Annotated in this window: 54 protein-coding genes and 1 pseudogene; 10 read left to right on the forward strand and 45 right to left on the reverse strand. The window is 67.6% G+C overall.

The features are described 5' to 3' along the window. On the forward strand, positions 1-951 hold a 951-nt coding region (locus AC07XP_RS21615), incomplete at its 5' end, for a LysR family transcriptional regulator (protein WP_495265829.1). 10 nt (positions 952-961) lie between these two features. On the opposite strand, the gene AC07XP_RS21620 is transcribed toward AC07XP_RS21615, so the two are convergent. The 21 genes from AC07XP_RS21620 to dksA all read right to left on the reverse strand — a co-directional run bounded on the left by AC07XP_RS21620 (position 962) and on the right by dksA (position 25,322). Next, entirely contained in the window at positions 962-1,138 is a 177-nt protein-coding gene (locus AC07XP_RS21620; protein WP_167394968.1) for a hypothetical protein, read from the reverse strand. 25 nt (positions 1,139-1,163) lie between these two features. Next, positions 1,164-2,087, reverse strand: coding sequence for a UDP-3-O-acyl-N-acetylglucosamine deacetylase (gene lpxC / locus AC07XP_RS21625; RefSeq protein ID WP_056575680.1), 924 nt, complete (start codon positions 2,085-2,087; stop codon positions 1,164-1,166). A gap of 226 nt (positions 2,088-2,313) precedes the next feature. Beyond that, positions 2,314-3,528, reverse strand: a complete 1,215-nt coding sequence (gene ftsZ / locus AC07XP_RS21630) for a cell division protein FtsZ (RefSeq protein WP_062474218.1) — start codon at positions 3,526-3,528, stop codon at positions 2,314-2,316. Between the two features lie 170 nt (positions 3,529-3,698). Further along, a complete protein-coding gene (gene ftsA / locus AC07XP_RS21635; protein WP_056575685.1) occupies positions 3,699-4,928 on the reverse strand; it encodes a cell division protein FtsA in 1,230 nt (409 codons plus the stop codon). 20 nt (positions 4,929-4,948) lie between these two features. Then, positions 4,949-5,737, reverse strand: coding sequence for a cell division protein FtsQ/DivIB (locus tag AC07XP_RS21640; RefSeq protein WP_062474220.1), 789 nt, complete (start codon positions 5,735-5,737; stop codon positions 4,949-4,951). A 3-nt stretch (positions 5,738-5,740) separates the two neighbouring features. Then, positions 5,741-6,712, reverse strand: a complete 972-nt coding sequence (locus AC07XP_RS21645) for a D-alanine--D-alanine ligase (RefSeq protein WP_062474222.1) — start codon at positions 6,710-6,712, stop codon at positions 5,741-5,743. Further along, positions 6,709-8,172 carry a UDP-N-acetylmuramate--L-alanine ligase gene (gene murC, locus AC07XP_RS21650; RefSeq protein WP_495265830.1) on the reverse strand — a complete coding sequence of 488 codons (1,464 nt, stop codon included), beginning with the start codon at positions 8,170-8,172 and terminating at the stop codon, positions 6,709-6,711. The genes AC07XP_RS21645 and murC overlap by 4 nt, the downstream gene beginning before the upstream one ends. Further along, the gene (murG, locus tag AC07XP_RS21655; protein WP_495265831.1) at positions 8,169-9,230 is read right to left on the reverse strand and encodes an undecaprenyldiphospho-muramoylpentapeptide beta-N-acetylglucosaminyltransferase; all 1,062 of its coding nucleotides are present in this window, start codon (positions 9,228-9,230) and stop codon (positions 8,169-8,171) included. Before murG ends, murC begins: the two co-directional genes overlap by 4 nt. Beyond that, positions 9,227-10,522: a putative lipid II flippase FtsW gene (gene ftsW, locus AC07XP_RS21660; protein ID WP_062474228.1), complete on the reverse strand. Its 1,296-nt coding sequence runs from the start codon at positions 10,520-10,522 to the stop codon at positions 9,227-9,229. The genes murG and ftsW overlap by 4 nt, the downstream gene beginning before the upstream one ends. Then, entirely contained in the window at positions 10,519-12,801 is a 2,283-nt protein-coding gene (gene murD / locus AC07XP_RS21665) for a UDP-N-acetylmuramoyl-L-alanine--D-glutamate ligase (RefSeq protein ID WP_495265832.1), read from the reverse strand. The genes ftsW and murD overlap by 4 nt, the downstream gene beginning before the upstream one ends. A gap of 10 nt (positions 12,802-12,811) precedes the next feature. Then, complete coding sequence (gene mraY, locus AC07XP_RS21670) at positions 12,812-13,990, reverse strand: phospho-N-acetylmuramoyl-pentapeptide-transferase (RefSeq protein WP_495265833.1); 1,179 nt, start codon at positions 13,988-13,990, stop codon at positions 12,812-12,814. Between the two features lie 15 nt (positions 13,991-14,005). Further along, positions 14,006-15,445 carry a UDP-N-acetylmuramoyl-tripeptide--D-alanyl-D-alanine ligase gene (locus AC07XP_RS21675; RefSeq protein WP_495265857.1) on the reverse strand — a complete coding sequence of 480 codons (1,440 nt, stop codon included), beginning with the start codon at positions 15,443-15,445 and terminating at the stop codon, positions 14,006-14,008. A gap of 5 nt (positions 15,446-15,450) precedes the next feature. Continuing rightward, the gene (locus AC07XP_RS21680) at positions 15,451-17,007 is read right to left on the reverse strand and encodes a UDP-N-acetylmuramoyl-L-alanyl-D-glutamate--2,6-diaminopimelate ligase (protein WP_495265834.1); all 1,557 of its coding nucleotides are present in this window, start codon (positions 17,005-17,007) and stop codon (positions 15,451-15,453) included. Position 17,008: 1 nt separating this feature from the next. Further along, positions 17,009-18,763, reverse strand: coding sequence for a peptidoglycan D,D-transpeptidase FtsI family protein (locus tag AC07XP_RS21685; RefSeq protein ID WP_095743607.1), 1,755 nt, complete (start codon positions 18,761-18,763; stop codon positions 17,009-17,011). Continuing rightward, positions 18,760-19,101 (reverse strand): cell division protein FtsL, encoded by a 342-nt coding sequence (gene ftsL / locus AC07XP_RS21690; RefSeq protein WP_062474236.1) that lies wholly within the window; start codon positions 19,099-19,101, stop codon positions 18,760-18,762. Before ftsL ends, AC07XP_RS21685 begins: the two co-directional genes overlap by 4 nt. A 2-nt stretch (positions 19,102-19,103) precedes the next feature. Further along, positions 19,104-20,027: a 16S rRNA (cytosine(1402)-N(4))-methyltransferase RsmH gene (gene rsmH / locus AC07XP_RS21695; protein WP_062474238.1), complete on the reverse strand. Its 924-nt coding sequence runs from the start codon at positions 20,025-20,027 to the stop codon at positions 19,104-19,106. 8 nt (positions 20,028-20,035) lie between these two features. Beyond that, positions 20,036-20,464, reverse strand: coding sequence for a division/cell wall cluster transcriptional repressor MraZ (mraZ, locus tag AC07XP_RS21700; RefSeq protein ID WP_056576192.1), 429 nt, complete (start codon positions 20,462-20,464; stop codon positions 20,036-20,038). A 273-nt stretch (positions 20,465-20,737) separates the two neighbouring features. Beyond that, on the reverse strand, positions 20,738-22,066 hold the full coding sequence (hslU, locus tag AC07XP_RS21705; protein WP_492686301.1) for an ATP-dependent protease ATPase subunit HslU: 1,329 nt from the start codon (positions 22,064-22,066) through the stop codon (positions 20,738-20,740). Between the two features lie 2 nt (positions 22,067-22,068). Further along, on the reverse strand, positions 22,069-22,614 hold the full coding sequence (gene hslV, locus AC07XP_RS21710; RefSeq protein WP_042578379.1) for an ATP-dependent protease subunit HslV: 546 nt from the start codon (positions 22,612-22,614) through the stop codon (positions 22,069-22,071). Between the two features lie 104 nt (positions 22,615-22,718). Next, on the reverse strand, positions 22,719-24,347 hold the full coding sequence (locus tag AC07XP_RS21715) for an STAS domain-containing protein (RefSeq protein WP_495265835.1): 1,629 nt from the start codon (positions 24,345-24,347) through the stop codon (positions 22,719-22,721). Between the two features lie 84 nt (positions 24,348-24,431). Next, positions 24,432-25,322: an RNA polymerase-binding protein DksA gene (gene dksA, locus AC07XP_RS21720; protein WP_409574652.1), complete on the reverse strand. Its 891-nt coding sequence runs from the start codon at positions 25,320-25,322 to the stop codon at positions 24,432-24,434. 442 nt (positions 25,323-25,764) lie between these two features. On the opposite strand from dksA, the gene AC07XP_RS21725 reads away from it, so the two are divergent. Next, positions 25,765-27,303 carry a YdgA family protein gene (locus AC07XP_RS21725; RefSeq protein ID WP_495265836.1) on the forward strand — a complete coding sequence of 513 codons (1,539 nt, stop codon included), beginning with the start codon at positions 25,765-25,767 and terminating at the stop codon, positions 27,301-27,303. A gap of 78 nt (positions 27,304-27,381) precedes the next feature. Here AC07XP_RS21725 and AC07XP_RS21730 read toward each other — a convergent pair whose 3' ends face one another. The 12 genes from AC07XP_RS21730 to AC07XP_RS21785 all read right to left on the reverse strand — a co-directional run bounded on the left by AC07XP_RS21730 (position 27,382) and on the right by AC07XP_RS21785 (position 38,893). Beyond that, complete coding sequence (locus tag AC07XP_RS21730) at positions 27,382-28,434, reverse strand: CobW family GTP-binding protein (RefSeq protein WP_062474247.1); 1,053 nt, start codon at positions 28,432-28,434, stop codon at positions 27,382-27,384. Between the two features lie 101 nt (positions 28,435-28,535). After that, positions 28,536-29,750: a class I SAM-dependent rRNA methyltransferase gene (locus tag AC07XP_RS21735; RefSeq protein ID WP_495265837.1), complete on the reverse strand. Its 1,215-nt coding sequence runs from the start codon at positions 29,748-29,750 to the stop codon at positions 28,536-28,538. 61 nt (positions 29,751-29,811) lie between these two features. Next, on the reverse strand, positions 29,812-30,732 hold the full coding sequence (locus tag AC07XP_RS21740; RefSeq protein WP_495265838.1) for a tyrosine recombinase XerC: 921 nt from the start codon (positions 30,730-30,732) through the stop codon (positions 29,812-29,814). 40 nt (positions 30,733-30,772) lie between these two features. Continuing rightward, a complete protein-coding gene (locus AC07XP_RS21745; protein ID WP_495265839.1) occupies positions 30,773-31,429 on the reverse strand; it encodes a YdcF family protein in 657 nt (218 codons plus the stop codon). Then, a complete protein-coding gene (locus AC07XP_RS21750) occupies positions 31,426-32,121 on the reverse strand; it encodes a DUF484 family protein (protein ID WP_062474254.1) in 696 nt (231 codons plus the stop codon). Before AC07XP_RS21750 ends, AC07XP_RS21745 begins: the two co-directional genes overlap by 4 nt. Continuing rightward, positions 32,118-33,002 (reverse strand): diaminopimelate epimerase, encoded by an 885-nt coding sequence (gene dapF / locus AC07XP_RS21755; RefSeq protein WP_495265840.1) that lies wholly within the window; start codon positions 33,000-33,002, stop codon positions 32,118-32,120. Before dapF ends, AC07XP_RS21750 begins: the two co-directional genes overlap by 4 nt. A 76-nt stretch (positions 33,003-33,078) precedes the next feature. Then, a complete protein-coding gene (locus AC07XP_RS21760; protein ID WP_495265841.1) occupies positions 33,079-33,900 on the reverse strand; it encodes an alpha/beta fold hydrolase in 822 nt (273 codons plus the stop codon). 57 nt (positions 33,901-33,957) lie between these two features. Continuing rightward, complete coding sequence (locus AC07XP_RS21765) at positions 33,958-35,541, reverse strand: MFS transporter (protein WP_495265842.1); 1,584 nt, start codon at positions 35,539-35,541, stop codon at positions 33,958-33,960. Beyond that, complete coding sequence (locus AC07XP_RS21770) at positions 35,534-35,932, reverse strand: DoxX family protein (RefSeq protein ID WP_492686307.1); 399 nt, start codon at positions 35,930-35,932, stop codon at positions 35,534-35,536. The genes AC07XP_RS21765 and AC07XP_RS21770 overlap by 8 nt, the downstream gene beginning before the upstream one ends. Before the next feature lie 8 nt (positions 35,933-35,940). Then, positions 35,941-37,833, reverse strand: a complete 1,893-nt coding sequence (locus tag AC07XP_RS21775; protein ID WP_495265858.1) for an amidohydrolase — start codon at positions 37,831-37,833, stop codon at positions 35,941-35,943. 80 nt (positions 37,834-37,913) lie between these two features. Beyond that, on the reverse strand, positions 37,914-38,210 hold the full coding sequence (locus AC07XP_RS21780; RefSeq protein ID WP_495265843.1) for a DUF1427 family protein: 297 nt from the start codon (positions 38,208-38,210) through the stop codon (positions 37,914-37,916). Between the two features lie 29 nt (positions 38,211-38,239). Next, positions 38,240-38,893 (reverse strand): hydrolase, encoded by a 654-nt coding sequence (locus AC07XP_RS21785; RefSeq protein ID WP_062474264.1) that lies wholly within the window; start codon positions 38,891-38,893, stop codon positions 38,240-38,242. A 181-nt stretch (positions 38,894-39,074) separates the two neighbouring features. Here AC07XP_RS21785 and AC07XP_RS21790 point away from each other — a divergent pair, with 181 nt between their 5' ends. Beyond that, on the forward strand, positions 39,075-39,986 hold the full coding sequence (locus AC07XP_RS21790) for a LysR family transcriptional regulator (RefSeq protein ID WP_495265844.1): 912 nt from the start codon (positions 39,075-39,077) through the stop codon (positions 39,984-39,986). Positions 39,987-40,013: 27 nt separating this feature from the next. Here AC07XP_RS21790 and AC07XP_RS21795 read toward each other — a convergent pair whose 3' ends face one another. Further along, a complete protein-coding gene (locus AC07XP_RS21795) occupies positions 40,014-40,643 on the reverse strand; it encodes a 2-hydroxychromene-2-carboxylate isomerase (RefSeq protein WP_492733893.1) in 630 nt (209 codons plus the stop codon). A 163-nt stretch (positions 40,644-40,806) separates the two neighbouring features. On the opposite strand from AC07XP_RS21795, the gene AC07XP_RS21800 reads away from it, so the two are divergent. Then, positions 40,807-41,652, forward strand: coding sequence for an alpha/beta hydrolase (locus tag AC07XP_RS21800; protein ID WP_235944225.1), 846 nt, complete (start codon positions 40,807-40,809; stop codon positions 41,650-41,652). A 49-nt stretch (positions 41,653-41,701) separates the two neighbouring features. On the opposite strand, the gene AC07XP_RS21805 is transcribed toward AC07XP_RS21800, so the two are convergent. From AC07XP_RS21805 to AC07XP_RS21825, 5 genes are all read right to left on the reverse strand, one after another. Continuing rightward, positions 41,702-42,031: a hypothetical protein gene (locus tag AC07XP_RS21805; RefSeq protein WP_495265845.1), complete on the reverse strand. Its 330-nt coding sequence runs from the start codon at positions 42,029-42,031 to the stop codon at positions 41,702-41,704. A 313-nt stretch (positions 42,032-42,344) separates the two neighbouring features. Beyond that, positions 42,345-42,521, reverse strand: a complete 177-nt coding sequence (locus AC07XP_RS21810) for an abortive infection family protein (protein WP_495265846.1) — start codon at positions 42,519-42,521, stop codon at positions 42,345-42,347. Between the two features lie 30 nt (positions 42,522-42,551). Beyond that, positions 42,552-43,190 (reverse strand): abortive infection family protein, encoded by a 639-nt coding sequence (locus AC07XP_RS21815; RefSeq protein ID WP_495265847.1) that lies wholly within the window; start codon positions 43,188-43,190, stop codon positions 42,552-42,554. A 47-nt stretch (positions 43,191-43,237) separates the two neighbouring features. Then, a complete protein-coding gene (locus AC07XP_RS21820) occupies positions 43,238-44,017 on the reverse strand; it encodes a hypothetical protein (protein ID WP_495265848.1) in 780 nt (259 codons plus the stop codon). 12 nt (positions 44,018-44,029) lie between these two features. After that, the gene (locus AC07XP_RS21825; protein ID WP_495265849.1) at positions 44,030-45,529 is read right to left on the reverse strand and encodes a DUF262 domain-containing protein; all 1,500 of its coding nucleotides are present in this window, start codon (positions 45,527-45,529) and stop codon (positions 44,030-44,032) included. A 298-nt stretch (positions 45,530-45,827) separates the two neighbouring features. On the opposite strand from AC07XP_RS21825, the gene AC07XP_RS21830 reads away from it, so the two are divergent. From AC07XP_RS21830 to AC07XP_RS21840, 3 genes are all read left to right on the forward strand, one after another. Continuing rightward, positions 45,828-47,030 (forward strand): MFS transporter, encoded by a 1,203-nt coding sequence (locus AC07XP_RS21830; protein ID WP_495265850.1) that lies wholly within the window; start codon positions 45,828-45,830, stop codon positions 47,028-47,030. Positions 47,031-47,086: 56 nt separating this feature from the next. After that, on the forward strand, positions 47,087-47,908 hold the full coding sequence (dkgB, locus tag AC07XP_RS21835; RefSeq protein WP_495265851.1) for a 2,5-didehydrogluconate reductase DkgB: 822 nt from the start codon (positions 47,087-47,089) through the stop codon (positions 47,906-47,908). Between the two features lie 100 nt (positions 47,909-48,008). Further along, positions 48,009-48,434: a PaaI family thioesterase gene (locus tag AC07XP_RS21840; protein ID WP_070060148.1), complete on the forward strand. Its 426-nt coding sequence runs from the start codon at positions 48,009-48,011 to the stop codon at positions 48,432-48,434. Positions 48,435-48,459: 25 nt separating this feature from the next. On the opposite strand, the gene AC07XP_RS21845 is transcribed toward AC07XP_RS21840, so the two are convergent. After that, entirely contained in the window at positions 48,460-48,843 is a 384-nt protein-coding gene (locus AC07XP_RS21845) for a hypothetical protein (protein WP_354345767.1), read from the reverse strand. A 131-nt stretch (positions 48,844-48,974) separates the two neighbouring features. Between AC07XP_RS21845 and AC07XP_RS21850 the strand changes: the two genes are divergently transcribed. After that, entirely contained in the window at positions 48,975-49,829 is an 855-nt protein-coding gene (locus AC07XP_RS21850) for a DUF7822 domain-containing protein (RefSeq protein WP_495265852.1), read from the forward strand. 8 nt (positions 49,830-49,837) lie between these two features. Here the strand turns inward: AC07XP_RS21850 and AC07XP_RS21855 are convergent, their stop codons facing one another. The 5 genes and pseudogenes from AC07XP_RS21855 to AC07XP_RS21875 all read right to left on the reverse strand — a co-directional run bounded on the left by AC07XP_RS21855 (position 49,838) and on the right by AC07XP_RS21875 (position 54,603). Next, complete coding sequence (locus tag AC07XP_RS21855; RefSeq protein WP_492679192.1) at positions 49,838-50,332, reverse strand: nucleoside deaminase; 495 nt, start codon at positions 50,330-50,332, stop codon at positions 49,838-49,840. Between the two features lie 20 nt (positions 50,333-50,352). Beyond that, positions 50,353-51,666 carry a cyanate transporter gene (locus AC07XP_RS21860; RefSeq protein WP_495265853.1) on the reverse strand — a complete coding sequence of 438 codons (1,314 nt, stop codon included), beginning with the start codon at positions 51,664-51,666 and terminating at the stop codon, positions 50,353-50,355. Continuing rightward, a complete protein-coding gene (locus AC07XP_RS21865; protein WP_495265854.1) occupies positions 51,663-52,865 on the reverse strand; it encodes an amidohydrolase family protein in 1,203 nt (400 codons plus the stop codon). The genes AC07XP_RS21860 and AC07XP_RS21865 overlap by 4 nt, the downstream gene beginning before the upstream one ends. A 38-nt stretch (positions 52,866-52,903) precedes the next feature. Next, positions 52,904-54,379: pseudogene (locus tag AC07XP_RS21870) on the reverse strand (sodium:solute symporter family protein). Beyond that, complete coding sequence (locus tag AC07XP_RS21875; protein WP_099795039.1) at positions 54,376-54,603, reverse strand: DUF3311 domain-containing protein; 228 nt, start codon at positions 54,601-54,603, stop codon at positions 54,376-54,378. Before AC07XP_RS21875 ends, AC07XP_RS21870 begins: the two are co-directional and overlap by 4 nt. A 167-nt stretch (positions 54,604-54,770) precedes the next feature. Between AC07XP_RS21875 and AC07XP_RS21880 the strand changes: the two genes are divergently transcribed. Together AC07XP_RS21880 and AC07XP_RS21885 are read left to right on the forward strand one after the other, a co-directional pair. Further along, positions 54,771-55,538: a GntR family transcriptional regulator gene (locus tag AC07XP_RS21880; RefSeq protein ID WP_495265855.1), complete on the forward strand. Its 768-nt coding sequence runs from the start codon at positions 54,771-54,773 to the stop codon at positions 55,536-55,538. An 80-nt stretch (positions 55,539-55,618) separates the two neighbouring features. Continuing rightward, positions 55,619-55,994 (forward strand): EamA family transporter (locus tag AC07XP_RS21885; RefSeq protein ID WP_495265856.1); only part of this gene is annotated, 376 nt, incomplete at its 3' end.

Raw genomic sequence — 55,994 nt, forward strand, 5'->3', positions numbered from 1 at the left:
ACCATGTCCCTCGCTCCACCCCGCCCTCGCCTGCCGCCGCACACGGCCGTGCGCGCCTTCGAGGCCGCGGCGCGCCACGGCAGCTTCGCGCGCGCGGCCGAAGAGCTGTTCGTGACGCCCGCCGCCGTCGCGCAGCAGATCAAGGCGCTCGAGACCTGGGCCGGCGGTGCGCTGTTCGAGCGGCACAGCCAGGGCATCCGGCTCAGCGCGCACGGCCGGCGCGCACTGCCCGCGCTCAGTGCGGCGGTCGACCAGCTCGGCCTCGCGGTGCAGGCGCTGCGCCAGGAAACGCAGACCGCCGCGCGCCGCAGCACGCTGCAGGTGGCGGCCTTGCCGGCGATGGCTCAGCTGTGGCTGTCGCCGCGGCTCTCGCGGCTGAAGGCCGCGCTGCCCGGCGTGCAGGTGTCGGTGACGGCGCTGGAGCAGCCGCCGAACTTCCGGCGCGAGCCCTTCGATCTCGGGCTGTTCTACGCACACGGCGCCGAAACCGCCGTCGGCGCCACGGGCATCCCGCTCGCACGCGACCGCCTCGTGCCCGTGTGCAGCCCGCGCGTGCGCGCGTCGCTGGAGAGCGCACGCCCGCGCCCGCTCGACGACCTCCTCGACGTGCTCGCGCGCTGCGGCGGCCTGCACGACACGGTGTGGCGCGACGACTGGTCGCGCTGGCTGCAGGCCGTGCGCCCCGGCACCACGGCGGCCGAGGCCGACGCGCTGGCCGCGGGCCCGGATTTCTCGCTCTACAGCCTCGCGCTGCAGGCCGCGCTCGACGGTGAAGGCGTGCTGATGGGTCGCGAGCGGCTGGTAGCACCGCTGCTGGAGAAAGGCCGGCTGCACGCGCCCTGGGGGCGGCCGAAGGCGCTGGGGGACACGCTGATGCTGCTGGTGCCCGCGCACCGCAAGGGGCCGCTGCTTGCGCAGCAGGTGCAGACGCTGCAGGCCCTGGTCGATTGAACGGCTCGCGCTACGCGACGCGCTCGGCGATCAGGACCGCGAAGAAGCCGAGCGCCGCCAGCACCGTCCACTTGAACACGATCCAACCGAAGCGGCGGTACTTGACCTGCCCCGTGCCCGCATAGAACGCGAAGGACACGCCCGCCACCAGCAGAAGCAGCAGGATGGCCCAGCGAAAGAGAAGCATCGGAAGGAAAAAGCCTGCGCCGGGCTTACCAGGCCCGCGCCACTTCGCCGAAGCCGCGCGGTGCGCGCTTCTCGTCCTCGAAGGTCACGACCTCGTAGGCGTCGCTGTGCGAAAGCAGCTCGCGCAGCAGCTTGTTGTTGAGCGCATGGCCCGAGCGGAACGCGGTGTACGCGGCCAGCAGCGGCTTGCCGATGATGTACAGGTCGCCCATGGCGTCGAGGATCTTGTGCTTCACGAACTCGTCGTCGTAGCGCAGGCCGCCGGCATTGAGCACCTTGGTGTCGTCCATGACGATGGCGTTGTCCAGCCCGCCGCCGAGCGCGAGGCCCTTGCTGCGCATGTACTCGACCTCTTTCGTGAAGCCGAAGGTGCGCGCGCGCGCGATGTCGCGGCTGTACGAGTCGGTGCCCAGGTCGAACTCCACCCGCTGGCCGGTGGAGTTGACGACGCGGTGGTCGAAGTCGATCTCGAAGCTCAGCTTGAAGCCGTGGTACGGCTCCAGGCTTGCCCACTTCTCGTTGGCGCCCTCGCCTTCGCGCACCTCGACCTTGCGCAGCACGCGGATGAAGCGGCGCGGCGCCTTCTGCAGCTCGATGCCCGCGCTTTGCAGCAGGAACACGAAGGACGAGGCCGACCCGTCGAGGATCGGCACTTCGTCGGCCGTGATGTCGATGTAGAGGTTGTCGATGCCCAGGCCCGCGCAGGCGGACATGATGTGTTCGACGGTCTGCACCTTGGCGCCGCCCGTGGAGACGGTGGACGCCAGGCGCGTGTCGGTGACCGATTCGGCGGTCATGCGGATCTCGACCGGCTCGGGCAGGTCGACACGGCGGAACACGATGCCCGTGTCGGCCGGGGCCGGTCGCAGGGTCAGCTCCACGCGTTGGCCGCTGTGAAGCCCCACGCCCACGGCGCGGCTGATCGACTTGAGGGTTCGTTGTTGCAGCACGCCCGAGATTTTAGGCGGGCGGCGACCGTGACGCCCTATTCCCTTCGCTATGGCCGCGATAGACATGGACCGGTCAGACAAGAAAAAACAAAAAACCGGGGAGCCCCCGGCGATGGACGCAAGGGGCACGAGGTGGACGCAGCGCCTAGAGCCGGGGGTCAGTCCCTTTCAGGTCTTCCCCGTCCCCTTGCGAACCCTCGTGCCCTCTGCGTTCGGTGGCCTGCGGTCAGTCTGCCTGACGGCGCAGGAATGCGGGGATCTCGAAGTCGTCCATGCCACCCGACGACAGGGCGTCGACCTTGGCGGCGGCCATCGTGCGGTTGGTGCGCCACACGCTGGGCACGGCCATGCCGTCGTAGTTGGGCTGGCTGCCCGAACCACCACCCGCGTGGCCCACGCCGCCGAGCGTCGGCACGGTGAACGGGATGTTGTCGGTGCCGGTGCGGATCACTTCGAGCGTCGGGGCCTGGCGGCGTGCGTCGGCGCGCGACAGGCCCGTGGCCACCACCGTGACGCGCATCTGGTCGCCCAGGCTTTCGTCGTAGGCGGCGCCGTAGATCACGTGCGCGTCCGGCGAGGCGTAGGCGCGGATGGTGTTCATCGCGAGCTTCGACTCGTTCAGCTTCAGCGAACCCTTCGACGCCGTCACCAGCACCAGCACGCCCTTGGCACCCGAGAGGTCGATGCCTTCGAGCAGCGGGCAGGCCACGGCCTGTTCGGCGGCGATGCGCGCACGGTCGGGGCCTGCTGCGGCAGCGGTGCCCATCATGGCCTTGCCGGGTTCGCCCATCACGGTGCGCACGTCTTCGAAGTCGACGTTCACGCCGCCGTACTCGTTGATGATTTCCGAGATGCCGCCCACGGCGTTCTTCAGCACGTCGTTGGCGTGCGCGAAGGCTTCGTCCTGGGTGATGTCTTCACCGAGCACGTCCAGCAGCTTCTCGTTGAGCACCACGATCAGCGAGTCGACGTTGGCTTCGAGCTCGGCCAGGCCAGCGTCGGCGTTGGTCATGCGACGGCCACCTTCCCAGTCGAAAGGCTTGGTCACCACGCCCACCGTCAGGATGCCCATTTCCTTGGCCACGCGCGCGATCACGGGAGCCGCGCCGGTGCCGGTGCCGCCGCCCATGCCGGCCGTGATGAACAGCATGTGCGCGCCGTCGATGGCGGCGCGGATGTCGTCCACCGCGGCTTCGGCCGCGTCACGGCCCTTCTCGGGCTTGCTGCCGGCGCCCAGGCCGCTGATGCCCAGCTGGATGTTCTTGTGCGCGTTGCTGCGTTGCAGGGCTTGCGCGTCGGTGTTGGCGCAAACGAACTGCACGCCTTGCACACCACGCTCCATCATGTGGGCGACCGCATTGCCACCGCCGCCGCCGACACCGATCACCTTGATCTGCGTGCCCTGGTTGAATTCTTCGACTTCGATCATTTCGATGGTCATTTCTAACTCCTTGAATATTGCAGTTGCCGTTATGTGTCTATGAATATTTCTTCTGCCGTGACGTGATCAACGGGATCGCCGTCGCGATGGTGGACCGGTGCGTCGCCATCGCTCGTTGAAATGCAGCGGAGGGCCCGCGCGTGCGAGCCAGAGTGGGGAGTGGTTCATGGTCAGAAGTTCCCCACGATGAAGTCCTTGAAACGTCCGAACGCAGTCTTTACGGACCCGTTCTTCTGTGCGACCTTGAAGCCACGCATGCGTGCAAAACGTGCCTCCTCGAGCAGGCCCATCACGGTGGCCGCGCGCGGCTGCGCCACCATGTCCGAGAGCGCACTCGAGTACTTCGGAATGCCGCGGCGCACGGGCTTGAGGAAGATGTCTTCGCCCAGCTCGACCATGCCGGGCATGACGGCGCTGCCGCCCGTGAGCACCACGCCCGACGACAGCACTTCCTCGTAGCCCGACTCGCGCACCACCTGCTGCACCAGCGAGAAGATTTCTTCGATGCGCGGCTCGATCACGCCGGCAAGCGCCTGCTTGCTCAACATGCGCGGGCCGCGATCGCCAAGGCCGGGGACTTCGACCTGCGATTCAGGGTCGGCCAGCAGCTGCTTGGCGTAGCCGTGCTCGACCTTGATGTCCTCCGCGTCCTTGGTGGGCGTGCGCAGGGCCATCGCGATGTCGCTCGTGATGAGGTCGCCCGCGATCGGGATCACGGCCGTGTGGCGGATCGCGCCGTTGGTGAAGATCGCCACGTCGGTGGTGCCCGCGCCGATGTCGACCAGCACCACGCCCAGTTCGCGCTCGTCTTCGGTGAGCACCGCCTGGCTGGAGGCCAGCGGGTTCAGCATCAGCTGGTCGACCTCCAGGCCGCAGCGGCGCACGCACTTGATGATGTTCTCGGCCGCGCTCTGCGCGCCGGTCACGATGTGCACCTTGGCTTCCAGGCGCATGCCGCTCATGCCGATCGGCTCCTTCACGTCCTGGCCGTCGATCACGAACTCCTGCGGCTCCACCAGCAACAGGCGCTGGTCGCTCGAGATGTTGATGGCGCGCGCCGTCTCGACCACGCGGGCCACGTCGGCGGGCGTGACTTCCTTGTCCTTCACCGCCACCATGCCGCTCGAATTGATGCCGCGGATGTGGCTGCCGGTGATGCCGGTGTAGACGCGGCTGATCTTGCAGTCGGCCATCAGCTCGGCTTCTTTCAGCGCCTGCTGGATGCTCTGCACGGTGGCGTCGATGTTCACCACGACGCCGCGCTTGAGGCCGTTGCTGGGCGCGATGCCCAGGCCGGCCAGCTTGAGCTCGCCGCCTTGCAGCACCTCGGCCACGACCACCATCACCTTGGCGGTTCCGATGTCCAGGCCTACGACCAGGTCTTTGTATTCTTTGGGCATGTAGATGTCCTCGGTATTCGCTACTTGATTTTTCTTGGGGCCTCGGGCGAGACCGTGGTGACGCCGCGCAGCCGCAGGGCATACGCGTCGTTGTGGCGCAGATCGGCGCGTTCGACGTCGGCCACCGTGCGGCGGTACTGGCCCGCGACCTGCGTCACGGTCTTCAAGAACCGCTGCAGGCGCGCCGACACCTCGTCGCTCTGGCCGCGGCCGAGCTCGATCTCGGCCCCGCTGTCCAGCAGCACCTTCCAGCTGCCGCGGCTGGACAGCCGCAGCTCGGCGATGTCGAAGTCGTAGGGCTCGAACATCGGCGCGAGCACGCGGTACATGCCCAGCACCTGCCCGGCCTGCTCGATCGGGCCGTCCAGGCGCGGCAGGTCGGCATCGACCTCGGCCACGTTGGCCTCGAACACGTCGCCAAAACCGTTGATCAGCTTGGAGCCGGCCTCGTCGCCCCACACCGCCACCGGCACCTGTTCGGTCAGCGTCACGCGCAGCTTGTTCGGGAACTCGCGCCGCACCACCGCACTGCGCACCCATGGCACCGTCTCGAAGGCGGTGCGCGCACGCGCCAGGTCGATGGTGAAGAAGTTGCCCTTGAGCTGCGGCGCCACGTTGGCGCGCAGCGTGACCGCGTTGTTGTGCGTGACCTCGCCGTCCACCTTGATGCCCGAGATCGGGAAGAAAGGCTGGCGCAGCACCCACCACGCGCTCGCCGCCAGCAGCATGAGCGCCACCAGCACGAACGCAACGTTCGCGACGATGTTCATCAGCTTGACGTCGAAGGGAGCGGGGATGCTGTCGGCCATGGCTTAGTTCGCGCCTCCCTTGGCATCCAGCGATGCGGACGCGAGCACGCGCACGCACAGCTCTTCGTAGGGAATGCCCGCCGCGCGCGCCGACATCGGCACCAGCGAATGGCTGGTCATGCCGGGCGAGGTGTTCATCTCGAGCAGGAAGGGCTTGCGGTCGCTGGCGCGGATCATCACGTCGGCGCGGCCCCAGCCGCGACAGCCGAGCGTGTGGTACGCGGCCAGCGTGATGCGCTGGATCTCGCGTTCCTCGGCTTCGGGCAGGCCGCTCGGGCACTGGTACTTCACGTCGTCGGTGAAGTACTTGTTCTGGTAGTCGTAGGCGCCTTCGGGCGCGGCGATGCGCACCACCGGCAGCGCGCGCGCGTCCAGGCCCTGGCCGAGCACGGCGCAGGTGACTTCCTCGCCGTCGATGAATTCCTCGCACAGCACGTCGGCGTCGAACTTCGCCGACAGCGCCACGGCGTCCTGCATCTGCGAGTAGCCCTCGACCTTGGTCACGCCGATGGACGAGCCCTCGCGCGGCGGCTTCACGATCAGCGGCAGGCCGAGCACGTCGGGCACCACCATGATCTGCTCGCGGCTTTGCTGGTCGAAGGCCAGGCGCACGTACTTGGGCGTCGGCAGGCCGTCGGCCTGCCAGATGCGCTTGGTCATGACCTTGTCCATGGCCACGCTCGAGGCCATCACGCCCGAGCCGGTGTAGGGAATGCCGAGCAGCTCGAGCGCGCCCTGCACGGTGCCGTCTTCGCCGTGGCGGCCATGCAGCGCGACGAAGCAGCGCGCGAAGCCTTCGCGCTTCAGGTCGGTCAGCTCGCGCTCCGACGGGTCGAAGGCATGCGCGTCGACGCCGCGCGAACGCAGGGCCTGCAGCACGCCGGCGCCGGACATCAGCGACACCTCACGTTCGGCGGAACTGCCGCCGAACAGCACGGCCACTTTGCCGAAAAGTTGTGGATCCTGAAGGCTCACGCGGCCCTCCCCTTGCGCGCAACGCGCTCTGAAGTTGTTGATGGGGGTGCGGGCGGCGTGCCGAGTTCGACCACCTTGCCCGGCACCGCGCCGATGGAGCCCGCGCCCATGCACAGCACCACGTCGCCCGCGCGGGCGTTGTCCAGGATGGCCTGCGGCATGGCGACGATGTCGTCCACGAACACCGGCTCGACCTTGCCGGCCACGCGCAGCGCGCGCGCCAGCGTGCGGCCGTCGGCGGCCACGATGGGCGCCTCGCCCGCGGCATAGACCTCGCCCAGCAAGACCAAATCGGCCGTGCCGATGATCTTCACGAAGTCCTCGAAGCAGTCGCGCGTGCGGGTGTAGCGGTGCGGCTGGAAGGCCAGCACCAGCCGGCGCCCCGGGAAGGCGCCGCGCGCGGCCGCGATGGTGGCCGCCATCTCGACCGGGTGGTGGCCGTAGTCGTCGATGACGGTGAAGCGCCCGCCTGCCGTGTCGTTCGGCACGGCCACGTCGCCGTAGCTCTGGAAGCGGCGGCCCACGCCCTTGAAGCCGGCGAGGCCGCGCTGCACCGCTTCGTCGGCAATGCCGAGCTCGACTGCCATGGCGATCACCGACAGCGCGTTGCGCACGTTGTGCTCGCCCGGCAGGTTCAGCACGATGGGCAGGTCGGGCAGCGTCACGCCGTTGCGGCGCTGCGCGGTGAAATGCATCTGGCCGCCGACGGCGCGCACGTCGATGGCGCGCACCTGGGCGTCCTCGCCGAAGCCGTAGCTGGTGACCGGGCAGGTCACGTCGGCCACGATCTCGCGCACCGCCGGATCGTCGGTGCACAGGATGGCCACGCCGTAGAACGGCATGCGGTGCAGGAAATCGACAAAGGCCTTCTTCAGCTTCGCGAAGTCGTGCCCGTAGGTCTCCATGTGGTCGGCGTCGATGTTCGTGACCACCGCCATCACGGGCAGCAGGTTCAGGAACGAGGCGTCCGACTCGTCGGCCTCGACCACGATGTAGTCGCCGCTGCCCAGCTGCGCGTTGGCGCCGGCGCTGTTCAGGCGCCCGCCGATCACGAAGGTCGGGTCGAGCCCGGCGGCCTCGAGCACGCTGGCAGCCAGGCTGGTGGTGGTGGTCTTGCCGTGCGTGCCGGCGATGGCGATGCCCTGCTTCAGGCGCATCAGCTCGGCGAGCATGAGCGCGCGCGGCACGACCGGAATGCGCTTCTCACGCGCGGCCAGCACCTCGGGGTTGTCCGACTGCACGGCGGTGGAGGTGACGACCGCGTCCGCGCCGTCGATGTGCGCGGCGGCATGGCCCACGAAGGTGCCGATGCCCAGGCCCGCGAGACGGCGCAGCGTGGCGCTGTCGGACAGGTCGGAGCCGGTGATCCTGTAGCCCAGGTTCAGCAACACCTCGGCGATGCCGCTCATGCCGGAGCCGCCGACGCCGACGAAGTGGATGTGACGGATCGCGTGCTTCATTTCGCAAGCTCCTCGCAGGCGCGGACAACCGCGTCCACTGCTTCGGTCTTCTGCAGGGTCTTGGCCTTGGTGGCCCGGTCGATCAAGGTCGCGCGTTCGGTTTTCTGTAGCAAATCAGCCAGCAATTCAGGGGTGAGGTCGGTCTGTTGCACCAGCCAGCCGCCGCCCGCGTCCACGAGGAAGCGCGCGTTGGTGGTCTGGTGGTCGTCGACCGCCGAGGGGAAAGGCACGAACAGCGCTGCTGCGCCGACGGCCGCGATTTCGGTGACGGTGCTGGCGCCCGCGCGCGCGACGATGAGGTCGGCCTCGGCGTACGCCTGCGCGGTGTCGTCGATGAAGGGCGTGAGCTCGCCCTCGACGCCGGCCGCCACATAGTTGGCGCGCAGCTCGTCGATCTGCTTGGCGCCGCTCTGGTGCAGCACCTGCGGGCGTTCGGCGGGCGCGATGCGCGCCAGCGCCTGCGGCACGACGGCGTTGAGCGCACGCGCGCCCAGGCTGCCGCCGACCACCAGCAACTTGAGCGGCCCCGTGCGGCCCGCGAAGCGCGTGGCCGGATCGGGCTGCGACGTGAACGCCGCGCGCAGCGGATTGCCCACCCACTGCGCCTTCTTCAGCACGTTCGGGAAGGCCGTGAACACGTGATCGGCCACGCCCGCCAGCACCTTGTTGGCGAGGCCGGCGACCGAGTTCTGCTCGTGCAGCACCAGCGGCTTGCCCATGAGCACGCCCATCATCCCGCCCGGGAAAGTGATGTAGCCGCCCAGGCCCACCAGCACGTCGGGCTTCACGCGGCGCACCACGGCCAGGCTCTGCCAGAAGGCGCGCAGCAGCTTCAGCGGCAACAGGAACAGCGTGAGCGGGCCCTTGCCGCGCACGCCGCCGAACTGCACCGGCTCGAAGGCGAAGCCGCGCGGGGGCACGAGCTTTTCTTCCATGCTGCCGGGCGCGCCCAGCCAGTGCACGCGCCAGCCGCGCTCGCGCAGGGCCTCGGCCACTGCGAGACCCGGGAAGATGTGGCCGCCCGTACCGCCGGCCATGACCAGCGCAGTGCGCGTCATACGCGACCTCCCCGCATCAGCACACGGTTCTCATAGTCGATGCGCAGCACGACGGCGAGCGCCACGAGATTCATCAAGATCGCCGAGCCGCCGAAGCTCATCAGCGGCAAGGTCAGGCCCTTGGTCGGCAGTGCGCCCAGGTTCACGCCCATGTTGATGAAGGCCTGGAAGCCGATCCACACGCCCACGCCCTGGGCCACGAGGCCCGAGAACACGCGGTCCAGCGCGATCGCCTGGCGGCCGATGTGCATGATGCGGCGCGTGAGCCACAGGAACAGGCCGATGATCAGCAGCACGCCGATGAGGCCGAACTCTTCGCCGATCACGGCCAGCAGGAAGTCGGTGTGCGCCTCGGGCAGCCAGTGCAGTTTTTCGACGCTGCCGCCCAGGCCCACGCCGAAGACCTCGCCGCGCCCGATGGCGATCAGCGAGTGCGACAGCTGGTAGCCCTTGCCCAGCGCGTGCTCCTCGCTCCACGGATCGAGGTACGCAAAGATGCGCTCGCGGCGCCACGGACTGCTCGCCACGATGGAGCCGAAGGCCACCACCACCAGCGTCGCGATCACGAAGAACATGCGCGCGTTCACGCCGCCCAAAAACAGGATGCCCATGGCAATCACGGCGATCACCATGAAGGCGCCCATGTCGGGCTCGGCCATCACCAGCATGCCGACCACCACCACCGCGATGCCCATCGGCAGCACGGCGCGGAAAAACCGTTCCTTGATCTCCATCTTGCGCACCATGTAGCTGGCGGCGTAGAGCACCATCGCGAACTTGGCCAGCTCCGACGGCTGGAAGCGCATGAAGCCCATCGGCAGCCAGCGGCGCGCGCCGTTCACGTTGATGCCGATGTGCGGAATGAGCACCGCCACCAGCAGCAGCAGCGAAGCCACGAAGAGCCAGGGCGCGGCGCGCTCCCAGGTCTTCATCGGGACCTGGAAGGTCAGCAGCGCGGCGATGAAGGCGATGACCAGCGACGCCGCGTGCCGCGTGAGGAAGTACGAGGCGCTGTAGCCGGCGCGCGCGAAGCGCGGGTTGTCGGGCAGCGCGATGGAGGCCGAATACACCATGATCAGGCCCCAGGTCATCAGCGCGACCGTGACCCAGACCAGCGCCTGGTCGAAGCCCAGCACGCGCATCGGCGTGGCCTTGGTCTGCGCGACACCGGCACCGCCCAGCCGCACGGGCAGGTGCACGGGCAGCGAATCCATGCCGCTGCGGGCGCGCCGGAACCAGCCGCCGAAACGGCTGCCGGTGCTGGTTTCCTGGCCTGCGGCTGCGGAGTTCAAATCGGGTCCTCCATCGATCCGGCGGTGGACAGCGAGGCTTGCGGGGCGTACGACACCACCGCGTCGTCGCCACCCACGGCCTCGCGCGGGCTGTCGGCATAGGCCTCGACGGCCTCGCAGAACACCTCGGCGCGGTGCGCGTAGTCCTTGAACATGTCGAAGCTCGCACAGGCCGGTGACAGCAGCACGGCATCGCCGGGGTGGGCGCGCGCGGCGGCGAGCTTCACAGCCTCTTCCATCGAGCCCGCGTGCTTCAGCGAGACGCCGGTGGAGGCCAGCGCGGCCTCGATCAGCGGGGCGTCGCGGCCGATGAGCACGACGGCGCGCGCGTACTGGCGCACGGGGTCGGCCAGCGGCTCGAAGTCCTGGCCCTTGCCTTCGCCGCCGAGGATCACGACCACGCGGCGTTCTTCACCGAGGCCGCTCAGTGCGGCCACGGTGGCGCCGACGTTGGTGCCCTTGCTGTCGTCGAAGAACTCGACCTCGTCCACGATGGCGATGGGCTCGACGCGGTGCGGCTCGCCGCGGTACTCGCGCAGGCCGTAGAGCATCGGGCCCAGCGGGCAGTCGGCGGCACTGGCGAGCGCGAGCGCGGCCAGCGCGTTCATGGCGTTGTGGCGGCCGCGAATGCGCAGCGCGTCGGCGGGCATGAGGCGCTGGAAGAAGAGCTCTTCTTCCACCACCGCGCCGCGCTTGCGCTTCTGCGTTTCGTCGGCTTCCAGCGCGCGCACCAGCCAGGCCACGCCGTTGATGCGCTCGATGCCGTAGTCGCCGGGACGCAGCGGCATCGCACCGCCGAAGGTGACGTGGGCGCGGATCTGCGGACGCTGCAGCTTCACGCGGACGGGCGGCGGCAGCATGGCCATCACGCCGGCGTCGTCGCGGTTCAGGATCAACAGCCCCTTGGCGCCGAAGATGCGCGCCTTGGCAGCGGCATACGCCGGCATGTCGCCATGCCAGTCGAGGTGGTCCTGCGTGAGGTTGAGCACGGTCGCGGCCGTGGGCTCGAAGCCCTGCACGCCGTCGAGCTGGAAGCTCGAGAGTTCGAGCACCCACACGTCGGGCAGCGTGCCGGCGTCGAGGTGCCCGGCCAGCGTGTCGAGCAGCGTCGGGCCGATGTTGCCGGCCACGGCCACGGTCTTGCCCGCGCGTTCGACCAGCTGGCCGGTGAGCGAGGTGACGGTGGTCTTGCCGTTGGTGCCGGTGATGGCGAGCACGGCGGGCGTGTAGCCCTTGGGCGCTTCGGGCTCGGGTTCGGGCACGAGTTCGAGCTGCGGCGTGGCCTCTTCCTCGACCGCGGCCGACGCCGGGTTGGTGGCGGACAGCTCGGCGATCTTGGCGACGAACTCAGCGGCCTCGCGCGCCGCGGTGGGCACGTAGGGCTTGCCGGGGGTGGGCAGCCGGGAGACGGTGGCGGCGGGCGCGGGCGACACGGCGGGCGTCTCGGCGGTGGCTGGCGCTGCGCCGTCTTCCGTGGTGGCGTCTTCCGTCGTGGCGCCTTCGGCGACGACGTCTTCGGCGGGTGGTGTCACCGGCACGCTCAGCGATGCGTCGCGCGGCATGGCTTCGGCCATGGCGGGCGGTGTGGGTTCGGTGGCTTCGGTCGGTTCGACGGGAGCGGCGGGCTCGGCTTCTGCGGCAGGCGCATCGACTGGCAGTGCGGCTTCGGTCGACTCAGCGGCCACGGCCTCCGTGGGTGCAACCGCCTCGGTCGCCTCAACAGCTTCGACGGGCGCGGCCGCTTCGGGCTCGCCTTCGACAACCACAGCAGCCTCCGGCGCAGGCACTTCCGGCGTCTCGGCCACCGCAGCCTCCGCCACAGGGACTTCTTCGCTCAAGGCCAGCTCGGCCTGGGCCGGCGTTTCGACGACAGGCTCGGCCACGGCGGTTTCTGCCGGCACTTCCGCCTCGGCTTCCACCACCGGCACCTCGGCCGTCTGCAGGTCGAGCAGCGCGCGCGCGAACAGGTCCAACTCGCCGCCGACCACGAGGCCCACGGCCTTGGCGGCGTCGACGACCGGCGCCAGCGTCGCGGGCGACAGGCCCGGCGAGCGGTACACGGCGCGGATCGGCGTTCCTTCGACCAGCGCGGCCGTGAACGGCCCGCCGATGAAGGTGGCGTCGGGCAGCTCGGCCTGCAGCGTCGCGAGCGAGGCCGGGGCCTCGCGCGTGTCGGCCACGGTCACGACCGCGCCGTGGCGCGCGCACCAGCGCGCCATCGCCAGCCCGGACGCGCCGAGGCCGAGGATGAGAACGGGGAGGTCTTTCAGGTGCCGCATGGTTGTGCTGTTACCGCAGCTTCAGCGTCGACAGGCCGATGAGGCACAGCAGCATCGTGATGATCCAGAAGCGCACGACGACCTGCGTCTCGCGCCAGCCGCTCTTCTCGAAGTGGTGGTGCAGCGGTGCCATCTTGAGCACGCGCCGGCCCTCGCCGAAGCGCTTCTTCGTGTACTTGAAATACGTGACCTGGGCCATCACCGAGATCGCCTCGACCACGAAGATGCCGCCCATGATGAAGAACACGATCTCCTGGCGCACGATGACCGCGATGGTGCCCAGCGCGCCGCCCAGCGCGAGCGCGCCCACATCGCCCATGAAGACCTGCGCCGGATGGGTGTTGAACCAGAGGAACGCGAGCCCCGCGCCGGCCATGGCCGAGCAGAACACCAGCAGTTCGCCCGAGCCCGGGATGTTGGGGAACAGCAGGTACTTGGAGTACACCGCGCTGCCCGTGACATAGGCGAACACGCCCAGCGCCGAGCCCACCATCACCACCGGCATGATCGCCAGGCCGTCGAGGCCGTCGGTGAGGTTGACGGCGTTGCTCGCGCCCACGATCACGAGGTAGGTGAGGATCACGAAGCCGATGCCGCCCAGCGGGTAGCTCACTTCCTTGAAGAAGGGCACCAGCAGGTTGATCTTGGGCGGAAAGTCGAGGTCGAAGCCCGAGCGCACCCAGGCGTAGAACAGCTCGAGCACGCGCCAGTTGGAGCTCTCGGAAATGCTGAACAGCAGGTAGAAGCCCGCGAGCAGGCCGACCAGCGATTGCCAGAAGTACTTCTCGCGCGAGCGCATGCCTTCGGGGTCCTTGCGCACCACCTTGCGCCAGTCGTCGACCCAGCCGATGGCGCCGAAGCCCATCGTGACCCACAGCACGATCCACACGAAGCGGTTCGAGAGGTCGAACCACAGCAAGGTGGCGAACGCAATGGCGAACAGCACGAGCACGCCGCCCATGGTGGGCGTGCCGCTCTTGGTCAGGTGCGTTTCCATGCCGTAGCCGCGCACGGGCTGGCCGATCTTGAGCGCCGCGAGGCGGCGGATCACGTACGGGCCGGCCACCAGGCCGACCACGAGCGCGGTCAGCGCGGCCATGAGGGCGCGGAACGTGAGGTAGTTGAAAACGCGCAAGAACCCGAACTCGGGCGACAGCGTCTGCAGCCATTGGGCCAGGGACATCAGCATGGTGTGTTGCGCGGCTCATGCGTCATGACCGGCCTCCTTTTGTTGTTGTGCTTCGATCGCCTGCACCACGCGCTCCATCTTCATGAAGCGCGACCCCTTGACCAGCACGCTGCCCAGCTGCGGCAGGCGGGCGAGCACGGCCGCGCGGAGCGTGTCGAAATCGTCGAAATGGCGTCCATCGACACCATCGTTGTTGTTGAAAGCCGTTGCCGCATGCACGGTCTCGCCGCCCAGCGTGTAGACAGCGTCGAGGCCGCGCTGGCGCGCCCAGGCGCCGACCTCGGCGTGGAATTCCGGCGAGCGGTCGCCGACCTCGCCCATCTCGCCGAGCACCAGCAGGCGCGGCGCGGGCAGGCCCGTGAGCACGTCGATGGCGGCAATCACGGAGTCGGGGTTGGCGTTGTAGCTGTCGTCGACCAGCGTGAGCGCGTGCCCGTCGGGCAGCACGACCTCGCTGGCGCGCGAACGGCCCTTGACCGGCTCGAAGGCCGACAGGCCCGCGGCGATGGTGTCGAGCGACACGCCGGCGGCCAGCGCGCAGGCGGTGGCGGCGAGCGCGTTGCCCACGTTGTGACGGCCCGCGATGTGCAGGCGCGCCTCGAAGGCGCCCAGTGGCGTGCGCACGCGCACGCGCCAGGCGCCCTGCTGCCATTCGGCGCTGTCGAGCGCAATGTCGGCGTCGGCGTGCTCGCCGAAGGTCAGGCAGCGGCGCGAACCGCTCTGGCGCGCCAGGTCGGTCCACAGCGAAGTGAAGGTGTCGCCGTAGGGGAACACGGCCGTGCCGTCGTCGGGCAGTTCGGCGAACACGGCGGCGTTCTCGATGGCGACCGCCTCGACGCTGGCCATGAACTCCTGGTGCTCGCGCTGCGCGTTGTTGACCAGCGCGATGGTCGGGCGCGACATGGCGGCCAGCCGCGCGATCTCGCCCGGGTGGTTCATGCCCAACTCGAGCACAGCCAGCTGGTGTTGCGCGCGCAGGCGCATCAGCGTGAGCGGCACCCCGATCTCGTTGTTGAAGTTACCGGCCGTGGCCAGCGCGCGGTCGGCGCGGAAGGCGGCGAGCACGGCCGCGATCATCTGCGTGACCGTGGTCTTGCCGTTGCTGCCGGTGACGGCGATCAGCGGCAGGTTGAACTGCGCGCGCCAGCCGGCGCCCAGCGCACCGAGCGCGATGAGCGAATCGGGCACCTCGAGGCCGGCGAGGCCCGCGGCTTCAAGGCCGCCGTGCGCAATGGCGGCGACGGCGCCCTGCTTCTTGGCGTCGGCCAGGAAATCGTTGGCATCGAAACGCTCGCCCTTGAGCGCGACGAACAGGTCGCCGGCGGCCAGGGTGCGGGTGTCGGTGTGGACGCGCGCGATCACGGTGGCCGGGTCGCCCACGAGGCGCGAACCCGGCACCCATTGCTGCGCCTGCGCCAGCGTCAGGTTGAGCGGCGTAGAGACGGGCGTGGCCATGGCGGTCATGCGGCACCCCGCTTCGCGAGCGCGTCGAGCGCGTGGGTCTTGTCGGAGAACGGCAGGCGCTGGCCCGCGATCTCCTGCCACTCTTCGTGGCCCTTGCCGGCGATCAGCACCACGTCTTGCGGCGCGGCCTGGGCGATGGTTTCGGCGATGGCGCGCGCGCGGTCGACCTGCACGCGGGCCGCCTCGACGCGCGTGAAGCCGCGCAGCGCCTGGCTGATGATCGCGTCGGGGTTCTCGTTGCGCGGGTTGTCGCTGGTGAGCACGACGTGGTCGGCCTGCCGCTCGGCGACGGCCGCCATCAGCGGGCGCTTGATCGGGTCGCGGTTGCCGCCGCAGCCGAACACGCACCAGAGCGCGCCGCCGCGTTGCTTGGCCAGCGGGCGCAGGCCCGCGAGGGCCTTGTCGAGGGCGTCGGGCGTGTGGGCGTAGTCGACCACGGCCAGCGGTGCGCCGTCGGTCGGCTGCACGCGGTCCATGCGGCCCGGCACGCTGCTGAGGTGGGCGCAGGCCGCCACGGCCTGCGCGAGCGTGAGGCCCAGTGCGCGCAGGGTGCCGAGCACGCCGAGCAGGTTGGCCACGTTGTACTGGCCGATGAGCCCGGTCGCGAGCCGCTCGGCCGGCGCCGTGCTGCCGTGCTCGGTCACGGTGAACTGCAGGCCTTGCGCGTCGTAGCCGATGTCGCGCGCCATGAGCCGCGCGGGCTTGCCGCCGGCCGAGACGGTCCAGACGTCGAGCGCGCCGATGCCGGCGTCGAGCAGGTTGGCGCACAGGCTGGCGCCGTGCATGTCGTCGATGTTGATCACCGCAGCGCGCAGGCCGGGCCAGCGGAACAGCTCGGCCTTGGCCTGCCAGTAGGCGTCCATGCTGCCGTGGTAGTCGAGGTGGTCCTGCGTGAAATTGGTGAACACGGCGACCGCGATGCGGCAACCGTCGAGCCGGCGCTCGGCAATGCCGATCGACGAAGCCTCGATGGCGCAGGCGCCGAAGCCTTCGGTGACGAAGTCGCGCAGCGCGCGCTGCAGCATCACGGGGTCGGGCGTGGTCAGGCCGGTGTAGGTGAGCGCGGGCGGCACGCCGATGCCCAGGGTGCCGACCACGGCGCAGGGCGACGGGGCGCCGCGCTCGGTGGTGCCGTCGGGACGCATCGCGCGCACGCCGCCGGCCGCGCGCAGCGTGGACAGCGATTCGGCCAGCCACCACGCGGTGGAGGTCTTGCCGTTGGTGCCGGTCACGGCCAGCAGGTCGAGCTGCGCCGAGGGGTTGTCGTAGAAGGCGGCGGCGATCGGGCCGGTGGCGGCCTTGAGGCCGGGGTAGCTCACGATGCGCTCGTCGCCGTCGAAGCCGAAGGCGTCCACGCCCTCGTGCTCGACCAGGCAGGCCACGGCGCCCTGCGCCAGCGCGGCCGCCACGTGCTGGCGGCCGTCGGTCGCGGCACCGGGCCAGGCGATGAAGGCATCGCCCGGGGCGACCGCGCGGCTGTCGGCCTGCAGTGCGCCCTGCACGCGCTCCTTGAGCCAGAACGCGGCGGTGGTGGGGGAAGTGAGTGTCAGCATGTCAGAAGCTCTCGGGGACGTCTTGCGTCTGCACGAGGGGTTTGACCGCCAGATCGGGCGGGACGTTCATCATGCGCAGGGTCTGCTGCACGACTTCGCTGAACACCGGCGCCGCGGCGAGGCCGCCGAAATACTGGCCGTCGGTCGGCTCGTCGATCATCACCGCGACGATGATGCGCGGCTTCTCGATGGGCGCCATGCCGGTGAACCAGGCGCGGTACTTGTTGCTGGCGTAGCCCTTGCCGACCTGCTTGTGGGCCGTGCCCGACTTGCCGCCGACCGAGTAGCCCACCGTTTGCGCGCGCGTGCCGGTGCCGCCGGGGCCGGCGGCCATCTGCAGCATCTTGCGCACCGCGAGCGCGTTGGACGGCGAGAACACCCGCACGCCGACCGGCGGCTCGGTGTTCTTCAGGATGGTGACCGGAATGATGGAGCCGTCGTGCGCGAACGAGGTGTACGAATGCGCCATCTGGAACAGCGACGCCGACAGGCCGTAGCCGTAGGCCATGGTGGCCTGCTCGACCGGCTTCCAGGTCTTCCACGGACGCAGCCGGCCCGTCACGGCGCCGGGGAACTGGATCTGCGGCTTCTGGCCGTAGCCGAGCGCGGTGTAGGTGTCCCACATCTCGTGGGGCGTCATCTTCTGGGCGATCTTGAGCGCGCCCACGTTGCTCGACTTCTGGATCACGCCCTCCACCGTCAGCGAGCCGTAGTTGTGGGTGTCGCTGATGGTGAAGCCGCCCAGCTGGTAGCGCCCGGGCGCGGTGTCGATGATGGTGGAGGGCTTGACGCGGCCGGCCTCCAGCGCCATCGCCACGGTGATGGGCTTCATGGTCGAGCCGGGCTCGAAGGTGTCGGTGAGCGCGCGGTTGCGCAGCTGCTCGCCGGTGAGGTTCTGGCGCTTGTCGGGCACGTAGCTCGGGTAGTTGGCCAGCGCCAGCACCTCGCCGGTGGTGCTGTCGAGCACCACCACGCTGCCGGCCTTGGCGCGGCGCGCGGTGACGGCGTCGCGCAGCTTCTGGTAGGCGAAGAACTGCACCTTGCTGTCGACGCTGAGCTGGATGTCGCGGCCCTCGACCGGCGGCACCTGCTCGCCCACGCCCTCGACCACGCGGCCCAGCCGGTCCTTGATGACGCGGCGCGAGCCGGCCTTGCCGGCCAGTTCCTTGTTGAACGCCAGCTCGATGCCTTCCTGGCCGTTGTCTTCCACGTTGGTGAAGCCCACCACGTGCGCCGCCGCCTCGCCCTCGGGGTACTGGCGCTTGTATTCCTTGCGCTGGTAGATGCCCTTGAGGTTGAGCGCCGCGATCTGCTTGGCGATGGGCTCGTCGACCTGGCGCTTGATCCAGACGAAGGTCTTGTCTTCGTCTTCGAGCTTCTTGTCGAAGTCCTTCTGCGGCATGCCGAGCAGCTTGGCCACCTGCTTGAGCTTGGCGCGCACCTCGGGGTCGTCGCGCTCCACGTCTTCGGGAATGGCCCAGATGCTGGGCGCCACCACGCTCGACGCCAGGATGAGCCCGTTGCGATCGAGGATGCGCCCGCGGTTGGCCGGCAGCTCCAGCGTGCGCGCGAAGCGCACCTCGCCCTGGCGCTGGAAGAAGCTGTTGTTGAAGACCTGCACGTACGCAGCCCGGCCCGCCAGCATGACGAAGCCGAAGGCGATGCCGGCGACGATGAACTTGCTGCGCCACACCGGCGTCTTGCTCGCGAGCAAGGGGCTGGTGGTGTAGCGCACGCTGCGGTTGCCGCGGCTCATCGGGCGGGCCTCGCGGTGGTGCCGGGCTTGGGCGGCGTGGTCGGCGGCAGCGGCGCCACGGCCGGGATCACCGAGCCGTCGGGGCGCACGTACTGCGTGATGGCCGGCGAGGCCGTGCGCATCTGCAACTGCTCCTTGGCCAGCTTCTCCACGCGCAGCGGCGTGGCCTGGGCGCGCTTCTCGACCTGCAGGCGGTCATGCTCGGTTTCGAGCTTGCGCGTCTCCTGCAGCGCGCGGTCGAACTCCGTGTAGAGCTGGCGCGACTGGTACTGGGTGTGCACAAGGTACAAAGCCGTCGCAATGACGGCCAGCAGAAGAAGCAGGTTGATGCGCGCCATGGCTACCCGGCCTCCGTGCGTTCGGCCACCCGGAGGATGGCGCTGCGCGAGCGCGGGTTGCCGCGCACTTCTTCTTCGGACGGCTTGATGCGCTCGAGCGCGTGCAGCTTCATCACCTTGGGCGCGGCGAAGGGTGCGCGGCGGTCGTAGACCTCCTTCGAGTGCTTGGCGATGAACTGCTTGACGATGCGGTCTTCGAGCGAATGGAAGCTGATCACCGCGAGCCGGCCGCCGGGCGCGAGCACCGACAGGCTGGCTTCTAGCGCTTGTTGCAGCTCCTCAAGCTCGGCGTTGATGAAAATCCGAAAAGCCTGAAATGTGCGCGTTGCAGGGTTCTGGCCCTGCTCGCGGGTTTTGACCGTGCCAGCCACGAGCTCGGCCAGTTCGGTGGTGGTTGAAATTGCGCCCCGTTCTTGTCTGCGAGCAACAATCGCCTTTGCAATCTGAACAGCAAACCGTTCTTCGCCATAGTCACGGATCACCTCTGCAATTTGTTGAAGTTCGGCCGTTGCCAGCCATTCGGCCACGCTCTCGCCGCGCGTGGTGTCCATGCGCATGTCGAGCGGACCGTCGAAACGGAAACTGAAACCGCGCACCGGGTTGTCGATCTGCGGCGAACTCACGCCCAGGTCCATCAGCAAGCCGTTGACGCTGGCGTCGGGCAATTCGCCCAGCGAGCGGAATCCCTGGTGGCGGATAGAAAAACGCGCATCCGAGATGCGCGCTGCTTCGGCCACCGCTTCTGCATCCTTGTCGAATGCGATGAGCCTGCCTTCCGGCGCCAGCCGCGCGAGGATGGCGCGCGCATGTCCTCCGCGGCCGAAGGTGGCGTCCACGTACGTGCCCGTGGCTGCCGCGCTGCCGGAAAGAAGGGCTTCCACCGCCTCGTTCAACAAGACGGTCGTATGGGTCAGGGGGGTGTTCACGGGGCTCCTCAGAACGCGAAGTCCTGAAACACATCCGGCATCTCGCCCTGGGTGGCCTCGGCCTCCTTGGCCTCGTAGGTCGCCTTGTCCCAGAGTTCGAAGTGGTTGCCCATGCCCAGCAACAGCGTCTCGCGGTTGATGCCGGTGGCGGCGCGCAGCTCGGGCGACACCAGCACGCGGCCGGTGCCGTCCATCTCGACGTCCATCGCGTTACCGAGGAAGACGCGCTTCCACCACTGCGCCGACATCGGCAGCGCAGCAATGCGTTCGCGGAATTTTTCCCATTCGGGACGGGGGAACACCATCAGGCATCCGTGCGGATGCTTGGTGATCGTGAGCTGGCCGCCTGCCGTGGCGCTCAGGACGTCGCGATGCCGGGTCGGCACGGAGAGCCGCCCCTTGGCATCCAGACTGAGCGATGAAGCGCCTTGAAACACGACCACGAAACCCCTGTGGTGGGAGGTGCCGCGACACCCGGAAGGGGCGTTGCCCGCACTTTTTCCCACTTAACTGCACTTTTTTCCACTGTAGCAGGAAACACTTGCGACGCAACTGGGGCTCGGGGGTATTTTTTGTAATGGAATCAACGACTTAGCGCCGATTTCCAAACCTGGAAATCGGCGAATTGTGTTGAAAATGAAGTACTTAGCTCACGCAGTGAAAGTGATGCGTGAAGGACGACCCCGTTACAGGGGCCGAGGGAGGCGGCTTCAGAGGATGAAGCGCGAAAGGTCTTCGTCGTGACTTAGTGCCGCGAGGCGCTCGTCGACATAAGCGGCATCGATGCGGACCGTCTGGCCCTCGATGCGGGTGGCATCGAAGCTTACCTCATCGAGCAGGCGCTCCATCACGGTCGACAAACGGCGTGCGCCGATGTTCTCGGTGCGCTCGTTCACCTCGAAGGCGATGGCCGCCAGCCGCGTGATGCCGTCGGGCGCGAAATCGAGCGTCACGCCTTCGGTGGCCAGCAGCGCCTGGTACTGCTTCACGAGCGAGGCGCGGGTCTGCGTGAGGATGCTCTCGAAGTCCGACACCGAGAGCGACTGCAGCTCGACGCGGATCGGAAAGCGCCCCTGCAACTCCGGAATGAGGTCGCTCGGCTTGCTCAGGTGGAAGGCGCCGCTCGCGATGAACAGCATGTGGTCGGTGCGCACCACGCCGTACTTGGTGGACACGGCCGTGCCCTCCACGAGCGGCAGCAGGTCGCGCTGCACGCCCTGGCGCGAGACGTCGGAGCCCTGCGCTTCGCTGCGCGTGGCGACCTTGTCGATCTCGTCGATGAAGACGATGCCGTTCTGCTCGGCATTGGCAATGGCCTGCGCGCGGATCTCGTCCTCGTTGACCAGCTTGGCGGCCTCCTCGTCGATCAAGAGGCGCATCGCCTCGGCGATCTTGAGCTTGCGCGTCTTGCGCTTGCCGCCGCCGAGCTGGCCGAACATGCCGCGCAGTTGCTCGGTCATTTCCTCCATGCCGGCCGGGCCCATGATCTCCAGCGGCGCGCGGGTTTCGGCGAGGTCGAGCTCGATTTCCTTGTCGTCGAGCTGGTGCTCGCGCAGCTTCTTGCGGAAGGCCTGGCGCGTCGGATTGGGGCTGTCGAGTGCGGGGGCAGCGCCATCGGCACCACGCGCCGGCGGCAGCAGCGCGTCGAGGATGCGCTCCTCGGCCGCGTCTTCGGCGCGGGCACGCACCTTCACGCTTTCGGATTCGCGTGTCTGCTTGACGGCGATTTCGGCGAGGTCGCGAATGATCGAGTCGACGTCCTTGCCCACGTAGCCCACCTCGGTGAACTTGGTGGCCTCGACCTTGATGAACGGCGCGTCGGCCAGGCGGGCCAGGCGGCGCGCGATCTCGGTCTTGCCGACGCCCGTCGGGCCGATCATGAGGATGTTCTTGGGCGTGATCTCGTGGCGCAGCTTCTCGTCGACCTTCTGGCGGCGCCAGCGGTTGCGCAGCGCGATGGCCACGGCGCGCTTGGCGGCGGGCTGGCCGACGATGTGGTTGTCCAGCTCGGAGACGATTTCCTGGGGGGTCATGGACATGGTCAGAGCGCTTCCACCGTGTGGTTCATGTTCGTGTAAATGCAGATTTCTCCGGCGATCGCCAGCGATTTGCGCACGATCTGCTCGGCCGAGAGGTCGGTGTTGTCGATCAGCGCCTTGGCCGCCGACTGGGCGTAGGCACCGCCCGAACCGATGGCGATCACGCCGTCTTCAGGCTCCAACACGTCGCCATTGCCGGTGATGATGAGCGAAGTCGTGGCGTCGGCCACGGCCAGCATGGCTTCGAGCTTGCGCAGCACGCGGTCGGTGCGCCAGTCCTTGGTGAGCTCGACCGCTGCGCGGGTCAGGTGGCCCTGGTGCTTCTCGAGCTTGGCCTCGAAACGCTCGAAGAGCGTGAAGGCATCGGCCGTGGCGCCGGCGAAACCCGCCAGGACCTTGCCGTGATAGAGCCGCCGCACCTTGCGCGCCGTGCCCTTGATGACGATGTTGCCGAGAGTGACCTGCCCGTCCCCGCCGATGGCGACCTGATCGCCTTGGGGGGTCTTGCGGCGCACGCTCACGATGGTGGTGCCGTGAAACTGTTCCATCGCAGCCATCTGGGGATGGGCCCCGCCAATGCAACCCTTGCGGTCGGACAAACTGCTGGCGGAAAACACGGCCGCGCAGGGGCCGCGAGACCCCTGTGACGGGGTCAGTTCTTGCGGACGGCGACCGTGGCGTGGTCGGTGATGCCGATCAGCCCAAAGAGCGCAGCAATCAGCCGGTGCGCATCGACGAACTGCACCCGCTCACCGTTCGCATCGCGCTCGCGGACCCAGCTCAGCAGCGTGCCGGCCGCCGTCAGGTCCATGCGCAGCAGGGCCGCGCACGAGATGACCGGCGCTGTCGTGTGGCGCAGGTCGTGGTCCAGGCGCTGCCAGCACGACAGCGAGTCGCCACGCAGGTCGCCCGCCAGCGCAGCAAAGCCGCTGTCGGTGGACGGGAAGCTCTCGGAATCGCCCCCGACCGACAGCAGCGACCACACCGAGCTCGGCCGGCTCGCCGGCGGCGCGGCCAGCGAGGTGCACTCGCCCTTCGGGTCCTGCCAGGACGGCGGCGACACCTCGTAGGTGATGCAGTAGTTGAGCGCCACCAGCTCGAAGTCGTCGGGCAGGTGCATCATGCGCAGCGCCGCGAGGCGCAGCTGCCACCAGGCGTCGTCGGGATGGCGCTCGTTGTTGGGCGTGGCCGCGGCCAGCACGGCCATGAGCTGCGAGGCGCCGAAGAAGCGCAGCTGCACCGGCGAATCGGACCAGTGCGCGAACAGGATGCGCAGCGGCGCGGCGGCCGGCGGATCGATCTCGGTGAGCGCGCGCCAGTCGAGCGTCCAGACCATGCCGGCCTGCGAGAGCGCGCGCGTGAGCGCCATGAGCCCTTCGCGCGTCAGGTGTGCGGGGCTGGCCCAGTCGGCGGCGCCGGTGGTGTCGGAGGCCGCTTCGGCGTCTTCGCTGGCGGTGACGGCCTTCACGCTGCGCGCGAGTTCGTCGAGCGAAACCCAGTCGGGCCCCATGCGCTTCATGCGCTGCGCATAGCGCATGCGGGCGGCCGCGAACTTGGCGGCGTCGCCGGTGGCGCGGTACAGGTCGAACAGTGCGCGCCAGCGGGCGTCGTCGCGCTCCAGCGTGACGGCTGCGGTCGCGTCATCGGCGGAGAACGCACTTTCGGCGGCCAGTGCCTGCAGCAGGATGGCTTCGGCGCCGGTGTCGTCGCCGTGCGCGAAGCGGATCACCGCTTCTTCGAGCGCGCCGTCATGCGCAAGGCGCGACGGCTGCGGTACGGGCGCGACGGCTGCGGCAACCGCCGGCGCTGCGGCCACGGGTGCGGAAGCGGCCGGTGCGCCCTGCCCGGCCGGATCGGCCGGCAGCTGGTCGCCGCCACTGTCGACCGGCGGCAGCGTTTCAGCGCCCGCGTCGGGCGGCGGATTGACCAGCGTCTCGCCGTTCGGCCCGCGGCCCTTCCACCACTGCTGCGACATCTGCTCTTCGATCTCGTCGATCTTCTTGAGCGTGAGTGCGCGGCCTTCGGATTTTTCGGAGGTGCTGTTGAGGTTGAACGACGACGGCGTGACCGTTGCCTCGAAGGCATGGGCCGCCGCCTCGCGCTGGCGCAGCTTGCGCAGCATGTCGAACTCGCGGCGGCGCACGAAGTCGTTGCGCTGGCGCCGCTCGATCATTTCCTTCAGCATCTCGCGGCTGTAGGTCTGCTCGGGCAGCGACGAGTCGGAGGACGGCGTGTCCAGCTCCGACCAGTCTTTCAGGGGATTTCGAACGAACTTGGCCACCTTCGAGAAAAGGCGGCCTGACTCTTCCTTTGGCATTCAGAGAAGGTTATCGAAAGCGCGGATTCCGTTCTACCTTGCTGCCGTTCAATCCCCGAACATTTTCTGCTTCAGCTCGCGGCGCTGCTGCGCTTCGAGCGAGAGCGTGGCGGTCGGGCGGGCCAGCAGGCGGCCGACGCCGATGGGCTCGCCGGTCTCGTCGCAGTAGCCGTAGTCGCCGGCGTCGATGCGCTGGATCGACTGCTCGATCTTCTTGAGCAGCTTGCGTTCGCGGTCGCGCGTGCGCAGCTCGAGCGCGTGCTCTTCCTCGATGGTGGCGCGGTCGGCCGGGTCGGGCACGACCACGGTGTCTTCGCGCAGGTGCTCGGTGGTTTCACCGGCGTTCTCGAGGATGCCGCGCTTGAGTTCTTCGAGCTTCAGGCGGAAGAACGCCATCTGCTTGTCGTTCATGTACTCGTCGTCGGGCATCGCGATGACCTCGGCGTCGCTCAGCTCGGCGGGCGTCTTGGTCTTCCAGTTGTTGGCCAGCTTCGGGTCTTTCTTGACGGCCAGGGGCGGCGGCGGCACCAGCGCGGTGGAAGGCGCCTGCGAGAAGCTGGATTTGGCGGCGGTCGAGGCCACGGATTGCGGCATCGAGGGCACGGTCAGTTGCGACAGCCGGGACACGCGGCCACCACGCGCAGCGGGAGCGGGCGTAGCGGGGATCGAGGGTGTCGCCGGGGCGGAAGAAGAGGCGGCAGCCGTTTTTTTCATGGGGGTCGGGGGAGCAGAAAGGGCGGCCGCAGGACGGCCGACCGGTTGGGATGACGTAGGCGCCGCGCCCGCGGACTTGGTTGCGGGCTTGGCGGACTTCTTGGCAGCCGCGGTCCCGGTCTTGGCCGGGGTTGCCGCAGGCTTCTTGGCAGCGCTTTTCTCTTTCGCGGCAGAGGCAGCAGCAGCGGTGGCAGAAACCTTCTTCGTCGCGGGTACAGCCTTCACAGCCGTCGCCTTCTTTGCGGCGGGCTTGGTGGCTGGCGTGGCCTTGGCGGCGGGTTTCTTCACGGTGACTGGCTCCTTGTACGAACTGGAACGCGCTTTCACTGGGTGTCTCCTCCCAAGGGAACCGTTGCGGGTGTCAGGCCGCGTCGGCTCACGTTGTCGGGGGCGTCCTCAAGTGGTGAACCCCGGGGTTATACCCCCGAAAGCCCGCCAAAAACCCTTGGCGCCCCGTGCCGTAAGTCATATCTCGCCCCTGTGGACGAAGCATGGCTCCCGGAACAGGCGCGCGATTGTATAGAGAACTCGAAACGCAAGGCCATCGGGTGACGCACTGCCCTGCTCCGGTAGCATCGCCCGGCGCCGCCACAGGGGGTGGCGCAGGCACGCCGCGGGTCGGGGAGACACCGCGGCGGCCCTTCAAACAACCGATCGGAAAATAATCTTGAGCAAAAAAGCAGTATTGGGAGTCCTGGCCGCGGCCATCGCCGTCGCCTACGGCGGCAGCACCTGGTGGGCCGGCACGCAAATCAAATCGAGCTACGACGTCGCCCTGGGCGAACTGCCCAAGCAGACCGCGCTGGTGCGCGTGATCGAGCGCAGCTACGAACGCAATTTCCTCGGTGCCGTGAGCACCGTGACGCTCGAACTGGGCTGCCCGGCCGAGGCCGAAGCCGCCACCGCCCCTGCCGCGTCGGCACCCGCCGCCGCGCCGGCCGCCGCCACGACCGACGTCGCCGAGGCCGCGACCGAAGGCGACGAAGAAGAACCCGCCGAAGACGACAGCGACGCCGCGGCCACCCCGCCCAAGCCCGTGCGCATCACCATCCGCGACACCATCCGCCACGGCCCGATCGCCGGCGCCGCGCTGGCCGCGGCCGTCATCGACAGCGAACTCGTGCTCGACGCCAAGGCGCAGGCCGAAGCCGAGAAGCTGTTCGGCAAGGCCAAGCCACTGACCGCGCGCACCCAGGTCGGCTTCGGCGGCGGCTTCACCAGCGACTTCACCGTCGCGCCCGCCAAGCTGGCCGAAGAAGGCAAGGGCGAGTTCGCCTGGCAAGGCGCGCAGGCCCGCCTGGACATGAACGCGGCCCGCACCCACGTGCGCTACGACATGACGATGCCCGGCCTGGACGTCAGCACCGCCTCCAAGGGCGTGCAGCTGAAGATGGGCAAGTTCACCGCCAAGGCCGACATGGACGGCAGCGCCGGCTGGATGCTCGCCACCGGCAAGTCCGAAGGCCGCCTCGACAGCTTCGAACTGAACGCGCCCAAGGGCCTGGGCCTGGGCGCGGGCACCGAGGCCGCCCCCGCCAAGGCGATCAAGGTGCTGCTGCAAAGCATCGACCTGACCGGCGAAGCCACCATCAAGGACGGCCTGTACGCCTCCGAGGGCGCCTTCAAGGGCAAGGGCAAGGTCAACGAGACCGCCATCGACAAGTTCGAGATCGCCAGCAGCGCGCGCCGCATCCAGGCGGCCGGCTACAAGAAGCTGGCCGACGCCTGGCTGCAGTCGACCGCCGGTGCCGGCTGCGGCCAGCGCAGCAAGGCCCAGAAGGACGCGATGCAGGCGCTCATCGAACAGCTCGCGCCCGACCTCAAGGCCATGGCCAAGCACAGCCCCGAAGCCGGCCTGGACCGCATGCTGGTCGAGATCGGCGGCCACAGCGCCGAGCTCAGCTACTCGGTGGCCCTCGCCGGCGTGACCGACGAAGACCTGCAGCTGCCCGGCAACGCGCTGGTGCTCAAGCGCGGCGTGCTCAAGGCCAACGCGCGCGTGCCCGTGAAGTGGATCGAGAAGCTGGCCGAAACCGGCGCCGAGAGCGGCCGCACGCCGCCGCCTGAAATGCTCGCGGGCCTGATCGAACAGGGCGAAGCCAACGGCTACGTGAAGCGCACGGGCGACGACCTGGTCAGCCAGGTCGAGTTCAGCGAAGGCCAGCTCAAGCTCCTGGGCAAGCCGATGGGGAATTTCGGCAAGTAAGCACGGCCACCCCATGAAAAACGGCGCTGACCGCAAGGCCAGCGCCGTTTTTTATTTCGTCAGCTCAGTCGAACGTGCTCAGACCAGGCACTGCTCCAGACCCTGCTCCAGGATCTCGCGCGGCAGCTCGATGCCGATGAACACCATGCGGCTCTGGCGCGCCTCGTCCTTGCCCCACTCCGGGCCCAGGTCGCTGCCCATGAGCTGGTGCACGCCCTGGAAGATCACCTTGCGCTCGGTGCCCTTCATGTTCAGCACGCCCTTGTAGCGCAGCATGCGCGGGCCGTAGATGTTCACGATGGCGCCCAGGAAGTCTTCCAGCTTGGCCGGGTCGAAGGCGCGGTCGGCCTTGTAGACGAAGCTCTTCACGTCGTCGTCCGTGTGGTGATGGTGACCGTGGCCCTCGTGCTTGTGCGAGGGGTGGTCGCACGCCTCGCCATGCGCGTGGTCATGGTCGTGATGGTCGTGGTCGTCTTCCTTCAGGAAGTCGGGGTCGATGTCCAGCTTGGCGTTCAGGTTGAAGCCGCGCAGGTCGAAGATGTCCTTCAGCGGCACGTCACCGAAGTGCGCCTTCTGCTGCGGCGCGCGCGGGTTCATGTGCTTCAGGCGGTGAATGAGCGCGTCGGTCTCTTCGGCCGACACCAGCTCGCTCTTGCTGATGAAGATCTGGTCGGCAAAGCCCACCTGGCGGCGCGCTTCCTGGCGGTCGTTCAGCTGCTGGGGCGCGTGCTTGGCATCGACCAGCGTGAGGATCGAGTCGAGCAGGTAGCTCTCGGCGATCTCGTCGTCCATGAAGAAGGTCTGGGCCACCGGGCCGGGGTCGGCCAGGCCGGTGGTCTCGATCACCACGCGGTCGAAGTCGAGCAGGCCCTGGCGCTTCTTGGCGGCCAGCAGCTGCAGCGCCTCGCGCAGGTCTTCGCGGATGGTGCAGCAGACGCAGCCGTTGCTCATCTGCACGATCTGCTCCTTCGACTCGGTCACGAGGATGTCGCTGTCGATGTTCTCCTCGCCGAACTCGTTCTCGATGACCGCGATCTTCTGGCCATGGGCCTCGGTCAGGATGCGCTTGAGCAGCGTGGTTTTGCCCGAGCCGAGAAAGCCGGTCAGGATGGTCGCGGGAATGAGGGCCATGGAAAAGTGCTCCGGAAACGGAAAACAGAAAAAGGCGGGGGATTGGCGGGCAGTTTAGCCAATGCCACTGAGTTGCGTTGCCGACGGGGTCAAGCCCCCGTTCACAGCGGCTTTCTGACCACCACCAACCCCTTCAGGTACTCCCCTTCCGGGAATTCGATGGTCATCGGGTGGTCGGGCGCGGCGCCCAGGCGTTCGGCGATGTAGCCGTCCACGCCGGCATCCAGCCCCGCCGAGGCCACGATCTTGTGGAACAGGTCGGCGCTGATGCCGCCCGAGCAGGAAAAGGTGAGCAGCACGCCGCCCGGCTCCAGCAGCTTGAGCGCCAGGCGGTTGATGTCCTTGTAGGCACGCGCGGCGCGCTCGGCGTGCGCCACCGTGGGCGCGAACTTCGGCGGGTCGAGCACGATGGCGTCGAAGGTGCGGCCCTGGTCGATGAACTCGCGCAGCACCGTGTTCACGTTGGCATCGAGAAACTCCGTGGCAATGCCCTGCCCTTCGAAGCCGTTGAGCGCCAGGTGCGCGCGCGCCCGCTCGAGCGCGGGCTGCGACGAATCGACCGACACCAGCGAGGCCCCCTCGAGCGCCCCGGCCGCCTTCAGGCCCGCGAGCGCGGCCACGGTGAAGCCGCCCGTGTAGCAGAAGCAGTTGAGCACGCGCCGGAAGCGCCGGTGCTGCGCCAGCTCGGCAAAGCGCTGGCGGCTGTCGCGCTGGTCGAGGTAGAAGCCGGTCTTGTGCCCGGTGGCGATGTCCAGCGACAGCTGCCAGCCGTGCTCGCGGATGGTGATCTGGGTGGGGCCCTCGCCGCGCAGCCAGCCCGTGACCGGCTTCAGGCCCTCGCGCTCGCGGCCGCTGGCGTCGGAGCGTTCATACAGCTTGGTCAGCCCCGTGGCCTTGAGCAGCGCATCGGCCAGCACGTCTTTCCAGCGCTCCACGCCGGCCGACAAAAACTGCGCCACCAGCGTGTCGCCGTAGCGGTCGACGATCAGCCCCGGCAGGCCGTCGGCCTCGCCGTGCACCAGCCGCACGCCGTCGCTCTGCAGGTCGAACAGGCCGCGCGCATGCACCGCGCGCGTGCAGACCGTGGAAAAAAAAGCAGCGTCGATGCGCTGCTTCTCGTCAAAGCTCCAGGCCCGTGCCCGGATCTTGGAGGTGGGGCCGAAGGCCGCCCACGCGAGAAAGTGGCCGTCGTGCGACTCCACGCGCACCGTTTCCCCCGAGTCCGCGCCGCCGCGCGCAATGGCGGATTCGAAGACCCAGGGATGGCGGCGTTGGAGCGAGCGCTCCTTGCCCGGCTTGAGGCGGAGGGTTTTCATGGGAGATGAATGAAAGAAGAAATGAAAGACGAAAGAAAACGATGCAGGCGACGGGCCGTGGCTACTTGCCGTCCTTGTCCGGCCGGGCCTTGGCGCGCGGATGCGCCGCGTCGTAGACCTTGGCCAGGTGCTGGAAGTCCAGCCGCGTGTAGACCTGCGTGGTCGCGATGTTGGCATGGCCCAGCAGCTCCTGTACTGCGCGCAGGTCGCTGCTCGACTGCAGCACGTGGCTCGCGAACGAGTGGCGCAGCATGTGCGGATGCACCGGCGCGGCCAGGCCGGCCTTCAGGCTGCGCTCGCGCAGCAGCTTCCACACCGCCTGCGACGACATGCGCGCGCCGCGCGCACTGACGAACAGCGCCGACTCCTGGCGCTCGCCGCGCACCGCGAGCCAGTCGCGCAGCGCCTCGGCCGCCTTGCTGCCCACGGGCACGCTGCGCCGCTTGCTGCCCTTGCCGAGCACGTGGGCTTCCATGGCGTCGAGATCGACCCAGCCGAGCGCCGTGGCGCTGGCCTGGGCGTCGAGCCCGGTGAGTTCGCTCACGCGCAGGCCGCAGCCATAAAGCATTTCGACGATGGCGCCGTCGCGCGCTTCGGTCCAGGGATCGGCCTCGGGGTCGTACAGCTCGGCCAGGCGCACCGCGTCGTCCACGCCCAGCGCCTTCGGCAGCGGCCGGCCCGCCTTGGGCGCGTGCACGTCCTGCACCGGGTTGAAGCCGATCAGCCCTTCATGGCCGAGCCAGCGGTAGAAGCTGCGCCAGCACGACAGCACCAGCGCAATGCCGCGCGGCTCGCGCCCGGCGCTGTGCAACTGCGCCATCCAGCGGCGGATGTGGGCGGTCTGCACGCGGTCCAGCGGCAGGTTGGCCTCGGCGGCATGGTCGGTCAGCGCGCGCAGGTGGAAGGCATACAGCTCGACCGTGCGCGGCGCGAGCCGACGCTCCACGCGCACGTGTTCGAGGTATTTGTCGATCCATTCCATGGTGTCGTCGTGCTCCGTGCGCTGCGCGGGGCCGCGCTAGCTAGAACAGATAACCGAGCGACGCATTGTTCACGATGGCCGCCGGCTCGCGCAATGCGCCCTTGAACAGCATGCCCCAGCGGCGCCAGCACGAGGTGGGCGCGGCGGCGTACTGCACGTCGAAGGCCTGGTCGAAGCCGCTGGCACGCACCAGGCGCTCGATGCGCCACAGGTGGTACGGCTCCGACACGATGATCACGCTGCGCACGCCATTGGCTTCGAGCACCGTGCGCGACAGCGACAGGTTGGCGCGCGTGGACGACGACACCGACTCCAGCACCATCGGCCCCGTGTAGCCCTCGGCCGTGGCGTGGTCGCGCATCACCTCGGCTTCGATGCGGCCGTCTTCCACGTCGACACCACCCGAGAACACCAGCGTCTGCGCGCGACCGGCGCGCGCCAGCACGATGCCCTGGTCGACCCGGCCCGTGAGGCAGGGGTTCGGCTTGCCGTCGAGGTAGGCGCGGTTGCCCAGCACCAGCGCCACGTCGGCCGCGCGCGGCAGCGGGCCGGCCAGTGCGGCCTCGGCACGCTGCCAGATCACGCCGGCGATGGCGACATACGTCAGCACGCCGGCCAGCAGGACCAGGCACAGGCCGGTCAGCCAGGGCCGGCGGCGCCACCCGCTTTTTGCGGGGCGGCTGCTCGAACGGCTCAAGGGCGCAGCCGCGACAGCGCGCCCGACGACAGCTCGGCGATGCGCTCGAGAAAGTCCGTGCCCATTTCGGCGTTGAAGCGCTGCGCGTCCGGCGAGGCCAGCACCAGCAGGCCGAAGGCCGGCGACTCGGCGTCGGGGCGCAGCGGAATCAGTGCGATCGACGCGGCGCCCTGCGGCTCGGGCAGCCAGTTGGCCGCCTCGAAGCCCGCGTTGAGCCCGCAATAAGGCGAGGTGAGCGAGGTGGCCAGCGCCTTCACGTCGTCGCTCACCCACTGGGCATAGGCTTCGTTGAGGTACTCGGTGCCGCAGTCCCACACCTTGATGGCCGTTTGCGGCACCAGGAACAGCGACTGCAGGTCGACCGCGATGCGGTACGGCAGGCTGCGCGGGTCGCGCGTGGTCAACAGGCCCTTGGTCCAGCGCTGCAGGCGGTCGGCGATGACCACGTTTTCGGTGCCGTGGCGCACCATGTCCATCAGGCGATGCTCCAGCGCCTTGATCTTCTCGCGCAGCATCTCGGCCTGGCGCTCCTGCAGGCTCACGGCGCGGTTGCCGTGCGGGCTGGTGAGCTGCACCTGCGCCAGCAGCTGGGCGTGGCGCTCGAAGAAGTCGGGGGTGTTCGACAGGTAGTTCGCGATGTCGTCTTCGGTGATCGGGTTCATGGCGTTGTTGTCGTGGGTGAATTGGGTCATGGCTGTTCCGAAATGTCGGGCACGTCGATCTCGCCCTCGAACACCGTCGTGGCCGGTCCTGTCATGAGCACCGGCCGGCCGTCGCCCTGCCACTCGATCGTGAGAATGCCGCCGTGCGTCTGCACGTCGACGCGGGTGTCCAGCAGCCCGAGGCGAATGCCCGCCACCACGGCCGCGCAGGCGCCCGTGCCGCAGGCCAGCGTTTCGCCGGCACCGCGCTCGAACACCCGCAGCTTGATATTCGACCGGTCGACCACCTGCATGAAGCCCGCATTCACGCGCTGCGGAAAACGCGGGTGATGCTCGATCTGCGGGCCCTGTTCGGCCACCGGCGCGGTGTCGACGTTGTCGACCACCTGCACCGCGTGCGGGTTGCCCATGGACAGCACCGCTACCGAAACGATAGCGCTGCCGGCCCGGGTGCCCAGCGCCAGGTGCCATTTCTGCCACGCGCCTTCGTGCTGCGGGTCGAGCCCGGCCGTGTCGAAGGGCACGCGCGCCGGTTCGAAGACCGGGGCGCCCATGTCGACCGTCACGCGGCCGTCGTCGCCCATGCGCGGCTCGATCACGCCGGCCAGCGTCTGCACGCGCACGTCTTTCTTCTCGGTCAGGCCGTGCTCGCTCACGAAGCGCATGAAACAGCGCGCCCCGTTGCCGCACTGCTCCACCTCGCCGCCGTCGGCGTTGTGAATCACGTACTGGAAGTCGATGCCTGCAGCGGGCGACGGGCGCACCGTGAGGATCTGGTCGGCGCCGACGCCGAAATGGCGGTCGGCCAGGAAGCGGTACTGCGCGGCGCTGAGGCCCAGCGTGCCGCGCGTTTCGTCCAGCACGACGAAATCGTTGCCGGCTCCCTGCATCTTGGTAAAGCGGATTCGCATCGCCGGATTATCGCCACCGGCGCCGCCCTTCGCGCCGGAAGGGCCGCCGGGCGCGGCCCTTTCGACACACCCGGCCTCAGCCCTGGATGAACACCAGCAGGTCGGCGTTCACCTGCGCCGCGTGCGTGGTGCAGGTGGCGTGCGGCGCGCCGGCGTACAGCTTGAGCTGGCTGCCCTTGATCATTTCGGCCGCCAGCTTGCCCGTGGCCTCGAAGGGCACGACCTGGTCGTCGCCGCCGTGGATCACGAGCGTGGGCACGTCGATCTTCGCCATGTCGGGGCGGAAGTCGGTCTCGGAGAACGCCGTCACGCAGTCGATGGTGGCCTTGATCGAGGCCTGCAGCGCGATCTGCAGCGTCTGCTTGAACACGCCCTGCGACACCTTCGCGCCCGGGCGGTTGGTGCCGTAGAACAGCGTGCTGAAGTCGTCGATGAACTGCGCCCGGTCGGCGGCCAGCCCGGCGCGGATGCCCGCAAACAGAGACGCCTCGGGGCCCACGGCATGGTCAGCGGTCTTCATGAACAGCGGCGTCACCGCGCTGATGAGCGCCAGCTTCGCCACGCGCGCGCTGCCCTTGCGCGCGATGTAGCGCGTGACGTCGCCGCCGCCCATCGAGAAGCCCGCCAGGATCACGTTTTTCAGGTCGAGCTTTTCGATCAGCTCGGCGATGTCGTCGGCGAAGGTGTCGTAGTCATAGCCGGTCCAGGGCTGGCTGGAGCGGCCGAAACCGCGGCGGTCGAACGCGATGACGCGGTAGCCGCGCTCGGCGAAGAACAGCATCTGGGCGTCCCACATGTCGGCGCTCAGCGGCCAGCCGTGGCTGAAGACGATGGGCTGGCCGCTGCCCCAGTCCTTGTAATAGAGCTCGGTGCCGTCGCGAAGGGTCAGTGTGGTCATGGTTTTTCCTTGAGATGGACGAAAGGGTGAAAGGGAAAGAGAAAGAATCCGCGCCGCTCAGAGCGCCAGGAAGTGATGCACCTCGGGCTTGCCCGGGCCGATGTGAAAGCGCAGCGCCTCGGCCTGCAGGTCGGCGTCGGCGTGCGACACGCGGTGGTGCTGGCGCAGGTGCTCGGCCCACGACTCCACGAGGAACCACTCCATCACGCGCTCGGCGTCGGCCGTGTGCTCGTGCACGCCCCAGGCGTAGGCGCCGTCGCGGCGGCGCTCGAGCGACAGGCGCTTCATCGCATCGAGGAACGCCGGCCGGTCTTCCTTGCGGATGCGGTACTCGACCTGGATCATCACGGGCCCGCGGTCGTGCGCCACCGGCTCGGCCAGGAGCGGCTCGGGCCAGTGGTTCGAGGCCTGCAGGTCGGCCTCGCCGGCGGGCAGCCGCACGCGGTGGAACACCAGCCCCATCACCACCAGCCCCGCCGCGCCCGCCACCAGCGTGGCCGGCACGCCGATCTGCTGCGCCACCAGGCCCCAGCCCAGGCTGCCGGCGGCCATGGCGCCGTTGAACACCGTGAGGTACACGGCCAGCCCGCGCCCGCGCACCCAGTTCGGCAGGATCGACTGCGCCACCCCGTTGAGCGTGGTCAGCGCGATGATCCAGCCCAGCCCCAGCACGCCCAGCATCGGCACCGCCAGCCATTGCGGCGGCGCGAACACCAGGGCGCCCATCACCGCGGCCGTGAGCAGCGAGGCCAGCAGCAGCATGCCGTCGGCATCGAGCCGCGCACGCAGCCGCGGCATCACCAGCGCACCGCCGATGGCGCCTGCGCCCACGGCGCCCAGCAGGATGCCGTAGAAGCTCGCCGTGCCGCCGAGCATCTGGCGCGCCACCAGCGGCAGCAGTGCCCACACCGAGCTGGCGAACAGGAAGAACACCGCCGCGCGCAGCAGCACCACGTGCAGTTCCTTGCTGGCCCGCGTGTAGCGCAGGCCGGCGCGGAAGGCGCCGAAGAAGTTCTCGGACAGCCCGCTGTCCACTGCCGCCGGGCGCTTCCACCACAACAGCGCCGCGATCACGAACACGTAGCTCAGCACGTCCAGCCCGTAGGTGGCGGCCGCGCCGAAGCTCGCCAGGATCAGCCCGCCCGCCGCCGGCCCGATGGAGCGCGCGATGTTGATGCCCAGCGAGTTCAGCGCCACCGCGCCCTTGAGCTCGCTGCGCGGCACCAGCTCCGGCACGATCGATTGCCAGGTCGGCCCCATGAGCGCCGCGCCGATGCCGCCCACGAAGGTCAGCGCGATCAGGTACTCGACCGTGAGCGTGCCCGTGTGCGACAGCACCAGCAGCGTGCCGCTCACCGCGGCCAGCAGCACCTGCACGAAGATCAGGAAGCGCCGGCGGTCGAGGATGTCCGACAGCACCCCCGCCGGAATCGCCAGCAGGAAGATCGGCAGCGTCGCCGCCGTCTGGATCAGCGCCACCGCCGTCGGGCTGGCCGACAGGTCGGTCACCAGCCACGAGCTGGCCACGTCGCGCATGAAGCTGCCGATGTTGCCCAGCACCGTGGCGGCCCACAGCACGGCGAAGACCGGCTGGCGCAGCGGCGCGAACGCGCCGGCGGCTTTGGCTTGGGGCTCAGTCATCGTGGCGCTCCTTGAGGTCGAGCCAGGCAACCAGCACGAAGCCGCCGACCAGGCCCAGGTGTTCGAAGAAGGAGTTGGCCGCCATGAAGCGTTCCTGCCCCAGCGGCATCTCCCAGAAACGCAGCGCGACGAAGGTCGCCATGAGCGTGAAGCCGCCCAGCGCGAGCGCGCCGAGCCAGCGCCAGAAGCCGGTGAGGATGAGCGCCGCGGCGCCCAGCTCCAGCACGATCACCGCCACGGCCAGCGGGCCGGCCGGCGACAGGCCGAAGTGGTTCATCTCGGCGATGGCGGCGTTGAAGTCCAGCGCCTTGTTCAGGCCGCCCTGCAGGTAGGCCGCGCACAGCAGCAGCAAGGCGATCCAGCGCACGGCGGGCGACAGGGTCCAGTGCATGGCCTTCATCACACCGCCCAGCAGGCGCAACCCAGCGCGCCCCAGAAGCTCTTCAGGTCGGCGATGGGCAGCTTGCTGCTCCAGGCCGTCGCGTGGCTGTGGCCGTGCACGTTGCAGTCGTTGGCGCAGGCGCACGACATCGCGGCGTTGCGCATCACCTTCTGCAGCGGCGCGCCCTCGGCCGTGTCGGCCCAGCCGGCATAGCCGCCGAAGGTGCGCGCGGGCGACCAGTCGGGCATGGCGGGCGGCAGGCCGCCTTCGTCGTGCGCGGCGAACGGGCCGGCGCCGTAGACCACCTTGCCGCCCACCATCGTGAGCAGCGCCGTGGTGTCGGCAATCTCCGATTCCGGGCAGGCGAAGAAGTCGCGGTCGGGCACCACCAGGTCGGCCAGCTGGCCTTCCTGGATGCGGCCCTTCTTGCCCTCCTCGTTCGAGAACCAGGTGACGTTCTCGGTCCACATGCGCAGCGCGGCCTCGCGGTCCAGGCAGTTGCGCTGCGGGTACAGCTGCATGCCGCCCACCGTCTTGCCCGTGACCAGCCACGACAGCGACACCCACGGGTTGTACGAGGCCACGCGCGTCGCGTCGGTGCCGGCCGACACCTTCAGGCCGCGCTCCAGCATCTTCTTGACCGGCGGCGTGGCCTCGGCCGCGCCGGGGCCGTAGCGCTCGACGAAGTACTCGCCCTGGTAGGCCATGCGGTGCTGCACCGCCACGCCGCCGCCGAGCGCGGCGATGCGGTCCATCGACTTCTCGGAAATCGTCTCGGCATGGTCGAAGAACCAGTTCAGGCCGGCCAGCGGCGTGTCCTTGTTGACCTTCTCGAACACGTCGAGCGAGCGGCTGATGGTTTCGTCGTAGGTCGCGTGCATGCGCCACGGCCAGCGGTTCTGCGCCAGGATGCGCACCACGCCTTCGAGGTCGCCTTCCATCTCGGGCGCCATGTCGGGGCGCGGCTGGCGGAAGTCTTCGAAGTCGGCCGCCGAGAACACCAGCATCTCGCCCGCGCCGTTGTGGCGAAAGTAGTCGTCGCCCTGCTTGTACCTGGAGTTGGCGGTCCAGTTCAGGAAGTCGTCCTTCTCGGCCTTGGGCTTCTGCGTGAAGAGGTTGTAGGCCAGGCGGATCGTGAGCTGCCCGTCGTCGTGCAGCTTCTGGATCACTTCGTAGTCGTCGGGGTAGTTCTGGTTGCCGCCGCCCGCGTCGATGGCGCCGGTCACGCCCAGGCGGTTGAGTTCGCGCATGAAGTGGCGCGTGGAATTGAGCTGGTAGTCGAACGGCAGCTTCGGCCCCTTGGCCAGCGTGGCGTACAGGATGGCCGCGTTCGGCTTGGCCAGCAGCAGGCCCGTGGGGTTGCCGGCGCTGTCGCGCACGATCTCGCCGCCGGGCGGCGCGGGCGTGTCCTTGGTGTAGCCCACGGCGCGCAGCGCGGCGCCGTTGAGCAGCGCGCGGTCGTACAGGTGCAGGATGAACACCGGCGTGTCGGGCGCCACCGCGTTCAGCTCGGCCAGGGTCGGCAGGCGCTTCTCGACGAACTGGTGCTCGGTGAAGCCGCCCACCACGCGCACCCACTGCGGCGCGGGCGTGATCGCCACCTGGCGCTTGAGCATGCCCATGGCGTCGGCCAGGCTCTTCACGCCGTCCCAGCGCAGCTCCATGTTGTAGTTCAGGCCGCCGCGAATGATGTGCAGGTGGTTGTCGATCAGGCCCGGCAGCACGCGCTGGCCTTGCAGGTCGATCACGCGGGTCTGGCTGCCGGCCAGCGGCAGCACGTCTTCGGCGCGGCCCACGCGGGTGAAGCGGCCGTCCTTGATGGCCACCGCGTCGGCCGTGGGGTTGGCACGGTCCAGCGTGGTGAAGCGGCCGTTGCGCAGGATGAGGTCGGGGGTCTGGGTGGTGGCCATGGTGGATGCGGGTGCGAGGGTGGTGGCTGCAAAGGCGCCGAGGGCGCCCAGGAAGTGGCGGCGTTGCGGGTCGGGGGCGTTCATGCGTCGCTCCGCTCGGACGGGCGGCTGCCGCCGGCGGCGGTCTTCACCGCCCCGGGCTGCGCGCAGGTCGGCAGCTCGCCGAACACGTGCGGTTTGACCTGGTCATGCAGCCACGAGCTGGCGGCCGGCCGGTCGAACACCTGCCGCACCAGCGGCGGGATCTGCTCGCCGAGCAGGATGCCCAAGAGGCCCACCAGGGCGATCACCGGCGGCGCCGGCGAGCGCACCTGGAAGAGCGCGTAGATCACGCCGACCAGCAGGCCGAGCGCGAGGGAAACGACATAGGTCTTCATGGTCGGTCGGCCTTGCGGGTGCGCTGCGCTCAACCCTCGTGGGCGCCGAACATCGTCTTGGCGTACGTCACGCCCAGACCGTAGGCGCCGCCCACCTTCTTCGCAATACCGGTCGTCAACTCGTAGGTGTCGCCACGCGCCCAGTCGCGCTGCAGCTCCAGCAGGTACTGCAGCGAGGTCATCGGCTGCGCGCCGGCCTGCACCATGCGCTCCATCGCGCGGTTGTGCGCCTCGGTGGACACGTCGCCGCAGGCGTCGGCAATCACGTACACCTCGAAGCCCTGGTCCAGCGCCGACAGCGCCGGGCCCACGATGCACACGCTGGTCCACAGGCCGGCCAGCACGATGCGCGGCTTGCCGATGGCGTTCACGCGCTCGATCACGGCGGCGTCTTCCCAGGTGTTCATCGAGGTGCGGTCGAGCATCTTCTGGCCCGGGAAGGCGTCGGTGATCTCGCTGAACATCGGGCCCGAAAAACTCTTCTCGGCCACGGTCGTCAGGATGGTCGACACCTTGAAGCCGGCCGCCGCCTGCGCCACCAGCGCGGCGTTGTTGCGCAGGTTCACGGCGTCGATCGAGTGCGTGGCAAAGGCCATCTGCGACTGGAAGTCGATCATCACCAGCGTGTGGTCGGTGGGGGTGAGCAGCTTGGCGCCGGCGGTGGGGGTGGCTTGGACGGTCATGAAAGGCTCCTTCGGCAAAGTTGGGTGCGTGGATATTCGATTCGATTCACAATCGCTTTCGGAGGAAATCTCCTTAGCGTGGACTGAATCATCCGGTGCACGCAGGCCTCTATCGACGAAACTTTTCACCATCAATGATCGAAGTTTTCGATCATTCCTTTTTTGCTGCGAGGAACGCCCCGTGCTCAAGCTCACCCTGGAAGCCATCGAGGTCGTCGACGCCATCGCGCGCCACGGCTCCTTTGCCGCCGCCGCCGCGCGGCTGAACAAGGTGCCCTCCACCATCTCCTACGCCGTGGGCAAGCTCGAAGAGCAGCTGGGCATGCTGCTGTTCGAGCGCAACGGCCCGCGCGTGACCCTCACCGCCGCCGGCGAAGAAATGCTCAAGGAAGGCCGCTGGCTGCTCGGCGCCGCGAGCGACCTCGAATCGCGCATGCGGCAGATTGCCACCGGCTATGAATCAGAGCTGCGGCTGGTGCACGACTCGCTCATTCCCACGCAGGCCTTCATGGACGACATCCGCGCCTTCGAAGACCTGCGCTGCGGCACGCGGCTGCGCATCGGCTGCGAGGCGCTCACCGGCAGCTGGGAGGCGCTGCGCGAGGGCCGCGCCGACATCGTCGTGGCCGCGGGCGAAGGCCCGGCCGGCGGCGGCCACCAGACCGTGGCCGTGGGCAGCCTGGCGTTCGCCTTCTGCGTGGCGCCCACCCACCCGCTCACGCGGCTGAAGCGCCCCGTGCAGCGCGGCGACCTCATCGACTGCAACGCCATCGTGGTCGGCGACACCGCGCGCACCCTGTCGGACCGCACCGTGGGCCTCATGGCCGGCCAGCCGCGCATCACCGTGCCGTCGATGGCCGCCAAGGTCGCCTGCCAGGTCGCGGGGCTGGGCCACGGCTTTCTGCCGCGTGCCTGCATCGCCGACGAGCTGGCGCGCGGCACGCTGGTCGAACTGCCGACCGAGGAACCGCGCGCGCCCGAGGCCTTCTGGCTCGCGTGGAAGACCGGCGCGCAGGGCCAGGCGCTGCGCTGGTGGCGCGAGCGGCTGCACCGCACGCTCGTGCCCGCGCTGCTGCCGCGCTCGTTCCTCTGAGAGAGGACTGAAAAAAGAAGTTGCCGCTTAGCCGCCGGCGCGCAGCTTGTCGAGCGCCCGGTCGAGAAACGCCAGCCGGTCTTGTCCCCAGAAGCGCTCGCCGTTCAGGATGAACGTGGGCGCGCCGAACACGCCCGCTTCCACCGCGTCGGCGCTGTTGGCGCGGTACACGGCCAGCACCTCGGCCGACTGCTCCAGCGCCTGCAGCGCCGCGCCGTCGTAGCCGTTCTCGTCGGCGATGGCGATGCGCACCGCGGCCTGCGCCGTGTCGCGCTCCTCGGCCCACAGCGCGCGCAGCAAGGCGTGCGACAGCGGCTGCGCGTCCAGGCCCTGCAGCTGGGCGGCGATCACCATCCAGCCGGGGTACTTGTTCCAGTTCGGGTCGGTCGGCGCGCCCTTCGGGTAGTGCGCGGGCTCCAGGTTCATCGGCATGCCGAGGTAATCGCGCCAGCGCGACAGCTCCAGCGCGTGGTACGTGCGGCGCGGCTCCGGGCGCGTCTTCAGCGGAATGCCGCCGGTCTGCGGCACCACCGCCTGGAAGTCGTAGGGCTTGAGCGTGAGCTGCACATGGTGGCGGCGCACGATGTCTTGCAGTTGAGGGCCGCCGAGGTAGGCCCAGGGCGAGGAAAGGCTGTAGTAGCAGTCGAGGGCGATCATGCGGGGATTATCTTCAGCCCCCGCCCGGCGCGCCGCGCGCCACGGCCATACACCTCACAACGCACTGCCTCGCGAACGCGGTGAAACTACGCCCCTTGCGCGTTTGCATCGGCCGGGCCCTGCCCTTGCGATGCCACGCCGCCACTTTCCCGGGAGCCCTGATTTGCAGAAGAACACCCAAGCCAAGATTGCCCGCATTGCCCTGTCGGCCTCGGCCGCCGCCATCGGCAGCCTGGCCGCCTACTGGACCCTGCTCGCCACGCGCCAGGGCCACATTCTTTTCAACGCCCGCAAGCTGCCCGTGGTGCATCTGTCGGACGACTTCTCGACCTACTCGCACCCCGTGCCCGGCGGCATGGTGCGCGGCTACGTGTATCACCCGCAGGGCGAAGACGCGCTGCAGGACCTGTTCATCTACTTCGCCGGCCGCGGCGAAGACGTGCGCGCCACCGCGCAGATGCTGCACTGGCTGCCCGAGGGCTTCGGCTTTGCCGCCCTCAACTACCGGGGCGTGGCCGACTCGCAGGGCGCGCCGTCTGAAATTGCCTCCGTGGCCGACGCTGCCCAGTTCGCCAGCCACCTGCGCCGCGCCTTTCCGCAGGCGCGCCTGCACGTGGTGGGCCGCAGCCTGGGCACCGGCGTGGCCATCCAGCTCGTGGCGCGGCAGGAGTTTGCGAGCCTGCAGCTCATCACCCCCTACGACTCGCTGCTCGAAGTCGCCAAGAAGCGCTTTCCGCTCGTGCCGCTGTCGCTGTTGCTGCGCCACCGCTTCAACTCCATCGAGCACAGCAAGGAAGTCGCCGCCAAGACCCAGGTGCTGCTCGCCGCGAAGGACGACGTGGTGCCCCACGAACGCTCCGAAAAACTCATCGCCGCCTGGCCCACGCCCGTGAGCGTGCAGACCGTGTCGAACTCGGACCACCACAACATCACCGGGCTCGAAGAGACCTGGCTGATGCTGGTGGACTTTGCGTTGACGGCGGTGTTGCCGGAGACGAAGGCGGCGTAGGGGTTGCGGGCCGGTCGTGAGGCAGAGGCTTCACGCCGGCCGCTGTGGGCTACGCCGGCTTGAGCGAGGGGTGCGCTTGCAGCGCATCGCGTACGGCGCCGGCTGTTGCATTGACGGTGGCGATGCGGGTCATCAACGCTTCGTTGAGCAGGCGCAGCAAGGCGCTCAGTTCGGTGCGGGTGGGGGCGAGTTCTTCGCTGTCGTTCAGGGCGCTGGTGTCTACGAGCTTTTCTAGCGCGGTGTAGGCACGCATTACTGCGTTGAGGTTGTCGGCGTCGTCGCAGGCTTGCAGGGCGAGGTCGTCGAGCGTAGGTAGCGCGGGGTCGAGAGAAGAAGTGCCAGCGCGAGGTTGCGCGAACACGGGTGCGGATTCAGCCATGAGTGGCCTCCCAGAACTTCGATTTGCAACAACCGACGCACCCGCTTCCAAACGGTGGCGGCAGCTCGAACGGGTTGGAAGACCGGGAAGCTCTGACGAGAACCGGCAAGGCTCACGCCTTCCCGTTCGAGCCGCCAAAAACTGGAGGCGCAAACAGAAAAGCCGCAGACCATGTGCGGTGACTGCGGCTTTCGTCGCAGAACTTCGACGGGCTTCCAAACCCGGTCACGCTTTTTTTTGCGTGGACGTGAAAGTATATAGATGAGAGTGCTATCGCTGCTGTGAGGGGCGACTGACCAACACCAGAAGGCTCCTAGTTGCGGCTCGAGGACTTTTTCTCGAGCTTCGCCAACATATAGGCAGCAATGATCCCCACCATCTCGATTGCGGCTCTAGCTTCATGGTCCGCGATGGATGGCAACCAAGGGCGCCCATGACCAGTGCCTTGCTTATTTCGCAAACGATTCACGGCCAGCGCAGATCGAAACATCCCCCGCTCTAACAGTTTCGTCGGAAACTCTCATGGCTGCTCTGGAAGCTCTGGCACAGCCATATCGAGTGCAATAAATGCCATACCGAGCAGGCTTTGAAAGTTCAGGTTCGTTGGATAAACGCCGTTCAGCGTCGTAAGCGTATGAGCGGCTGTGGCTTCCAAAAGATCCTTCCCGGTACCAGACAGTAGCGCGGCATCCTCAGCGCCCTTGCGAGCACGTTCAGCATACCGAAGCAAAGCCGCCGAAAGTTCGCGCCCTACTAGCGAATCAAGAACTTTGGGTGCGAGCGAGCCGTCAGAGGCGAGAACGAACCCTTCTGAATCAAAAGCATCTCTTGCATTTTGAATAGCTTCTGCGCCGACATAATTTATCGATGAGGACCGAAATCCTCCGCAGGCCCGAATTTTCCCAAGAATACCAATCACAAATCGCGTACAGCGAGCTGGATCTCCGTCCAATGCGCCGTACAACACGGCACGAACCCTTTTCGCTTTGCCGATAACTTGGCCATGCTTCTTGGGATCGTATTCAGAAAGACTTGCCGCATTAACTTGAAACTCAATATCTGCGTGCGATGGCTCACGATAATTTCCATTATTATTGGAATCATCAACAAGCTGAGCAACTGAATGAATGATTGTATCAGTGACAAGAAAGGAACTCATGACCCATCGAACCTCTCAATCCAATTAGCCAAAAAATAAAATCCAGATCACAGACTTTTATATTTCCAAGAATTTTCCTTGACCTGACTTTTTAGCGCAATGGAAGCATCCGCCGGCCAAGCCGCCCGTAGAACTTGCTCATCATCGATTAGCAACTTCACCATTGCGGCGTCGGTATTTTTTCGAAAACTCGAATGATATACAACAGCCGTCTCCCAATGCAGCCCCTCAATGCTTTCACACTTCGCACTCACGTCAATCAACATCGGAGAACCTGCATTAACTTCATTCACAAATGCATCAACCGCGCCAATTCTCCCCAAAAATTCCAGCATAGCCACATCACCACTCAACAAGGGTATTTGAACCGAATTTCGGCCCAAGTCCAATGAAAACGAGCCACAAGAAAATCTCACATCAACCACAGTATTTAACGCCGACTCATTTGCAGCCTTCACCTGCAAACTGACTACAAGGCGAACACTTCGGGGCTGAGTGTAACTTGGCTCATCAAAGGAAATTTCTTTGACTGTGTCGATCGTGCAAACCACGAGGGGTTTTCGGCTGCTCTTTCGAGCGGAAAAGTCCGCGTACAAAGTTGCCGCAACTGCAAACAAAGCAAGTCCCGAAAAGAGCGATGAGATGACTCCATATGTATCACCTGCTTGCCCTAACAACGCGGCAGTTGCCTTGCATGATTCAGCGTTTTCTCCCACGCATAGTTCACCCCCGTTATAAACAACAGCCGGATAGAAAATAATCCAAGGAACAAGCAACCAGAGAATGACAGGCACTACACAGGCAGCGGCAATATAACGCTTCTTCATTATTTCGACCCCTTAAGCAAACAATTGCCACGTAATTGTTGCGTCGCGTGCATATTCTGGCATTTCGAGACCTTGCGATTTGGAAGCTTGCTCAGCATAAGGAAGATCGAAGATCTTCATCCCCTTTTTTATCTTTTTTGCAGATGCCTCGGAGAAAACGATCGCGCGACCGATAGGGCCATCGCTCGTGAGTTTTTTCACCTCTCCATTCAAGTCAATCCATCGAATTGCCACCTGATCACTCGACGAAATTTTTTCTCCAGTGAGCGCATCAACAGCCCCTCTAGCCACAAATAATCCAAGCAACCCCTTTGTAAGCAATCCGTTTGCTCGTGCAGGCTTGTCCAAGAAATTAAGCAGATCGCTGCCCTCTCCAATTTCATCTTGAGCAACATCAAGGGCCATTCCCGAATCAAATTCAGCGACAATTTTTGTATTTGCGGCCTGCGCGAACACCTGTCGACGAAGTCGATCTTTCCACCAAGATTCGGTTTGCCCTGGCACCTGATACAGCAAGCATCCAGCAACACCAAGAATCATTGACCAACTCGGGACCAATTCACTTGTTGCAATTCCAAATTTCTTGCATTCATCTAACGCCGCGGCATAAAGATCTACGGCATCGCTCCAATATCGAACAAGCAGCGTCGGATCGAGTGCCAACAGATCGCCTTGCCGCACTCCTTTTGAATATTGACGCCCTTCATTCTTTCTAATCAATAAGGAAATTAGCTTCAATATCTCCAGTTCATTAGGATCAAATCGAAGGAGATTTTCGTGTCGATCTTTTGCCTGCTCCCAAGCCTCTCTCAAGTTAAATTGGGTCGGATATAGCTTCGCAACCAAAAGATCAAATGCTGTGAGCGCGACACCCGTTCGATTAATCGTCTCAAATATTCTCGCAAGCGCCTCAAGCTCGATTCCGCGCTCTAACTCGATTGCCATTATTTGATAGACCTTCGACTGCAAGCCTGAAAGATGATTTTCACGAGCTTGAATGAAATCATCCTTGAGCTGCTCCGATCTTATTTCAGCCAGCCAAGAGAAAAATGCCGGCTGATCCCATATATCCTTTATTAAGGCCACGCCAGCACGGGCACGGGCTTCCAAGTTTGGATATTTTCGATCGAATATGGATCGCGATGCCCACTTGATCGGATCGACTCCGTTTTCAAGCAAATCTCGAAAATCAACGTAATAGCAGTATTTTGAGACGTTGGCGATCGCGTGATACATGGCAGTCACACGCTGCTGTCCATCTAGAACGTAGAGTTCAAGCTCCGTACCGCTAGTGGCTGGCGCGTTATCAATGGCCCGAAATGCAAATGGTTGAGGCCCACTCAACAAAAGTAATGATCCAATTGGCCATTCTCTTGCCACACTATCGAGTAAATCCACTACCTGACTCGGACTCCAGACAAAGTCACGTTGAAAATCGGGTAACGCTAGTCTTCCTGACCTTATGCGCTGAACCACATAGTCAATCGGGTGACGAACCTGTTGGAAATTCATTGGCCTCCTCCATTTATCATGTGACGGATGGTAACTCGGGGAGCCTTGGTTACAACGTACCTCGATATCTGGAATCTAGGTCGAGCATTGATTCGAGTTGTCTCAGCAGGGGAAACCCGCAGTCCTTCTGCGGCAGTCGATTTCCCTATGTGCCGCACCTCCCGAATTGAGAAGTAACTCCCGTCGTTTTTGGTCGGAAAGATAGTTGATTTCAAAGCAACTATCTTATGTAGGCAACCCTATTTATCTGCAAAGATAACCGCAAGACACTCCTCCTCATCCCAGAAGGAGTGCTCTCATGCCAATCGCCTTACTCGCGCTGACCCTCAGCGCCTTCGCCATCGGAACGACCGAGTTCGTCATCGTTGGCCTCATTCCCACCGTCGCTGCCGACCTCGGCATCGGCCTTCCCTCGGCCGGCCTCTTGGTCAGCCTCTATGCGCTGGGCGTTGCCATTGGCGCGCCGGTGCTCACGGCCCTCACGGGCAAGCTGCCGCGCAAGGCGCTGCTGCTCGGGCTGATGGCGCTGTTCACGGTCGGCAACCTGCTGGCGTGGCAGGCGCCCAGCTATGAATCGCTGATTGCCGCCCGCGTGCTCACGGGGCTGGCGCACGGGGTGTTCTTCTCGATCGGCTCGACGATTGCCACCGGCCTGGTGCCGAAGGAAAAGGCGGCGAGCGCCATCGCGATCATGTTCACGGGCCTCACGGTGGCGCTGGTCACGGGCGTGCCGCTGGGCACGTTCATCGGGCAGCACTTCGGCTGGCGCGAGACTTTCCTGGCGGTGTCGGCGCTGGGCGTGGTCGCCTTCATCGGCAGCTGGATCTTCGTGCCGGGCAACATCCGCCACACGCCGCCGGCCTCGCTGGCGCAACAAGCGAAGGTGCTGGCCGAGCCGCGCCTGCTGCTGGTGTATGCCAAGACGGCCATCGGCTACGGCGGCTCGTTCATTCCGTTCACGTTCCTGGCGCCGATCCTCACCGACGTGTCGGGCTTCAGCGCCGGCGCGGTGGGCTGGGTGATGCTGGTGTACGGCATCTCGGTGGCGGTGGGCAACATCTGGGGCGGCAAGCTGGCCGACCGCCTGGGCCCGATTCCGGCGCTGAAGATCATCTTTGCGCTGCTGGCGGCCGTGCTGTTGGTCTTCAACTTCGCAGCGCCGCACAAGTGGCTGGCGCTGGTGGCGGTGCTGATGTGGGGCGCGGTGGCGTTCGGCAACGTGCCGGGGCTGCAGGTGTACGTGGTGAAGCAGGCCGAACGCTTCACGCCGCAGGCGGTGGACGTGGCCTCGGGCCTGAACATCGCGGCCTTCAACCTGGGCATTGCCGGCGCGGCCTGGGCCGGCGGCCTGATCGTGACGCACCTCGGGCTGATGCACACGCCCTGGATCGGCGCACTCGTCGTGCTGGTGTCGCTGGCCCTCACGCAGTGGAGCGGCTCGCTCGACCGCCGTGCCGGCATTCCGGTGCGCGCCTCGGGGCCGGTGCCGGTCGGGCACTGAGCTTTCCTCTTCTCTTCTTTTTCTTTCTTTCTTTGAACACAAGGAACACACACGCCATGACCACGAACAACCACACCCCCATTCCCGCCTTCGGCCTTGGCACCTTCCGCCTGCAGGGCCAGGTGGTGATCGACTCGGTGAAGAACGGCCTCGACCTGGGCTACCGCACGATCGACACGGCGCAGATCTACGGCAACGAAGCCGAGGTGGGCCAGGCGATTGCCGAAAGCGGCGTGGCCCGCAGCGAGCTCTTCATCACCACCAAGATCTGGACCGACCACTACGCGAAAGGCAAGCTGGTGCCCAGCCTGAAAGACAGCCTCGCCAAGCTGCGCACAGACCATGTGGACCTGACGCTGATCCACTGGCCCTCGCCCGGCAACGCGGTGCCGGTGGCGGAGTTCATGGGCGCGCTGGCCGAGGCCAAGGCGCTGGGGCTCACGAAGCAGATCGGCGTATCGAACTTCAACATCGCGCTGATGCAGGAAGCCATCGCCGCCGTGGGCGCGCCGGCCATCGCCACGAACCAGATCGAGCTGCACCCCTACCTGCAGAACCGCAAGGTGGCGGCCTTCGCGCAGAGCCAGGGCATCCGCATCACCTCGTACATGACGCTGGCCTACGGCAAGGTGCTGAACGACCCGGTGATCGGCGCGATTGCCACGGCGCACGGCGCCACGCCCGCGCAAGTGGTGCTGGCCTGGGCGATGCAACTGGGCTACGCGGTGATTCCGTCGTCGACGAAGCGCGCGAACCTCGAAAGCAACCTGAAGGCGCAGCAACTCACGCTGACCGAGGCCGAGATGGCGCAGATCGCCGCGCTCGACCGCGGCGAGCGGCTGACCGATCCGCAAGGGCTGTCGCCGGCGTGGGATTGAGGCGCTGGCGCGGGGCGTAGCGCCGCGCGGCAGAATGCAGTGACCCCTCGGGGCGCCTCCACCGGCGCCCTTTTCTTCTGCTTCTTTTCGCTTGCCAGCCATGACCGACCTCCACACCCGCATCTCCGACAGCTTCAACGCACAGGGCCTGATGGCCACGCTCGGCGCGCGGCTGGTGCATGTGGGCGACGGCGAGGTGCACATCGAGATGCCGTTTTCAAAAGCGCTGTCGCAGCAGCGCGGCTATGTGCATGCGGGCGCGGTGACGAGCATCGTCGACAGCGCCTGCGGCTACGCGGGGCTCACGAAGGCGCCGCAGGGCTGCGACGTGGTGACGGCGGAGTTCAAGATCAACTTCATGCGGCCCGCGCTGGGCGAACGCTTCCTGGCCGTCGGCCGGGTGCAAAGCTCGGGCAAGCTGCTCGCGGTGTGCACGGGCGAAGTGCGTGCCTTCGCGAAGGCGGGCGACACGGACTACAAGGTGGTGGCGATGATGCAGGCGACCATCGTGAACGTGCCGCAGTGAACGAACGACACGTCGCTTCGCGCGGCTAGCAGCGCGGCGTGGTGGCTTCGCTCTGTTCTTGTTGTTGCTGCTGCTTCTGCTGCTCGGCGATCACCGCGCGGCACAGGGCCTGCAGCTCGGCCGCGACGATGTCGGGCGCCTTGCGCAGCTCGGCAATGTCGCGCTCGCCGACGCAGTGGCCTTCGAGGCGCACGTAGATGCGAGTGAAGTTGCCGCCGAGCGCGCGTGCAATGTCGCGCAGGCAATCGGCGACGCTGGCAAAGCCGGTGTGGCTGTACGAGCTGGGCGGGATCACGCCCTTGGAGCGCGGCGCGCGCACGGAATACAGGTACGACGCGCCTTCAGACCGCAGCTCCACCACGGGCTGCAGACCGCGCTGAACGTCGCCGTTGCCTTGCTTTCCTTGCATGGGGCGGAGTGTAAATCTGGCGAAGGCAGAATCTGCCGACCAGGCCGAAGGCCGCTTCGCGAGGGGTGGCTCTTCTTCATTCTTGTCACGGCGACGCGCTCACATTGCAGCCGTCATTCACACTTTGATCCATGGCCAATCGCTCCTACCTCTACAGCCTCACCAACCGGCCCACGGCGTACACGGACCGGCCCGAAACCATCTCGGGCCTGTCCGAATGGAACTACGACATTCCGTTCATGTACCGGCTGCTGATGTCGGGCGATCCGCAGCTGTGCGCGTCGCTGATCTCCGACGGACTCGACAGCGACGAGGGGGATGAGAAGGTCAGGCTGTACGCGATCAGCGGCCGCTTCGAGCCGGGCTTTGCGCGGGTGAAGCGGCTCATCGACATCATGCGGTACCTGGCGGCGCAGGCGCCGGTGCCTGCGCCCGCAGTAGCGCCCGTCGTGGCCGCGCCGAAGGCCACGTCGTTCGTCGACCGGCTCAAGGGCTGGTTCTCGCCATCCGCCGCACCGAAGGCACCGCCTGCGACTGCCGCGCGCGCGGCGGCCACACCCGCGACGGGCTCGACGCAGCTGCCGGGCTGGCTGGACGAGACCCTGGCTTTTCTCGAAGCCCACCGCAACGAGCACCTGCTGCTGGAGACGGTCGAGCTCGACACCATGACCGAATCGGAAGAGGCCCCGCTGCGGGCCTGTGTCGAGAAGGAGCTCGCGCGCTGCCAGCAGGCCGGTGCCGCGCTCGATGCGCTGCCGCAAGACATCGCGGCAGCGGCGCAGGTGCTGCGCGAAGCCGGTGCGAAAAAGCAGGCGGCCCCGCTCGATGCGTTCTTCGGGCTGCGCTTCGACGACGACTGCGACAGCACGCGCAGCCGCGCCACGGAATATCCGCTGGGGCTGCAGTGGTACGACGTGCTGTATTTCGGCCTGCTCAACCGCGCCGAGTTCGAAGCCGCAACGCGCGGCGACGCTGCGGCCGCGTAGCGCTTGCTTCAGTCGCCGCGTCGCGGCTCGGCCCACGCCGACAGGATGCGCACGGCTTCGGCGTCCATCTTCTGTTCGGCCGGCTGCGCACGCGCGGCCAGCGGTGCGCCGGCTTCGGTGCGCAGCACGTCGACGTCGATGGGGTGACGCGCCGCCACGGTCACGCCTTTGAATGCGTCGCCCGACTGCGCGAGCGTGGCCGCGTAGTACAGCTGGCCGATGCCCGCGATGTGCATGGCCGCCACGCACATGGCGCAGGGCTCGCACGAGGTGTAGAGCTCGCAGCCCGACAGGTCGACGGTGCCCAACCGGCGGCAGGCATCGCGAATGGCCTCGACCTCGCCGTGCGAGGTCGGGTCGTGGTGCGCGACGGAATGGTTGAAGCCCTCGCCCACCACCTCGCCGTTCTTGACGACGACGGCGCCGAAGGGCTCGGTGCCGGGTTCCTGGAGCGCCCGGGCCGAGAGGGCCAGGGCGCGCTGCATGAAGTGTTCGTTGTACATGGGTCTGATCTCCTTGGGTCTCAGGCCTTGCGGGCATGCTCGATGGGGGACGGCGCGGATGCAGTCTGCGCGTCGAACAGGCCGGCGGTGGCGCTGGCGTAGCGGCGCGGGTCGAAGCGCAGCACGGCGGGCAGCAGCAGCACGGTGACGGCGGCCAGGTAGGCCCAGGCCATGGTGAAGCCGCCGGTCTGCTCGCGCACCCAGCCGGTGACGAAGGGCGCGAGCGCCGCGATCATGAAGCCCACGCCCTGCATGAAGCCCGCGAGCGCGCCGGCCTGCGCGGGGTCGGGCCGGTGGTCGAGCGCGAGCACCATGCACAGCGAGAACGCACCGCCCAGGCCGGCGCCGAGCACGACGGCGATGACGGCCGCCGGCACGGGCAGCGCAAGCCCGAGCGCCGCAAAGCCCGCGAGCTGCGCCAGCAGCGCGCCGACCAGCCAGCGCCGCAGGTCGCGCTGGCCGCCGCGCCGCGCGAGCGCCGGCAGCGTGAGCGCGCCGACGACCTGCGCCAGCGTCATGAGCGCGAGCACGGCGCCGCCCTGCTGCGCCGTCCAGCCGCGCTCGGCATGGAAGTAATGCGGCAGCCACGCGACGAGGCTGGTGTAGCCGCCGTTGATGAGGCCGAAGCACAGCGCCAGCAGCCACGCGCGGCGGTGGCCGAAGCAGCGCAGCCAGGCGCGGTCGAGCGACGGATCGGCGGCGCGCACGGATGACGACGCAGACGGCAGCTGCCGCGCGCCGCGCAGCCACGCCGCCAGCGCCACCACCGCGAGCACCGCCCACATGGCAAGGCCGGCGTGCCAGTCGAGTTGCGCATCGCCGCCCACGGCGCGCGCGAGCCACGGGCTGGCCATGGCGCCGAGCCCGCCGCCGCCCATGATGGCGGCCGAGTAGAGCCCGGTCATGAGGCCGAGCCGCGCGGGGTAGGCCTGTTTGACCACGCCGGGCATGAGCGCCTGCACCAGCCCCACGCCCGCGCCCGCGAGCGCGGCGCTCCACAGCAGCGCCGTGGCGCCGCCCGCCACGTAGCGGCCGGCGCAGGCCAGCGCGATGGCGCCGAGCCCGAGCGCGATGCCGCCGCGCGCGCCCAGGCGCTGGCCCACGGCCGCGCCCGACAGCGACACCGCGCCCATCGCGAACATCGGCAGCACGGTGAGCAATGCGACGGCATGAAAGCCGATGCCGGTCGCGGCGCGGATCGGTTCGAGCAAGGGGCTGCTCGACGTGAGAAAGGCGCGCAGGTTGAGCGCCACCAGCACGACCACGCAGGCGAAGAAGACCGGGCCCGCGCCGGTGCGCGGGGGGGGCGATACGGCGGATGCGGTGCGGCTCACGCGGGCACGGCGCCGGGCACGAGCGTGCCGTGGCGCGCGACCACGCGGCCGCCCGACACCACGAGCTTGCGCACGGGGCGGCTCACCACGGCCTGCGCGGGCGTTTGCGCGTCGACCAGCACGAGGTCGGCGCGGCAGCCCACGTCGAGCCCGTAGGCTGCAAAGCCGCAGCCACGCGCGCCGGAATGGGTGACGGTGTCGAGCGCCACTTCGAGCTCGTCGTCGCGGCGCAGGTTGTAACGCAGGCCGATGAGCATGGCGCGCTCGAGCATGTCGGGGTTGCCGTAGGGCGACCAGGTGTCGCGGATGCCGTCGTTGCCGCCCAGCACGGTGACGCCGGCCGCGCGGCACGCCATGAGCGGCGGCACGTTGCGCGAGGCCGGCGCGCTGGTGATGAGCACCACGCCGAGCTTCGCCATGCGCGCGAGCAGCACGTCGCGCTCGCGTTCGCTCACGTCGCCCAGGCAGAAGCCGTGGCTGATGGCCACCTGGCCCTGCATGCCGAGCGCCTCGGTGCGCTGCAGGATCAGCTCGAGCGAGAAGGCGCCCATGGCGCCGGGCTCGTGCAGGTGGATGTCGACGGGGCGCTGGTGCTTGTGGGCGATGCCGAAGAGCACGTCGAGCGACTTCACGGGGTCGCCGTCGATGGCGCAGGGATCGAGGCCGCCGAGCACGTCGGCGCCCAGGGCCAGCGACTGGTCGAGCAGTTCGGCCGTGCCGGCGCGCCCGAGCAGGCCCGACTGCGGAAAGGCGACGACCTGGATCTGCTGCACCTCGCGCAGCGTCTCGCGCGTGCGCAGCGTGCCTTCGAGGTGGCGCAGGCCGGCCTGGGTGTCGACGTCGACGTGCGTGCGCAGGCGCGTGGTGCCGAGCGCGAGAAAGGCCTTGGCCAGCACGAGCGACTGGGCGGCGGCATCGTGCCCGCTGGCGTGGCGGAAGGCGCGCTCGTTCTCGATCTTGTCGGTGAGGTTCGTGCCGACCTCGTTGCGGTACCAGTCCATGCCCCACATCGTCTTGTCGAGGTGGGTGTGGCCTTCGACGAGGCCGGGCAGCAGCAAGGCGCCCTCGCCGTCTTCAATGGTGGCGCCGGCCGGTGCGGCCAGCGCCGCGCCGATCTCGGCAATGCGGCCGTCGTGCACGCGCACGTCGACAGGAGACGCACCCAGGGGGCGCACGTTGCGGATCAATAGCTGGGTCATTCGGTTTCGTTCGTGGGTCAGAGGCAAGAGAAGACCGGTCAGGCGGGTTGCGCCGCCACGGTGCGCGGCAGCATGCGCGGCGTGCACAGCGCCACCGCCACGAAGACCAGCGCATTGACCGCCAGCGCCACCAGCCCGGTGTTGAGCGACTTGAAGACCACGGGCGCCGCCGGGAACAGCGTGCCGAGGTTCGCGCCGGTGGTCATCGTGAAGGCCAGCACCGCACCGCCCGCGAGGATGCCCGCAAAGGCCGCGTGCTTGCTGCCGAAGGGTTTCTTCATCAGGCTGAACAGCAGCGAGGGCAGCAGCTGCGTGAGCAGGCTCGACGCGAAGATGGCCACGGCCACGATGGTGGTGCCGCCGCGCAGCACGAAGTACACGGCCACCAGCGCGAACACGGGCAGCACGCCGCGCGCCACGCGCGAGACCTGCTTGTCGGTGGCATGGGGCGCGAAGCCTTCCTTGTAGACGTTCTTGCCGATCACGGTGGACGCGGTGAGCAGGATCATCGAGCCCGGCACCAGCGCGGTGAGCACGCCCGTGCCGCCGATCACGCCCACGAACCACGGGTCGAAGGTGTGCTTCACGAGGCCGAACAGGGCCAGGTCGACCTCGGAGCCCTTGAGCCCCGGCACCTGCAGGATGGCCGCGAAACCCACCAGGAACAGGAAGGCGATGACCACCTAGTACAGCGGCATCAGGATGGTGTTGCGGCGCACCGCGCTTGCGCTGCGGGCGGCATACACCGAGGTCAGGTTGAACGGGTACAGGTAGTAGCCCAGCGCCGTGAGCAGGATGGTCGAGTTGTACCAGGTGAGGTTCAGGCCCTCTTTCGGAAACTCGAAGAAGCTGGGGTTGGCCGCATGGATGGCGCTGAACATCGGCGTGACGCCGCCGTAGTAATGCCAGGGCAGGTACACGCCCAGGAACACGGCGAGCACGAGGATCAGGATGTCCTTCACGATGGCGATGCTGGCCGAGCCGTGGATGCCCGAGAACAGGATGTAGCTGACCATCACGACGGTGCCGATCCAGATCGCCACCTGCGGCGCGATGGAGCCGTACGAGGCCTCCGACACGATGATGCCCAGCCCGCGCAGCTGGATGGTGAGCAGCGCCACCATGCCCATGAGCGCGACCACCGACACCAGCACACCCAGCGGGCGGCTGTCGTACTTGTGGGCGAAGAAGTCGGAGAACGACACCAGCTTGTGCGCGGTGGCGTAGCGCCAGATGGCCGGCAGCATCCAGAAGGCCATGAGGTAGGCCAGGCCGCCGTAGGCCAGGATGTAGAAGGCCGGCGAGCCCTTGCTGTACGACCAGCCGCTGGCGCCCAGGAAGGTGAAGGTCGAGAACGACTCGCCCGCCATGAGCAGGAACACCATGATCGTGCCCAGCCCGCGCCCGCCCAGCGCCCATTGCTCCAGGCTCATGGTGCGCCCGCGCCGCGCGAGCACGGCCAGGCCGAGGGCGCCGGCCACGAAGAGCGCGATCACGCCGAGTGCGGCGTTCATCGCGCGTCTCCTGCGGCCTGGGCAGCCTGCGCGTCTTGCGCGTCGAGGTCGCCTTCGGCGCGGTCGATCACCACCATGATGAGCGAGGTCAGCACCAGCCAGCTCACGTTCCAGACCATCAGGAAGGGCATGCCGAGCACGAAGGTGGGCGCGACGGACGACAGCCATCCCCCGCTGAAGAAGGCGGCGACCGGCAGCAGGGCCAGCCATTTGGCGAGTTTCATGGGATGTCTCTGTGTGTTCGGGTGGTTGGAAATTCGATCTTCTTTTGGTTAACCATTTTAAATATTTTGGTTAACCAAACGGCGCGAATGGTACGGAGACGGGCGGGCCGCGTCAATCCGGGGGCTTTCCCGGAGGTGGCGGGGTGCAGGCAATAATCCGCAGGCCCATGCCTGCCGCCACCCGCCGATCCGCCGCGCCCGCCCCTTCGACCGAACCCATCGAGTCCGCCGACGACGCGAACGTGGACGAGCGCGTCTACGCCGCCGTGTCCAAGGCGCTGCTCAGCGGCAAGCTGCGCCCCGGCACGCCGCTGCGCGAGCGCGCGCTGGCCGAGGCGCTGGGCTGCACGCGCGGCGCGGTGCGCAAGGTGCTGGCGCGGCTGGGCTCCGAGAAGCGGTTGGTGCTGGAGCACAACCGCGGCGCCTTCGTGCCCAACCCGTCGATCGACGACATGCGCGGCATCTACCGCGCGCGCCGCATCGTGGAGGCCGGGCTGGTCGCCACGCTGTTCGGCCGGCTGGCGCGCGAGCAGGTGGCCGCGCTGCGCAAGCACGTGCAGGCGGAGCAGAAGGCGTTCAAGGAAGGCCGGCGCGAGGACGCGATCCGCCTGGCCGGCGACTTCCACCTGCTGCTGGCGCAGATGGCGGGCAGCGACGAGCTGCTGTCGTACATCCGGCGGCTGATCTCGAACACCGAGCTGTACAAGGCGCTGTACGACTCGGCCGAGGCCGCGAGCTGCGCGCCGCGCGAGCACGAACAGATCATCGAAGCGCTCATGGGCGACTCGCTCGACGCCGCGCTGGCCGTGGCGCTGGAGCACCTGGACGAGCTGGAGCAGCGCGTGATCGCGGGGGCGGCGGCGGAGCAGGAAGTCGACCTGGCGGCGCTGCTGAACGGCGCTGCGCCGGCGCGAAGCCACGGGCACGATCACTGAGGCTTTCGCGCCCGCGTTTCGCCCACACTTCGTCCACGAGCGAAGTGTCGAGGGGCCGGTCTCGCGAAGATCGGCGCACCATGCCAACGACCCCGCTCGCCGCCTCAGTCCGACCCCACGCCCCTGCCTTCGAATGGGCGCTGCTCGCGGTGCTTGCCACCTGCTGGGGCGCCTCGTACACCTTCATCAAGATCGGCGTGGCGACGATCCCGCCGGTCACGCTGATCGCGGCGCGCACCCTGATCGCCGGGTTGCTGCTGCTCGCGGTGCTGCGCCTGCGCGGCGTGCGCTTGCCCAAAGACGGCGCGACATGGCGGCGCTTCGCGCTGCAGGCTGGCCTGAACAGCGTGCTGCCGTTCACGCTGATCGCGTGGGCCGAACGCAGCGTGGATGCGGGGCTGGCGACCATCCTCAACTCGACCTCGCCGATCTTCATCTTCCTGCTGGGCTGGGGCC

It is taken from the genome of Variovorax sp. GW531-E2 (genome assembly GCF_059423125.1).

Bases quoted from the DNA above. Each gene is read 5' to 3' on its own strand.
- AC07XP_RS21865 (WP_495265854.1), bottom strand. From the start codon at position 52,865: ATGACCCAGCTATTGATCCGCAACGTGCGCCCCCTGGGTGCGTCTCCT.
- AC07XP_RS21845 (WP_354345767.1), bottom strand. From the start codon at position 48,843: ATGCAAGGAAAGCAAGGCAACGGCGACGTTCAGCGCGGTCTGCAGCCC.
- dapF (WP_495265840.1), bottom strand. From the start codon at position 33,002: ATGCGAATCCGCTTTACCAAGATGCAGGGAGCCGGCAACGATTTCGTC.
- murC (WP_495265830.1), bottom strand. From the start codon at position 8,172: ATGAAGCACGCGATCCGTCACATCCACTTCGTCGGCGTCGGCGGCTCC.
- AC07XP_RS21680 (WP_495265834.1), bottom strand. From the start codon at position 17,007: ATGCTGACACTCACTTCCCCCACCACCGCCGCGTTCTGGCTCAAGGAG.
- AC07XP_RS21850 (WP_495265852.1), top strand. From the start codon at position 48,975: ATGGCCAATCGCTCCTACCTCTACAGCCTCACCAACCGGCCCACGGCG.
- AC07XP_RS21740 (WP_495265838.1), bottom strand. From the start codon at position 30,732: ATGGAATGGATCGACAAATACCTCGAACACGTGCGCGTGGAGCGTCGG.
- AC07XP_RS21855 (WP_492679192.1), bottom strand. From the start codon at position 50,332: ATGTACAACGAACACTTCATGCAGCGCGCCCTGGCCCTCTCGGCCCGG.
- AC07XP_RS21685 (WP_095743607.1), bottom strand. From the start codon at position 18,763: ATGAGCCGCGGCAACCGCAGCGTGCGCTACACCACCAGCCCCTTGCTC.
- AC07XP_RS21785 (WP_062474264.1), bottom strand. From the start codon at position 38,893: ATGACCGTCCAAGCCACCCCCACCGCCGGCGCCAAGCTGCTCACCCCC.
- AC07XP_RS21820 (WP_495265848.1), bottom strand. From the start codon at position 44,017: ATGAAGAAGCGTTATATTGCCGCTGCCTGTGTAGTGCCTGTCATTCTC.
- AC07XP_RS21830 (WP_495265850.1), top strand. From the start codon at position 45,828: ATGCCAATCGCCTTACTCGCGCTGACCCTCAGCGCCTTCGCCATCGGA.
- AC07XP_RS21770 (WP_492686307.1), bottom strand. From the start codon at position 35,932: ATGCACTGGACCCTGTCGCCCGCCGTGCGCTGGATCGCCTTGCTGCTG.
- AC07XP_RS21795 (WP_492733893.1), bottom strand. From the start codon at position 40,643: ATGATCGCCCTCGACTGCTACTACAGCCTTTCCTCGCCCTGGGCCTAC.
- AC07XP_RS21750 (WP_062474254.1), bottom strand. From the start codon at position 32,121: ATGACCCAATTCACCCACGACAACAACGCCATGAACCCGATCACCGAA.
- AC07XP_RS21760 (WP_495265841.1), bottom strand. From the start codon at position 33,900: ATGACCACACTGACCCTTCGCGACGGCACCGAGCTCTATTACAAGGAC.
- AC07XP_RS21735 (WP_495265837.1), bottom strand. From the start codon at position 29,750: ATGAAAACCCTCCGCCTCAAGCCGGGCAAGGAGCGCTCGCTCCAACGC.
- mraY (WP_495265833.1), bottom strand. From the start codon at position 13,990: ATGCTGATGTCCCTGGCCCAATGGCTGCAGACGCTGTCGCCCGAGTTC.
- AC07XP_RS21765 (WP_495265842.1), bottom strand. From the start codon at position 35,541: ATGACTGAGCCCCAAGCCAAAGCCGCCGGCGCGTTCGCGCCGCTGCGC.
- murD (WP_495265832.1), bottom strand. From the start codon at position 12,801: ATGCGGCACCTGAAAGACCTCCCCGTTCTCATCCTCGGCCTCGGCGCG.
- AC07XP_RS21730 (WP_062474247.1), bottom strand. From the start codon at position 28,434: ATGGCCCTCATTCCCGCGACCATCCTGACCGGCTTTCTCGGCTCGGGC.
- AC07XP_RS21620 (WP_167394968.1), bottom strand. From the start codon at position 1,138: ATGCTTCTCTTTCGCTGGGCCATCCTGCTGCTTCTGCTGGTGGCGGGC.
- AC07XP_RS21775 (WP_495265858.1), bottom strand. From the start codon at position 37,833: ATGGCCACCACCCAGACCCCCGACCTCATCCTGCGCAACGGCCGCTTC.
- AC07XP_RS21825 (WP_495265849.1), bottom strand. From the start codon at position 45,529: ATGAATTTCCAACAGGTTCGTCACCCGATTGACTATGTGGTTCAGCGC.
- AC07XP_RS21640 (WP_062474220.1), bottom strand. From the start codon at position 5,737: ATGGCCGACAGCATCCCCGCTCCCTTCGACGTCAAGCTGATGAACATC.
- AC07XP_RS21840 (WP_070060148.1), top strand. From the start codon at position 48,009: ATGACCGACCTCCACACCCGCATCTCCGACAGCTTCAACGCACAGGGC.
- AC07XP_RS21880 (WP_495265855.1), top strand. From the start codon at position 54,771: ATGCCTGCCGCCACCCGCCGATCCGCCGCGCCCGCCCCTTCGACCGAA.
- AC07XP_RS21780 (WP_495265843.1), bottom strand. From the start codon at position 38,210: ATGAAGACCTATGTCGTTTCCCTCGCGCTCGGCCTGCTGGTCGGCGTG.
- AC07XP_RS21815 (WP_495265847.1), bottom strand. From the start codon at position 43,190: ATGAGTTCCTTTCTTGTCACTGATACAATCATTCATTCAGTTGCTCAG.
- AC07XP_RS21805 (WP_495265845.1), bottom strand. From the start codon at position 42,031: ATGGCTGAATCCGCACCCGTGTTCGCGCAACCTCGCGCTGGCACTTCT.
- ftsZ (WP_062474218.1), bottom strand. From the start codon at position 3,528: ATGACCATCGAAATGATCGAAGTCGAAGAATTCAACCAGGGCACGCAG.
- hslV (WP_042578379.1), bottom strand. From the start codon at position 22,614: ATGGAACAGTTTCACGGCACCACCATCGTGAGCGTGCGCCGCAAGACC.
- ftsL (WP_062474236.1), bottom strand. From the start codon at position 19,101: ATGGCGCGCATCAACCTGCTTCTTCTGCTGGCCGTCATTGCGACGGCT.
- hslU (WP_492686301.1), bottom strand. From the start codon at position 22,066: ATGTCCATGACCCCCCAGGAAATCGTCTCCGAGCTGGACAACCACATC.
- murG (WP_495265831.1), bottom strand. From the start codon at position 9,230: ATGACGCGCACTGCGCTGGTCATGGCCGGCGGTACGGGCGGCCACATC.
- ftsA (WP_056575685.1), bottom strand. From the start codon at position 4,928: ATGCCCAAAGAATACAAAGACCTGGTCGTAGGCCTGGACATCGGAACC.
- AC07XP_RS21875 (WP_099795039.1), bottom strand. From the start codon at position 54,603: ATGAAACTCGCCAAATGGCTGGCCCTGCTGCCGGTCGCCGCCTTCTTC.
- AC07XP_RS21675 (WP_495265857.1), bottom strand. From the start codon at position 15,445: ATGGCCACGCCCGTCTCTACGCCGCTCAACCTGACGCTGGCGCAGGCG.
- dkgB (WP_495265851.1), top strand. From the start codon at position 47,087: ATGACCACGAACAACCACACCCCCATTCCCGCCTTCGGCCTTGGCACC.
- AC07XP_RS21810 (WP_495265846.1), bottom strand. From the start codon at position 42,521: ATGTTTCGATCTGCGCTGGCCGTGAATCGTTTGCGAAATAAGCAAGGC.